This window comes from Paenarthrobacter sp. 4246, from assembly GCF_040546855.1.
Taxonomy (GTDB): Bacteria; Actinomycetota; Actinomycetes; order Actinomycetales; family Micrococcaceae; genus Arthrobacter.
This window is the reverse complement of sequence record NZ_JBEPOP010000011.1, coordinates 56009-112969: the sequence shown is the minus strand read 5'-3', so window position 1 is coordinate 112969 and position 56961 is coordinate 56009. Positions and strand designations below refer to the sequence as shown.

54 protein-coding genes and 3 pseudogenes (2 of these 57 only partly in view) are annotated in these 56961 nt (G+C 61.0%); 36 read left to right on the top strand and 21 right to left on the bottom strand.

The features are described 5' to 3' along the window. Both ABIE35_RS18800 and ppsA read right to left on the bottom strand, forming a co-directional pair. Positions 1-1676: pseudogene (locus ABIE35_RS18800) on the bottom strand (HAD-IA family hydrolase) (its annotated part extends 1065 nt beyond the left edge of the window); the annotation flags it as partial. Between the two features lie 91 nt (positions 1677-1767). Then, entirely contained in the window at positions 1768-4179 is a 2412-nt protein-coding gene (ppsA, locus tag ABIE35_RS18795; protein WP_354517279.1) for a phosphoenolpyruvate synthase, read from the bottom strand. A 126-nt stretch (positions 4180-4305) separates the two neighbouring features. Here ppsA and ABIE35_RS18790 point away from each other — a divergent pair, with 126 nt between their 5' ends. From ABIE35_RS18790 to ABIE35_RS18690, 21 genes and pseudogenes are all read left to right on the top strand, one after another. Continuing rightward, positions 4306-4635 (top strand): DUF3040 domain-containing protein, encoded by a 330-nt coding sequence (locus ABIE35_RS18790; protein WP_354517277.1) that lies wholly within the window; start codon positions 4306-4308, stop codon positions 4633-4635. Beyond that, positions 4632-5099, top strand: a complete 468-nt coding sequence (locus ABIE35_RS18785; protein WP_354517275.1) for a flavodoxin family protein — start codon at positions 4632-4634, stop codon at positions 5097-5099. The genes ABIE35_RS18790 and ABIE35_RS18785 overlap by 4 nt, the downstream gene beginning before the upstream one ends. Further along, entirely contained in the window at positions 5099-5545 is a 447-nt protein-coding gene (locus tag ABIE35_RS18780; protein WP_354517273.1) for a universal stress protein, read from the top strand. Before ABIE35_RS18785 ends, ABIE35_RS18780 begins: the two co-directional genes overlap by 1 nt. Position 5546: 1 nt before the next feature. After that, positions 5547-6530: an ABC transporter ATP-binding protein gene (locus ABIE35_RS18775; RefSeq protein ID WP_354517272.1), complete on the top strand. Its 984-nt coding sequence runs from the start codon at positions 5547-5549 to the stop codon at positions 6528-6530. Then, on the top strand, positions 6527-7291 hold the full coding sequence (locus tag ABIE35_RS18770) for an ABC transporter permease (protein ID WP_354517270.1): 765 nt from the start codon (positions 6527-6529) through the stop codon (positions 7289-7291). The genes ABIE35_RS18775 and ABIE35_RS18770 overlap by 4 nt, the downstream gene beginning before the upstream one ends. Positions 7292-7293: 2 nt before the next feature. Beyond that, positions 7294-8739 (top strand): DUF4389 domain-containing protein, encoded by a 1446-nt coding sequence (locus tag ABIE35_RS18765; RefSeq protein ID WP_354517268.1) that lies wholly within the window; start codon positions 7294-7296, stop codon positions 8737-8739. 121 nt (positions 8740-8860) lie between these two features. Beyond that, positions 8861-9073, top strand: coding sequence for a cation transporting ATPase C-terminal domain-containing protein (locus tag ABIE35_RS18760; protein WP_354517266.1), 213 nt, complete (start codon positions 8861-8863; stop codon positions 9071-9073). A 50-nt stretch (positions 9074-9123) separates the two neighbouring features. Then, positions 9124-9594, top strand: a complete 471-nt coding sequence (locus ABIE35_RS18755; RefSeq protein ID WP_354517265.1) for a hypothetical protein — start codon at positions 9124-9126, stop codon at positions 9592-9594. Further along, a complete protein-coding gene (locus tag ABIE35_RS18750; protein WP_354517263.1) occupies positions 9569-10039 on the top strand; it encodes a pyridoxamine 5'-phosphate oxidase family protein in 471 nt (156 codons plus the stop codon). The genes ABIE35_RS18755 and ABIE35_RS18750 overlap by 26 nt, the downstream gene beginning before the upstream one ends. 24 nt (positions 10040-10063) lie before the next feature. Continuing rightward, positions 10064-11020: an ABC transporter ATP-binding protein gene (locus ABIE35_RS18745; protein ID WP_354517261.1), complete on the top strand. Its 957-nt coding sequence runs from the start codon at positions 10064-10066 to the stop codon at positions 11018-11020. Between the two features lie 62 nt (positions 11021-11082). Beyond that, the gene (locus tag ABIE35_RS18740) at positions 11083-12195 is read left to right on the top strand and encodes an ABC transporter permease (RefSeq protein WP_502921395.1); all 1113 of its coding nucleotides are present in this window, start codon (positions 11083-11085) and stop codon (positions 12193-12195) included. Beyond that, positions 12192-13358: an ABC transporter permease gene (locus tag ABIE35_RS18735; RefSeq protein ID WP_354517260.1), complete on the top strand. Its 1167-nt coding sequence runs from the start codon at positions 12192-12194 to the stop codon at positions 13356-13358. Before ABIE35_RS18740 ends, ABIE35_RS18735 begins: the two co-directional genes overlap by 4 nt. Then, the gene (locus tag ABIE35_RS18730) at positions 13355-13723 is read left to right on the top strand and encodes a DUF5655 domain-containing protein (RefSeq protein ID WP_354517258.1); all 369 of its coding nucleotides are present in this window, start codon (positions 13355-13357) and stop codon (positions 13721-13723) included. Before ABIE35_RS18735 ends, ABIE35_RS18730 begins: the two co-directional genes overlap by 4 nt. A gap of 101 nt (positions 13724-13824) precedes the next feature. Beyond that, positions 13825-14295 (top strand): GyrI-like domain-containing protein, encoded by a 471-nt coding sequence (locus ABIE35_RS18725; protein WP_354517257.1) that lies wholly within the window; start codon positions 13825-13827, stop codon positions 14293-14295. Between the two features lie 19 nt (positions 14296-14314). After that, positions 14315-14704 carry a hypothetical protein gene (locus ABIE35_RS18720; protein ID WP_354517255.1) on the top strand — a complete coding sequence of 130 codons (390 nt, stop codon included), beginning with the start codon at positions 14315-14317 and terminating at the stop codon, positions 14702-14704. Between the two features lie 227 nt (positions 14705-14931). Continuing rightward, the gene (locus ABIE35_RS18715) at positions 14932-15612 is read left to right on the top strand and encodes a universal stress protein (protein WP_354517253.1); all 681 of its coding nucleotides are present in this window, start codon (positions 14932-14934) and stop codon (positions 15610-15612) included. A gap of 225 nt (positions 15613-15837) precedes the next feature. After that, a complete protein-coding gene (locus tag ABIE35_RS18710; RefSeq protein ID WP_354517251.1) occupies positions 15838-16134 on the top strand; it encodes a hypothetical protein in 297 nt (98 codons plus the stop codon). A 203-nt stretch (positions 16135-16337) separates the two neighbouring features. Continuing rightward, a pseudogene (locus ABIE35_RS18705) lies at positions 16338-16644 on the top strand (TerC family protein); the annotation flags it as partial. 484 nt (positions 16645-17128) lie between these two features. Further along, positions 17129-18385: an ABC transporter substrate-binding protein gene (locus ABIE35_RS18700; RefSeq protein WP_354517249.1), complete on the top strand. Its 1257-nt coding sequence runs from the start codon at positions 17129-17131 to the stop codon at positions 18383-18385. Between the two features lie 146 nt (positions 18386-18531). After that, a complete protein-coding gene (locus tag ABIE35_RS18695) occupies positions 18532-19374 on the top strand; it encodes a carbohydrate ABC transporter permease (RefSeq protein ID WP_354517247.1) in 843 nt (280 codons plus the stop codon). Beyond that, positions 19371-20231: a carbohydrate ABC transporter permease gene (locus tag ABIE35_RS18690; protein ID WP_354517245.1), complete on the top strand. Its 861-nt coding sequence runs from the start codon at positions 19371-19373 to the stop codon at positions 20229-20231. Before ABIE35_RS18695 ends, ABIE35_RS18690 begins: the two co-directional genes overlap by 4 nt. Before the next feature lie 100 nt (positions 20232-20331). On the opposite strand, the gene ABIE35_RS18685 is transcribed toward ABIE35_RS18690, so the two are convergent. From ABIE35_RS18685 to ABIE35_RS18645, 9 genes are all read right to left on the bottom strand, one after another. After that, the gene (locus tag ABIE35_RS18685) at positions 20332-20784 is read right to left on the bottom strand and encodes a VOC family protein (protein ID WP_354517244.1); all 453 of its coding nucleotides are present in this window, start codon (positions 20782-20784) and stop codon (positions 20332-20334) included. Positions 20785-20833: 49 nt separating this feature from the next. Next, positions 20834-21583, bottom strand: coding sequence for an SDR family NAD(P)-dependent oxidoreductase (locus ABIE35_RS18680; protein ID WP_354517242.1), 750 nt, complete (start codon positions 21581-21583; stop codon positions 20834-20836). A gap of 136 nt (positions 21584-21719) precedes the next feature. Beyond that, the gene (locus ABIE35_RS18675; RefSeq protein WP_354517240.1) at positions 21720-22706 is read right to left on the bottom strand and encodes a Gfo/Idh/MocA family protein; all 987 of its coding nucleotides are present in this window, start codon (positions 22704-22706) and stop codon (positions 21720-21722) included. Between the two features lie 134 nt (positions 22707-22840). Further along, a complete protein-coding gene (locus tag ABIE35_RS18670; protein ID WP_354517239.1) occupies positions 22841-24208 on the bottom strand; it encodes an MFS transporter in 1368 nt (455 codons plus the stop codon). 98 nt (positions 24209-24306) lie between these two features. Beyond that, entirely contained in the window at positions 24307-25299 is a 993-nt protein-coding gene (locus ABIE35_RS18665) for a Gfo/Idh/MocA family protein (RefSeq protein ID WP_354517237.1), read from the bottom strand. Beyond that, positions 25299-26198 carry a sugar phosphate isomerase/epimerase family protein gene (locus ABIE35_RS18660; protein WP_354517235.1) on the bottom strand — a complete coding sequence of 300 codons (900 nt, stop codon included), beginning with the start codon at positions 26196-26198 and terminating at the stop codon, positions 25299-25301. The genes ABIE35_RS18665 and ABIE35_RS18660 overlap by 1 nt, the downstream gene beginning before the upstream one ends. A gap of 3 nt (positions 26199-26201) precedes the next feature. Next, the gene (locus ABIE35_RS18655; protein ID WP_354517233.1) at positions 26202-26768 is read right to left on the bottom strand and encodes a VOC family protein; all 567 of its coding nucleotides are present in this window, start codon (positions 26766-26768) and stop codon (positions 26202-26204) included. After that, a complete protein-coding gene (locus ABIE35_RS18650) occupies positions 26765-27760 on the bottom strand; it encodes a LacI family DNA-binding transcriptional regulator (RefSeq protein WP_354517232.1) in 996 nt (331 codons plus the stop codon). Before ABIE35_RS18650 ends, ABIE35_RS18655 begins: the two co-directional genes overlap by 4 nt. Next, positions 27753-28739 (bottom strand): Gfo/Idh/MocA family protein, encoded by a 987-nt coding sequence (locus ABIE35_RS18645; protein WP_354517231.1) that lies wholly within the window; start codon positions 28737-28739, stop codon positions 27753-27755. Before ABIE35_RS18645 ends, ABIE35_RS18650 begins: the two co-directional genes overlap by 8 nt. A gap of 140 nt (positions 28740-28879) precedes the next feature. Here ABIE35_RS18645 and ABIE35_RS18640 point away from each other — a divergent pair, with 140 nt between their 5' ends. From ABIE35_RS18640 to ABIE35_RS18620, 5 genes are all read left to right on the top strand, one after another. Then, a complete protein-coding gene (locus ABIE35_RS18640; protein WP_354517229.1) occupies positions 28880-29527 on the top strand; it encodes a bifunctional 4-hydroxy-2-oxoglutarate aldolase/2-dehydro-3-deoxy-phosphogluconate aldolase in 648 nt (215 codons plus the stop codon). After that, complete coding sequence (locus ABIE35_RS18635) at positions 29527-30069, top strand: P-loop nucleotide/nucleoside kinase family protein (RefSeq protein WP_354517228.1); 543 nt, start codon at positions 29527-29529, stop codon at positions 30067-30069. The genes ABIE35_RS18640 and ABIE35_RS18635 overlap by 1 nt, the downstream gene beginning before the upstream one ends. Before the next feature lie 364 nt (positions 30070-30433). Further along, a complete protein-coding gene (locus tag ABIE35_RS18630; protein WP_354517226.1) occupies positions 30434-31852 on the top strand; it encodes an MFS transporter in 1419 nt (472 codons plus the stop codon). Positions 31853-31996: 144 nt separating this feature from the next. Continuing rightward, entirely contained in the window at positions 31997-32809 is an 813-nt protein-coding gene (locus ABIE35_RS18625; protein WP_354517378.1) for a sugar phosphate isomerase/epimerase family protein, read from the top strand. Positions 32810-32959: 150 nt separating this feature from the next. Continuing rightward, a complete protein-coding gene (locus ABIE35_RS18620; protein WP_354517225.1) occupies positions 32960-33751 on the top strand; it encodes an SDR family NAD(P)-dependent oxidoreductase in 792 nt (263 codons plus the stop codon). Between the two features lie 216 nt (positions 33752-33967). Here ABIE35_RS18620 and ABIE35_RS18615 read toward each other — a convergent pair whose 3' ends face one another. Then, positions 33968-34345 carry a hypothetical protein gene (locus ABIE35_RS18615; protein ID WP_354517224.1) on the bottom strand — a complete coding sequence of 126 codons (378 nt, stop codon included), beginning with the start codon at positions 34343-34345 and terminating at the stop codon, positions 33968-33970. Positions 34346-34718: 373 nt separating this feature from the next. Beyond that, positions 34719-35579 carry a GntR family transcriptional regulator gene (locus ABIE35_RS18610; RefSeq protein ID WP_354517222.1) on the bottom strand — a complete coding sequence of 287 codons (861 nt, stop codon included), beginning with the start codon at positions 35577-35579 and terminating at the stop codon, positions 34719-34721. Between the two features lie 149 nt (positions 35580-35728). On the opposite strand from ABIE35_RS18610, the gene ABIE35_RS18605 reads away from it, so the two are divergent. The 5 genes and pseudogenes from ABIE35_RS18605 to ABIE35_RS18585 all read left to right on the top strand — a co-directional run. Beyond that, positions 35729-36739 (top strand): 2-keto-3-deoxygluconate permease, encoded by a 1011-nt coding sequence (locus ABIE35_RS18605; RefSeq protein WP_062065703.1) that lies wholly within the window; start codon positions 35729-35731, stop codon positions 36737-36739. Positions 36740-36777: 38 nt separating this feature from the next. Further along, positions 36778-38043 (top strand): RuBisCO large subunit C-terminal-like domain-containing protein, encoded by a 1266-nt coding sequence (locus ABIE35_RS18600; RefSeq protein ID WP_354517221.1) that lies wholly within the window; start codon positions 36778-36780, stop codon positions 38041-38043. A 2-nt stretch (positions 38044-38045) separates the two neighbouring features. Then, on the top strand, positions 38046-39347 hold the full coding sequence (locus tag ABIE35_RS18595; protein WP_354517219.1) for a four-carbon acid sugar kinase family protein: 1302 nt from the start codon (positions 38046-38048) through the stop codon (positions 39345-39347). Between the two features lie 46 nt (positions 39348-39393). Further along, on the top strand, positions 39394-40437 hold the full coding sequence (locus tag ABIE35_RS18590) for an alcohol dehydrogenase catalytic domain-containing protein (protein WP_354517217.1): 1044 nt from the start codon (positions 39394-39396) through the stop codon (positions 40435-40437). Positions 40438-40854: 417 nt separating this feature from the next. Further along, a pseudogene (locus ABIE35_RS18585) lies at positions 40855-41152 on the top strand (glycogen debranching N-terminal domain-containing protein); the annotation flags it as partial. Between the two features lie 69 nt (positions 41153-41221). Here the strand turns inward: ABIE35_RS18585 and ABIE35_RS18580 are convergent. Then, positions 41222-42937 carry a thiamine pyrophosphate-binding protein gene (locus ABIE35_RS18580; protein WP_354517216.1) on the bottom strand — a complete coding sequence of 572 codons (1716 nt, stop codon included), beginning with the start codon at positions 42935-42937 and terminating at the stop codon, positions 41222-41224. 54 nt (positions 42938-42991) lie between these two features. Continuing rightward, positions 42992-43810 carry a cyclase family protein gene (locus ABIE35_RS18575; protein WP_354517214.1) on the bottom strand — a complete coding sequence of 273 codons (819 nt, stop codon included), beginning with the start codon at positions 43808-43810 and terminating at the stop codon, positions 42992-42994. A gap of 336 nt (positions 43811-44146) precedes the next feature. On the opposite strand from ABIE35_RS18575, the gene ABIE35_RS18570 reads away from it, so the two are divergent. Genes ABIE35_RS18570 through ABIE35_RS18550 form a run of 5 tightly spaced genes read left to right on the top strand, consistent with a single transcriptional unit; the run spans position 44147 to position 49605 of the window. Next, entirely contained in the window at positions 44147-45475 is a 1329-nt protein-coding gene (locus ABIE35_RS18570) for an MFS transporter (protein WP_354517212.1), read from the top strand. Positions 45476-45529: 54 nt separating this feature from the next. Next, positions 45530-46669 carry a thiolase family protein gene (locus ABIE35_RS18565; protein WP_354517210.1) on the top strand — a complete coding sequence of 380 codons (1140 nt, stop codon included), beginning with the start codon at positions 45530-45532 and terminating at the stop codon, positions 46667-46669. Beyond that, positions 46666-46995: a zinc ribbon domain-containing protein gene (locus ABIE35_RS18560; RefSeq protein WP_354517208.1), complete on the top strand. Its 330-nt coding sequence runs from the start codon at positions 46666-46668 to the stop codon at positions 46993-46995. Before ABIE35_RS18565 ends, ABIE35_RS18560 begins: the two co-directional genes overlap by 4 nt. Continuing rightward, positions 46992-48590, top strand: a complete 1599-nt coding sequence (locus ABIE35_RS18555; protein ID WP_354517207.1) for an ATP-dependent acyl-CoA ligase — start codon at positions 46992-46994, stop codon at positions 48588-48590. The genes ABIE35_RS18560 and ABIE35_RS18555 overlap by 4 nt, the downstream gene beginning before the upstream one ends. Positions 48591-48648: 58 nt before the next feature. Next, positions 48649-49605: a LysR substrate-binding domain-containing protein gene (locus ABIE35_RS18550; RefSeq protein ID WP_354517205.1), complete on the top strand. Its 957-nt coding sequence runs from the start codon at positions 48649-48651 to the stop codon at positions 49603-49605. A 511-nt stretch (positions 49606-50116) separates the two neighbouring features. Here the strand turns inward: ABIE35_RS18550 and ABIE35_RS18545 are convergent. The 6 genes in view from ABIE35_RS18545 to ABIE35_RS18520 are tightly spaced (at most 42 nt apart) and all read right to left on the bottom strand, a layout consistent with a single transcriptional unit that may run on beyond the window. Next, positions 50117-51733, bottom strand: a complete 1617-nt coding sequence (locus ABIE35_RS18545; RefSeq protein ID WP_354517203.1) for a GMC oxidoreductase — start codon at positions 51731-51733, stop codon at positions 50117-50119. 20 nt (positions 51734-51753) lie between these two features. After that, positions 51754-53355, bottom strand: coding sequence for an MDR family MFS transporter (locus ABIE35_RS18540; RefSeq protein WP_502921394.1), 1602 nt, complete (start codon positions 53353-53355; stop codon positions 51754-51756). Between the two features lie 42 nt (positions 53356-53397). Further along, on the bottom strand, positions 53398-54363 hold the full coding sequence (locus tag ABIE35_RS18535; protein WP_354517201.1) for a fumarylacetoacetate hydrolase family protein: 966 nt from the start codon (positions 54361-54363) through the stop codon (positions 53398-53400). Further along, positions 54360-55364, bottom strand: a complete 1005-nt coding sequence (locus ABIE35_RS18530; protein ID WP_354517199.1) for an amidohydrolase family protein — start codon at positions 55362-55364, stop codon at positions 54360-54362. Before ABIE35_RS18530 ends, ABIE35_RS18535 begins: the two co-directional genes overlap by 4 nt. Beyond that, positions 55361-56497 (bottom strand): FAD-dependent monooxygenase, encoded by a 1137-nt coding sequence (locus ABIE35_RS18525; RefSeq protein ID WP_354517197.1) that lies wholly within the window; start codon positions 56495-56497, stop codon positions 55361-55363. Before ABIE35_RS18525 ends, ABIE35_RS18530 begins: the two co-directional genes overlap by 4 nt. A 27-nt stretch (positions 56498-56524) precedes the next feature. Next, positions 56525-56961 carry the end of a cyclase family protein gene (locus tag ABIE35_RS18520; RefSeq protein ID WP_210064057.1) on the bottom strand. 550 nt of this gene lie beyond the right edge of the window, so 437 of the gene's 987 nt are visible here — the last part of the coding sequence; the start codon falls outside the window, past its right edge; the stop codon is at positions 56525-56527.

Sequence of the window (56961 nt, the reverse complement as noted above, 5' to 3'; positions counted from 1 at the left end):
ACACCGGCGTCGAGCTCCGCCGTATGGCGCGTCAGGGTCTGCAGGAGGTGGAAAAGATGAAGGTTCATGACCAATTGGACCTGTGTGGAAGAGTCGAGTTCCACTAGGAACGGCCGAAGGGAACGCTTCCACGCGGCCACGTGGGAACTGAGCAGGGCTTCAAAGTTTGTGCCAACGCGCGCAAGAACGGCCGAAGCGGCCGAACCCGGGGATGATATGGGCTTATCGCGGGATGTCACGACGGCGGCAACCTTGGTGAAGGCGGTTGCCGCACCATCAGTGCAAGCAACGTCAAACGTGAGGAAGTGGAATGCCTTGACGCTTCCAGGCGACCCGGCATTGCCTGCAGCATCTGCATGGAAGGCGATGGCCACACGAATCTGGCTCTGGCTGGTTTCAGCTTCGACCAGAAGCTCGCAGCTGGGTCCGCCTTGGATTCCTGTCGTCTTGTCGCGCAGGTGGACGCGGGTTCCCATGGCCGGTTCTGGCAGGTTCGCGTTCCTGGTACCGGCGTCGACACCGGCCCGCACCGAAACTGTTCCGTTCCAGCCCAGCGGCGTCAAGAGGGTCTCGACAGCCAGCACGTGCGGCTCCGCCATGGACACCAGACGCCTTTCGACGACGTCCAGACGCCGACCGTCCCCAGACTCCAAGAGAACATGACGAATTAACAGTGCCTGTCCCATATCCAAGGTCCGCCGCTCCTCCACCAAGCGCAAGCCGCCCTCCGACCACCATGTGCCGTTCTCCAGGCGTAGGTCAAAGGGAAGGCAGTTGGGCGCGTTGACCATGTGCTCTTCGATAACAGTCTCCCCGTTCATCCGGGCGGCTACCCTGTTATAGACGCCAGCCAGGTACATGCCGGCATATCGCGACTCCCGGCCGCCCTCGGAAACGGCCCCGCGAACACCCATGTATCCGTTGCCCAGCGTCGTTAAGGCTTCACGGTGCCCCTCATGCTCCGGCGCTGTACCTTCGTAAGTGAGCTGCCAGGGATCGCTCATGACCAGGCCCAGGTCCAGCTCGCCCACATCGTTGAGGACCACGTGCGCGCCAGCTGTTTCGAGTTGCCGGCGGGTCCCCTGCCGGTCGATGCCCACCACAAGCCCGAAACCTCCGCGACGGGCTGATGTCACCCCCGCCACCGAGTCTTCAATGACCACGGCGCGTCCCGGTGAGACCCCCAGGCGCCTGGCAGCCTCAAGGAATACATCCGGTTCAGGTTTGCCGGGGAGCCCCAATTTTGAGGCGACGGTGCCATCCACCACCGCGGCGAAGGTTTCCGTCAATCCTGCTGCGGCAAGTACAGGTGTGGCGTTGCGGCTGGAGGTGACCACTCCGGCTGGAACGCCAGCCGCTTGCAGGCTGTCCAGCAGTTCCAGCGTTCCAGGGTATGCCTGGACGCCGTCCTTCTTTAGACGGGCGAGGTAAGCCTTGTTCTTCAGCGCCCCTAGCCCGTAGGCGGTCCAGTCACCGGTTGCGTCGCTCTGTTCGCCGAGTTCAACCACGACTCCTCGGGACGCCAATAGGTTCATCAGCCCGGCTTCGCGGGGTTTGCCGTCCACCAGGGAAAGATAGTCGTCTGAAGTAAACGGCCGCGTGGGCTTGAGCTTGGGAAATCTGGGATCACCCACAATCGCCTCGTAAGCGTCCCGCCACGCCAGCTGATGCACCATGGCTGTCCGGGTGACAACTCCATCCAGATCAAAGATGACCGCGTCGTACGGGGGTCTCGCCGCAGCCGCCGTGGGTGATCCCTTCATGGCTCTACGCTGGGTCCGGCCGTTTGAAGTGCTTTTCTGCAGCAGCTATCAAGGGTACCGTCCGGATGAAGGTATCGGGGTTCAGTGAAATCGAGTCAATGCCTTCTCGAACAAGGAACTCCGGAAAGTCCGGATGGTTGCTTGGACCTTGACCACAAATCCCTATCCGGATTCCTGCTGTATGAGCCTTCCTAATAACCTCGGAGATCATGGTGGTCACGGCTTCATCGCGTTCATCGAAGAGCCCCGCCAATTGTTCCGAATCACGGTCTACGCCGAGCACCAACTGGGTCAAGTCATTGGAGCCGATGGAGAACCCATCAAAACGGCGGGCGAATTGTTCCGCCAGCACCACGTTGGAAGGGATCTCACACATCATGTAAATGCGCAGCCCGTGCTCTCCACGCACAAGTCCGTTCTCCGACATCGCATTGAGCACCTTGTCCGCTTCGTCCACTGTGCGGCAAAAAGGAACCATGACAATGACGTTTGAGAACCCGATGACTTCACGCGCGCGTTTCACGGCCCGGCATTCCAATGCGAAAGCTTCACGGTAGTGCTTGTTGTAGTAGCGGGAAGCCCCTCGGAATCCCAGCATGGGGTTTTCTTCGGGGTGTTCGAAGAAGCTGCCTCCTACGAGATGTCCATACTCGTTGCTCTTGAAATCACTGAGCCGGACAACCACTGGTTTCGGATGGAAAGGAGCAGCAATCTTGGCTATGCCTGTGGCAAGGACACTGACGAAATACTCCTCGGGGCTGGTGTAGTCCATGGTCAGTTGCTCAATAACAGCGGATTCGTCGTCATCCATCACCAACTCGGGATGGATAAGGGCCATCGGATGAACACGGATCAGGTTGTTGATGATGAATTCCATCCTCGCGAGGCCAACTCCGGCCGCAGGAAGACGCCACCACGTGAAGGCTGCGGCCGGGCTGGCGATGTTGACCATGATGTCCGTGCGCGTTGTGGCCAGGCGCCCGGTGTCCACCTCTTCTACGTCGAAGTCCAGCTTTCCGTCATAGACGTGTCCTTCTTCTCCTTCGGCGCACGAGAGCGTGACGACTTCCCTGCCTGCCAGCGCGTCAGTTCCGTCGCCAGTGCCAACCACTGCCGGAACGCCAAGTTCGCGGCTCACTATGGCCGCGTGGCTGGTAGGTCCCCCGTGGTCAGTCACGATTCCTGCTGCCCGCTTCATCACCGGAACCCAGTCCGGGTCCGTCATGCGGGTTACCAAAATGGCCCCATCCACAAACGCCTCGATGTCCTTGGCATCGCGGATGATGCATACGGGGCCTACAGCTATGGAATTCCCCACCGCGGCACCGGATGCCAGGAGGCGGCCATCCTGTCCCAGATGGTACATGCGGAAGAGCGTCCCGCTTTTTTGGGCCTGAACTGTTTCCGGTCGCGCCTGAACCATGAACAACTCGCCTGTGATGCCGTCCTTGGCCCATTCCATGTCCATCGGACGTCCGTAGTGGTCTTCCACGGACACGGCCCACCGCGCGAGTTTGATGATGTCGAGGTCCGGGAGAACAGTGGCACGTCGTTCTTTGTCGGTGGTTTCCACCATCCTGGTGGAGACGGTCCCTCCCAGGCGGTAAATCATCTTCCGCTCTTTGGACCCCAGGGATCTCTCGATCACAGGCACCAGAGCGGGGTTATCCAGCAGCGGTTTAAACACTTGGTACTTGTCCGGGTTGATGGTTCCCTGAACAACGGTCTCGCCCAATCCCCACGCCGCGCTGATGACGACGCTCTGGGGAAAGCCCGACTCCGTATCGATGGAGAACATCACCCCTGAGGCACCGACGTCGGATCTAACCATGCGCTGGACACCTATGGACAGTGCCACGTCCAAGTGTCCAAAGCCTTTGATTTCCCGGTAACTAATGGCGCGATCAGTGAAAAGTGAGGAAAAACAACGTCGGCAGGCATCAAGGAGCGCGCTCTCACCGGAGATATTCAGGAATGTTTCCTGCTGCCCGGCAAAGCTGGCATCCGGCAGGTCCTCGGCCGTTGCGCTGCTGCGAACAGCCACTGCCAACCGCTCCTGACCCGCCCGTTCACCCAGGTGCCGATAGTTCTGCCTGATGCTCTCGATAAGCCCGGCCGGAAAGTCCCCGGCCAACATCGACTCGCGGATGGCGTGTCCCGTCTCACGGAGGGACAACCTGCCTGCCCTGAGTTCACTGATGGAATCACTGATGACAGATTCGAGTCCGTTGGCAGCCAAAAACTTCCTGTACGCCCCGGACGTCGTTGCGAAGCCGTCGGGCACCTTAACCCCTGCTGAGCGCAACGATGTGGTGAGTTCACCCAGTGATGCATTCTTACCGCCCACTTCGGCGACATCCCCCATTCCGATGTCCTCAAACCATTTGACATGTGACTCTTCGCTGGCTGGCTGCATGCCTTGATTCTGGGCGGGGCGGGACAGAGAGGGCAGAGTCTTTGGTCCCGAACCCTGGAGTGACTTTCGGCCCTGTTTCCTGATCCCGGCACCACACATGCTGGGAGGGAAGGCAGGAGGCACACCATGGCGCTTTCGGAGTTCGAACGGCTCGAACTGGAGAAAATATCAAAAGCCTTTCAGGAGGATGACCCCAGGCTGGCGGCACTGATGAGCTTGGACGACCTGAATCGGCGCCGTTGGAAGGGCATCAAGCGAGGCGTCCTCGCTGCGCTCGCCGGGCTCGGATTGCTGCTGGTGAGTTTCCCATTGGGCAGTCTGGCACTGGGTGTGCTGGGTTTCCTCATCATGGGTGGAGGAACGTACTTGGCAACCGTTTTTATAGGGGAGCGCCCCCTTCGCGGGAAGCCGCGTTCCCGGACAAACGCCCACGAGAACAAGAAGGAACAGTCATGAAAGCACTCGTCGTTTATGATTCCGGCTTTGGCAACACGAAGTCGATCGCTGAGGCCATTGCACAAGGCCTCAGCTCGCTCAACGCGAAAGTGTTGCCCGTCGGACAGCTCCGATCTGAAGATATCTCCGTCGGTGACCTTTTGGTGGTGGGAAGCCCCATCAATGGTTGGCGTCCCACACAGAAGACCATGGAGGCCCTGTCCAGTCTTGGCAGCCGTGGGCTTTCCGGAGTGGTTGCTGCCGGCTTTGATACAAGGGTCAAGTTATTCATCCACGGTGACGCGGCAAAGAAGATCACGAAAACCCTGAAAGACGCCGGAGCCAGCATCGTTGCCAAACCCATGGCCTTCTACGTGAAAGGAACTGAGGGGCCCTTGCTTGAGGGAGAGACCTCCCGTGCAGCTGCGTGGGCTGAAGAACTCCTGGCCAATGCCAAAGCCTATGGAACCAAGAGGAGTGCGTGATGGCCGGGTGGCTTGATCCGAGCAAGATCATTGTTGGCGTCGACGGGTCCGAAGCATCGGTGGAGGCACTTCGGCAAGGACAGCGCATTGCCCTGGCGCTCAACGCACCACTTGAAGCGTGGGGGTGCTGGGAGATGCCACTGGGATATGAGGGATACCTGGCCATGGGTATCGACGGCTTTGCCCATGATGCCGAGGAACGACTCGACAAGGCAGTGGTCGAGGCTTTCGGTACTGAGAAGCCCCGGAACGTCAGTTCCCGCCTCGTTCAACGTTCGCCCCGGGCGGGGCTTGTTGAAGGCAGCAAACATGCGTCCCTACTTGTAGTAGGCCGGCGCGGTCACGGTGGATTTGGCGGACTCCTCCTGGGTTCGGTGAGTTCGGCCTGCGTCGCGCACGCGCACTGCCCGGTTCTGGTGGTCCACTCCCCCGAAAAGGGTCAATGAGATGACCACCGGGCAGATGTCCGTCCCCTCAGCTCCAGGGCGACCGGCGGCCGGCGCGCCTGCTGTGATCGAGGCGGTAGCGCTGACCAAGACATATGGGAAGAATCATGCGCTGAACGCCATGAACCTGAAGGTGCCCGAGGGTTCCATCTTTGGTTTCCTGGGGTTGAACGGGGCTGGCAAGACCACATTCCTCCGTGTGATGAGCGGACTTTCCCGGGCGAGTTCGGGTTCACTGCGGCTGCTCGGCGAAGACGCGACAACGAGCACGCCGTCGATCCGTGACGGCATAGGGTACCTACCGGATGTACCCGCGTTCTATGAATGGATGAACGCGCGGCAAACGCTACATCTCGCAGGCAGGTTGTTTGGGCTTGACGGACCGGAGTTGGATGCCAAGACGGATGAGTTGCTGGATTTCGTCCGGCTCAGCGCAATCGATCAACCCATCGGCAAGTATTCCCGTGGAATGCGCCAACGACTTGGTGTGGCTCAGGCGCTGATCAATTCCCCGAGGCTGCTTTTGCTTGACGAGCCCACCAGCGCCCTTGATCCGGAGGGCCGCAGGGAACTGTTGGATTTCATAGGAGCGCTGCGCGGTAAGACCACGGTGTTTTTCTCAACCCACATTCTCAGCGATGTGGAGCGCGTCTGCGATTCCGTGGCCATCCTGGACAAGGGACGGGTACTGACCCAATCCACCATGGACGAACTGCGTTCGCGGCGCGGGCAACGGCGAATTCTGATCGATGTCAGCCATGGTGCCGAAGCCCTGGCCGGAGTCTTCGGGCAACAGGACTGGGCGGTCTCAGTCCAACCCGGACCACACGGTGAGATTGAGGTCCGGGTGTCGGATACAGAAACCGCCCAGCGTGAAATCCCCCTCCTGATCAGCAGGCAGGGTACGGGTCTGGTACGCATGGAAAACGCTGAATCGGGTCTTGAAGAGGTCTTCCTGGAACTCGTCGGAAAGGGGAACCAGTGAGCACTTTCTCAGTCCTGGCAGCCAAGGAAGGCCACGAAATCTTCCGTACCTGGAGGATATGGGTGTTGCCCGGAATAGTCATGTTCTTCGCAGTGGTTGGTCCGCCCCTGGCAAAAATAACTCCGGAGCTTTTGGGCTCCCTGACAGCGTCTGCACCCGGTACCTTGGCATTGCCGGATGCCACCTTCACTGACGCGTACGGGCAGTGGATAAAGAACCTCTCACAAATCGTCCTGTTCACCATCATCATCATGTACGGCGGAGTGGTTTCCAGCGAGATCCGCGAGGGCACCGCTGCCTTCGTACTCACCAAGCCAGTATCAAGGGCCACTTTCATAGCGGCGAAGGCATCCATGCACGCCATGTTCATCACGGTCGTGTTTGCCTTGGGGACCCTCACCACGTGGTTCGTCACCCTGTTGACCTTCGGGACCGCACCTTCCGGGCAGTTGTGGGGCGCGGCGTTCCTGCTCCTGATCTACGGGCTCCTGGCACTGTCCTACACCACGCTGTTTTCGGTTTTGATCCCGGCAGCGGCCGGGGCCGCTGGAACAGGTTTGGGGATCTACGCTTTGCTGGCTGTGGGAGCGGCCTGGGACCCGCTCGCGACCTTCGGGCCGGCAGGCGTACCCGGCATCGCGGCCGCGATTGCCGCTGGCCAGGAACACGCCTCTCCGGCTTGGCCGGCAGTAACAAGCCTCGTTGCCGCTGCCGCAGCCCTCGGGGTTGCTTCCCTGATCTTCAACCGGAAAGAACTCTAGCCATGAAAAAGCCAGGTCATATCGTCCTTCTTGTTGTGGGCATAATTCTTTCCTTGCTCGGCGTCACGATGGCAGCGGCGGGTGCGGCAGCGGCATGGCTAGCCTCTTCCCAAGACGACGGAGCCTTCTTCACCTCGCCAACAGAGCGGTATACGGTTTCGTCCCGCGCATTGGTCTCCCCCCAACTCGATGCTGTGGGCGAGGGCACCCCCGAAAGGCTTCCCTTCGACGTCGGAACCCTCAGGCTCCGGGCCACTGCGACGGAGGCTGGCCGTGAAGTTTTCATCGGCATTGCACCCCAAAACGAGGTGGACGGGTACCTCGCGGGCGTACATCACACCGAGCTGCGTGAAGTGAAATTCCAACCCTTCCGGCCTGTCTACAGGGATGTTCCAGGATCATCGACCCCCGCAGCACCCGGGGCCCAGCGGTTCTGGGCAGCATCAGCCTCCGGCCCTGGTGAGCAGGAGCTCACGTGGAACATCGCCCCCGGCAATTGGACGGTTGTGGTGATGAACGCTGACGCCAGCGGCGGGGTCTCCGCAGATCTGCAAGCCGGTTTCCGTTCGGACCTCATCAAGCCCGCCGCAATGGGCCTGCTGTTCGCCGGCGTGCTGGCCATCCTTATCGGCGTGCCTCTGTTGGTGCTGGGCGCCGTAGGTCTGGGCCGTGCCGGAGGATCGCCCGGGCAGCCCCCTTCGACATCCGCGGCAGCGCAAGGCCCCGCACCGGCAAGGGCCATGAGTTCACCACTTCATTTCACCGGCCAACTGGACCCCGCTCTGTCGCCCTGGATGTGGCTGGTGAAATGGTTCCTCGCCATCCCCCATTTCTTCGTGCTGTTGTTTCTCTGGTTCGCGTTCGCTGTCACCAGCATCATGGCCTGGTTCGCCATCCTCTTCACGGGCCGCTACCCGCTGTCCCTCTTCCATTTCAATGTGGGCGTCCTCCGATGGAACTGGCGCGTGGCCTTTTACGCTTACGGCGTGGGCGGGACCGATCACTATCCGCCGTTCAGTCTCTCCCGCACGGACTATCCGGCGAACGTTGAGGTGGATTATCCGCCGCGCCTGTCGCGGGGCCTGGTTCTTGTAAAGTCCTGGCTACTGCTCATACCGCACTTGTTGATCGTGGCAGCATTCACGGGGACGGCGACGTGGGCTTGGAGAACCCAGGACGGACCCGCCGGCGTGATCAACGATCGCGGCGGAGGACTGTCCTTGCTTGGTCTGCTGGTCCTCATCGCCTTGGTAATCCTGTTGTTCACCGGCAACTATCCGCGCCCCCTGTTCGCCTTCATCATGGGCATCAACCGATGGGTCTACCGCGTGCTCATCTACGGGGCCCTCCTCCGCGACGAATATCCGCCGTTCCGCCTTGACCAAGGTCCCGCCGACCCCGACTCACTGCAGCCCCCGCCCTCTGACGGGACGGCCAACCAGCCGTGAATGAGGACCACAAACTGGGGAGATAGAAGAACTGTACGACGACGAACACGTTGACTGCCGCTGTCCGCGCCTCCTCAAGCCGGCTCCGCTTCCTGAAGTTATCAGCGTTCCCCTATAGACCATGTTGCGTCGGTCGACTGAGGGGCACTGGCTGGTCATCGGAGTCCTGTTCCACCTCGCGGGTCAGGCAGCAATAACCAACCTGCCGGTCATGAACGGCCTCTTCCACACCGCGCCCCTTGCACCGGACACCTGGTTGGGAATTCTGGTTGTCGGCGTAGTTGCTTCCGTGGCGGTAGCTGCGGACAAACGTTTTCGACACACCATCATTTAGGAGGAACGATGATTCGAATGATGCTTCTAACCGTGCAAGGATTGGTCGCGGTGACATCGATTGCCGGCGGCCTGGTCATGGCCGTGGGGTCCTGGCCGGGAGTGGACAGGAGCGCTTTGCCGCCCGAGATCCAACTACCGGAGGAATACCTGAGCGGATCGCCCTTCAGCAGCTACCTGGTCCCGGGTCTTCTGTTGGCAGTTGTCGTCGGAGGGCTGCATGGGCTGGCCTTCATCCTGCATCTGCGGCGGGGTGCTTTCGCCTCCTTGGCAGCTGCCGCGGCAGGCTACTCCATCCTCGTGTGGATATTCGTCCAGATGGCACTGATTCCGTTCAGTGCGCTGCAGGCGGCCTACTTCGGAGCGGGTTTGGCGGAAGTAGGTTTGCTCCTGCTTTTGCTTGGAGTCACCTCCCCGGAGCCGGCGGGAGACGTTCCGGGATCAATCGGGCCTTTGGGCCCTGTTGGGGACCGGAAAGCGGCCGTAGGATCTCCGCATGAGCGACAAAAACATAGTGCCTGAGGCAGAAGTACTTGAACCGGACGATAGTTGGAGGCTCCTTGGCGAGGCCAACGTTGGACGACTTTCTGTGATCGTCAACGGCCACCCTGATATCTTTCCCGTGAACTTCGCAGTGGACAACAACACTGTGGTTTTCAGGACCGGGCCGGGAACCAAACAGTGGGCCATGGAGGATGACGCCGTGGTAGCCATCGAGGCGGACTCCGTCAGTGCCGAATTCGGGATTGCATGGAGTGTGGTCGTGAAAGGCACAGTCGAGAACGCAGGGTCCGGAGGCCCTCGACTTGATGAGATCAGGCGCGCCCTTTTCCCCTGGCAGGGAGTGGGTCAGGACCACCTCTTCAGGATCGTTCCGGCCTCGGTGACCGGGAGACGATTCGACCTTTCAGCGCCGATGTCCCTTGGCACTCCGCTCAACGACGCAACACGGGCCGGCCTGGAATAGTCCGGTGCGCCCTTGAAGAATCAGGTGGCACCTCCTCGCACCGGAATAGTCCTGTCAGCAGACCGGCTCGTCAAGAGATTCGGTGACCTGACCGCCGTCGACGACGTCTCCTTCGCCATCCGCCCTGGTGAGACTTACGGTCTCTTGGGCCCGAACGGAGCCGGTAAGACCACCATCATCAACATGGTCGCCGGTCTGGTCCCCGCCGATTCCGGATCTGTGGAGGTGGCCGGTATCCGGATGGACCCGGCAGTCATTGCGGCAAAACGTCATCTGGGGCTGGTACCTCAAGAGCTTGCCATTTATCCGGATCTGACGGCCCGCGAGAACCTTAACTTCTTCGGCCGGCTCCAGGGCCTGGGCCGGAAGGAGTTGTCCTCCAGGGTGAAGACGACTTTAGACCTTCTTGGACTGATGGAGCGGGCTGATGAACAAACCAAAAAGTACTCCGGTGGTATGAAGCGTCGTTTGAACATTGGTATCGGTTTGCTGCACCGCCCCGGGTTGTTGATCCTGGATGAACCGACCGTGGGTGTTGATCCCCAGTCCCGGAACTCGATTCTTGAGGCGGTGGGAAACCTCTCGACGGAGGGCACCGCTGTCCTCTACACGACGCACTACATGGAAGAGGCCGAGCGCCTCTGTGACCGGATTGCCATCCTGGACCAAGGCCGGGTCCAAGCTGAAGGAACCAGGGACGAGCTCATTACACTCACCGGCGGCGTGGACCGGATCAGCCTTGTGGGGACCGGCCGGACCACGGCAGCCGCTGAAGCACTGAGGTCGCTCGACGGCGTTCACCGCGTCACCGATTCCGGAGGAACCGAACTGCTACTCACCGTCAGGGACGGCGCAGCTCTCCTCGCAGGCATCGTTACCACCGCAGCCCGATCAGGAATGACGCTGGTATCGGTATCCGTGACACGTCCGGACCTCGAATCGGTCTTCCTGCATTTAACCGGCAAAGCGCTCAGGGATTGACCGTGCGAGCGCTGTGGACCATGGTCGGCAATGATTTTCGTCAACGGCTGAGGGACAAATCGGTGCTCATCTTTTCGCTGATCGTCCCCTTGGCGCTGATGGGCGTGCTGAGCTTGGCTTTTGGCCGGCTGGGTACCGGCAGCGTCGACCTGCAACCAGCCACGGTCGTAGCGAGCGTCGAAGACTCCGGTCCGCTCGGAGCTGCGCTGCTGGACGCGCTTGGATCGGTCGAGGCCATGAAGGTCACTGTCCGAGAGGTGCCAGCGGATGCCGTGAGCTCCGAAACCCGCACTACCGGTGCCGCCTTGGGCATCGTCATCCCGGCCGACTTCAGTTCCACCTTGGCTACGGGGCAACCGTCCACACTCCAACTTATCGAAGGCAGCGGGTCCGTCCTCGAGACGAGTGTCCTGATTTCGATCGTCACCGGAATCGTGGACCAGTTCACCGCTGCGTCAGTAACGGAGGCGGCCGCAAGACTGGGTGGAGTCTCCCCTGATGCGGCGGCAGGCATTGGACGGATCGCGGTGGCCGGCGAACCGATTCTTCAGATCACGGAAGGAACCGCGCCAGCTGGGCAGTTGTCGCTTCGAGCCGGTTTGGTGGCCGGTCAAACGGGGTTGTTTCTTTTGTTCACAGTGGGGTTCGGTGTCCTTGGACTGTTGGCGGAGAAAGAACAAGGAACCCTCGGCCGGATCAGGTCCACAGCTGTGCCGCAATGGACCATTGTCGCCGCCAAAGCGGCTGTTGGTTTTTCACTGGGAGTCGCCGCTAGTGCGGTGCTGCTTGCCAGTGGCACGCTCCTCTTCGGCGTTGACTTCGGCTCTCCGGCCGTTGTGGGTTTGTTGGTCCTGGGGGCAGCGGCGGCGGCCACCAGCTTGACCTTTATTGTGGCAAAGGTGGTTCGGACAGCCGAACAAGCCAATGTGGCGCAATCCATTGTTGCCATGGTGTTGGGTATAGCGGGAGGTGCCTTCTTTCCCATCCAAGCGTCGGGTTTCATGGCGGTCCTGATGGACCTGAACCCGGTGGGTGCGTTCATCCGGGGCCTGGGAATCTCGGCCGGCGGCGGCGGCGTCGCAGAAGTCGCCGTGCCGTTGATGACGATGTGGGGATTCGCGGTTGTGTGCGTCCTCGTCTCCCGATTCCTTCCGGACCGGGGAGCCAGGTCGTGAAAGCGATCCTGGCCATCGCCGGCGTGGAAGTGCGGCGTTTCCTGCGCGACCGCTCCAATATCTTCTTCGTCTTCATCTTCCCGCTCCTGTTGATTCTGTTGCTGGGCACCCAGTTCGGTTCCAGCCGTGCGGAAACCCGGGTCGCTCTGGCCGGAGGATCCGGAACAGCGCTACAGACCGTTGTGACGGAACAGTTGGAAGCCGACGGCATGCAGGTGGAATCCGGCACGCCGCAAACTGTGCGCGAACAGCTGGGACGCGGAAGGGCCGACGTCGGGCTCCTTATCAGCGACGAAGCCGCCGCCGCATTCAACGACGGACGCCGTGCGGAACTGGACATTCTTACTGCGTCGCAAGCATCAGCCCAAGCCGCCCTTCAGGAGGTGAGGGGTTCCCTGCAGGCCATCAGCATGCGACACAGCCAGCTCGCAGCGTTGCAACAGGCCGGCCTGCCGGCGGAGGCCGCGGAGTCCGCTTTGGAGCAGGCACGGGAAGCTGTCCAGGCACCCCGGGTAGACATCCTCGACACCGACAACACCGCGCAGGAGTTCCGTGGACTTGGGGTTTTCGATCTTGGGGCGGTGCAGCAGCTGCTGCTGTTTATCTTCCTCAGTTCCCTAACTGGCGCCGCCACGCTGATCCAGGCCCGCCGCTACGGCGTCATCTCGCGCACCATGGCAGCACCCGTATCCAGCGGTCAAACGATTGCCGGACAGGCCGTGGGAAGGTTTGGGATCGCGTCAGTCCAAGGTGCGTACATCCTGGTTGGCACGGCCCTGCTCTTCGGCGTCGATTGGGGCAATATCTGGCTCACCGCATTGGTGCTGATGGCCTTCAGCGCCGTGGCCGCAGCTGGTGCCATGATTATCGGCTCGCTCTTGGATCACGACGGCGCGGCAACAGGTATCGGAATAGGTGCCGGTCTCGTATTGGCTGGCCTGGGAGGCTGCATGGTGCCACCGGAGTTCTTCGCCGAACCACTCCAGTCAATATCGTGGGCCACCCCGCATCGGTGGGCATATCACGCGTTGGCGATGATCCAACGACGGGACGCCACCTTCACCGACATCCTGCCTGCCCTGGGCGTCTTGGCAGCGATGGCCGCAACTCTCCTTTTGAGTGGTGCGTGGCTCCTCCGGCGCAGCCTCCAAAGGGCGCTATGACCGCAGTTCCTCCCCCGGACGCAGTGTCCTTTTTTGGTGGGTCTCCTCAAGGTCTCGCGATCTGCGAGGCCGTCTTTGCCATAGCCGGTGGACTCGGTGATTTTCAGGTCCACGTCTCCAAGAGCCAGGTTGCCCTACGGCGGCATCGTGGATTCGCCTACTTGTGGCGGCCTGGCAAGTACGTCCATTCGGAGGTACCTGCCGTGCTGTCGTTGGCGTTGCCCTATGAGCTCGGCTCACCAAGGTTCAAAGAAGTAGCTCATCCCGCTCCTTCCGTGTGGATGCATCACTTGGAACTCAACGATCCCAGCATGGTTGATGCCGAAGTGAGTCAATGGATCAGGGAGGCCTTTGAGGCGGCATAGCTGAATTACCTCCGGGGGCTGCCGGCGCATCTACAGCCTCTTTCCCCGTTTAGAGTCGTTCGACCCTACCGTCAGCAACCCGATCAGGGAAGCTTTGAAACATGAGCATCGTTGACCAGCAACCCACATTGATTCGAACCGCCGACCAGCCCACTGCAGTGGTCCGCGAGCGTGTCCCCATGGCGAATCTCACGGATTTCTTCGGCCGCGCCTTCGGGGCAGTCATGGCCGCTACGCAGGCGCAGAATGCCAGCCCTACCGGCCCGCCGTTCGCCATGTATCACGGGATGCCAACCGACACCGTCGACGTAGAGGCGGGCTTTCCCGTGACGCCTGGTTTTTCCGCTGCTGGAGAGGTTATCAGTGGCTTGCTGCCGGCGTCGGACGCCATTGAAGCTGTGCACAAGGGACCTTACGACACTCTGGAACGGACCTACGCGCTCATCCTGGAGCGCATGAGTGCAGAGGGAATGACACCTTCAGACACCATGTGGGAGTTCTATCTCAGCGATCCCGGACAAGAGCCGGATCCGGACAAGTGGCAGACCCGGGTTGTTTGGCCCATCCTCTGAGCAGGGCGGACTCTCGATCATGAGAATCCCAGCGAATGCCCTACGGAAAAGCGAGCGAGGGCACCATCTGGACCACCGGGCACAAAGCGATAACGAAGAAAGGGCCAAGGTCAGCGGAAGATTGCAGATGGTGGTGAAGGTGGAGCCGGATTGCCCGGCTGCGTGCATCATCGTCGGTGGACGGATCTCAACCCGGAACATCCTGGTCATCTTCGCCGTTGCGCGCAGGATCAACGCTGCTGTTCCCGGCGCGGCCATCTCCGTGGATCTCGGCCATGCCAGTATCACGGACGACGCACTGGAACAGCTCCGGGACGTTGCCAACAACAGCTTGCTTCCCCTCTCGGCGGATCCCGCCCGCCTTCCGTGCCGCCTCCGGATTGAGGACTCTTCACAACAGCCAGCTTGACTGGGCACCAAACAATTTCACCGAAAGCAGGCAGCAATATGAGCAAGAACCACACCATTGCCGTTGGCATCTAGGACTCCACCCAGAGCGAAGCAGCTCTGATATGGGCGGGCCGTCGGGCCGAGGAACGAAGACTGCCGCTCACCATAGTGCATGTGGTTGACGACAGGTGACTGATTGAACCTTCATCGTGGCGGGATTCCTTCAGGCGTTCCGGCGAAAAGCTGTTGGAGGCTGCATCGGCCCGAATCGGCGAGTTGTTCCACATCGATGTCACCACCGAACTGCTGGTCGGGAGCGTGTCAGCGTCATGGGGACGATTCGCCCGGAATACCTCGCTTATGGTCGTCGGTTCGGGTAGCCCCCACCTTGGCGGCACCTTGACGGACCGTGCGCTTCAGATAGCGGGCGCTTCGGAAGGTTCTGTGGCCGTTGTTGATGCGATAGACGCTTACCAGGACAGGGACGGAGTCATTGTTGGCGTGGATGGTTCCGAGCATTCACTCAAAGCCGTTGCTTTCGCCGCCGCGGAGGCAGATCGGGACAGGCAGGAACTCACGGTACTTCATGCATACAGCGCACCGGAGCCTTCCACCGACGCCGGGTTGGCTCCAGCCGAACTCAGGCGGCTCATCAACGACCAAGAGCGCCTCATCCTCTCGGAGACTATCGCCGGGCTGAGCGTCTCATATCCCGATTTGCCTGTGAAGAAGGTGTCGGAGCCCCACAAGGAGCCGGTCCGCGCCTTGGTGGAAGCATCTGTTAACGCAAGGCTGCTTGTTCTGGGCACTCGGGGGCGGGGTGGATTTTCGCGATTATTGTTGGGCTCTACCGTGCACGGCGTCTTGACGCACATTTCGTGCCCAACCATCGTCATCCCACCAGAGCAGGTTCCGGACCAGCGTTAGCCTGGCAGCCACATTAACAGAAGGTTCATCGTGACAGAGGTACTGAGGTAAGAAGTCGGACCCCGGACCGTGCTGGTTGACGTCGACGACGACAGCTACGGAGCGGATCACCCCGCACGGAACGAGCAAGGTGTGACCATTCACGAACTTCAGGCAGCACCTAGTCATCCCATAAATCACTAGATAAACTAGCATCTTCGGCATCGAGTTTTATCGAGGTGGGAGATGAACGGAGTCGACCAGCAAGCTCTCACAGTAGGCGTCATTGAGTTCCTGGACCTCGACCTGAACGAGGTGTGGGTGGCGCATTTGGCCATAGGCGGCAATGCGGGGTGGTCGCGGTTCTGCGCCTACGCCCGCTTAGAGAGCATGCTGGGTCAACGGGACCGGGATGCAGTCTCACACGCCGTTAACGAGCTCTTGGCGGATCTGGGATGTTCTCTTCGAGTCCCCTACAGCTTGGACAGGGACACCGGGCCCCACGGGGCCACCCCGTCCGGAGAGTTGAACGCCACACCATAGCAACTCGAGAATGAGCTTTCTGGTTATTGCCCAGATGCAGAGTCTTGTGTCGCGCATTATGATATTTCCCATTAGCGGAGGGGAGTATCCCCCGATGCTCCGTCGTCACTACGGCCGGCAAAGTCCGGTCCGGCGGAGCAGGCCTTGCTGAAGATGGCCGGGAAAGACCTCCAGTTGGTTTACTGGCTGGAAGTAGGTTCCTAATGCACGTTCCGTTGTGGTCCTGGTTGGCCGTCATCGGCTTTATCCTCGCGATGCTGGCCGTTGACTTATTTGCGCATCGACGGGCGCACGTTATCAAGGTGAGAGAAGCCGCTGCGTGGTCCGCTGTGTGGACAGCGTTCGGCGTGGGTTTTGGCCTCCTGGTGTGGCGGTTTTACGGACCCGAGTTTGGCCAGCAGTACTTCGCTGGATACTGATTGAGAAGTCCCTTGCGGTTGACAACGTCTTTATCAGGGCAATCATTTTACGTACTTCGCAGTTCCTCGTGAGTACCAACACAGGGTGTTACAACCATGCTGGACAGTAACGGCAGCCCCCGACGAGGACTGCGCAACGTTTAGCACTTGCCTTCATTTTCCGCACACAAGCCCCCAGTTACCGTTTTTCACGACCCACCGACCGAATCCTCGGGTCCGGCATCAGTGCTGGCTCCGGGACTCATCCCGAAGCGTGCCGGCATGACCCAGGCGTTAAGAGTCTAGTCAGATTGGGCAGACCACTGATGGTGGTCAAGCACCCCTTGTTGTCACGAAGTCGGGCAGCCTGGCATCCACATCAAATCATTCCTTGACAGAGTCATCCTTCGGCTCTAAATTTAGTGCAACCGATCTCAGCAACCGATCTCACTGCTAGTTCGTAAGATGCAACCGATCTCAAAGGAGAGATTGATGATCATTTCACCTTCTCCCGACCATCGTTGTCCTGCATTTAGCACGTGCCGCTTGAGCACAGCATGCTCCCGCATCAACAATTCCGTTCACAGGAGAAATTCATGATCAAAAAGCGATGGGGCTTGGCGCTCGTAACAGCTGTCGTAGCCAGCCTTGCCCTCAGTGGCTGTTCCCCCTCAGCATCGGAGCCCACAGGGCCCGTGACGCTGAATTATTGGGACTTCCTCGATCCCAGCCAGGCCAACCCCCGATCCAAGGCCCTGAAGGAGAACATTGCCAAGTTTGAGGCGGCCAACCCAGACATCAAGATCAACCTCTCCGTTGTTTCGCTTGGCGACATGTTGAACAGACTGCCGCAAGCCGCGGCAGCAGGTCAGGCCCCTGACGTCTTCAAGATGTTCACTCCAGTGGTTCCCCAGATGGCGTCGGCTGGTGTCTACTCCCCGCTGCCTGATGCTGCTTCAAGGGTTACGGACTGGCTGCGCCCAACCGACACTCTTGCTGGCCCTGACGGCAAACCCGTCGCCGTACCGTACGAATACCGAACCTGCGCCCTTTACTACAACGAAAAGATCCTAAGTCAGATCGGCGCGACCGTTCCCACCACGTACGACGAAGTCGTTGACGTTGCCAAGAAGGCTGCTGCCGCAGGCTATACCGGCTTCGGGACCGGTTTCTCTGATACGGACAACTCGGCCATCGTCAGTACTTTCTTCAACTGCTTCATGTCACAGGTTGACCAGGAAATCTGGAACAAGGATGGACAAGCGAACTTCGCGACGGAAAAAGGCAACGAATTTGGCAACTTCCTGGCCAACCTCAGGGACGCAAAGGCTCTGGGTAGCAACGTCGTGTCAGACACGTACGGCACCGTAGCTGACGGGATGGCGAGCGGCACTGTTGCCATGGCAGTTTTGGGCACAGAACGGGCGGTTTCCTTCGGCTCCCAGAACAAGGACCTCAAGTGGACGAGCTTGCCTAAAGCCAGTACCGGCGATACGACCGGTACCACCATCGGGTGGACCTTGGGCATAGGCAATGGCAGCAAGAACACTGACGCTGCCTGGAAGTTCATCGAGTACATGACCGGGCCCGAAGCCGGCGCTCTGATGGCAACCGGCGGCGAGGTACCCACACGTGCTGCAACCTACGAGCAACCGTTCTTCTCCACCCCGGAGGCAAAGACCGTAAATGACATCGCAGCCTACGTTAAGTCCAACAGCGAACCACGCACGTATTCCAACACGTGGACCGCACTTGCTACCGGTCTCTCCCAAGCAGGCCAAAGGCTGACGCTCAACGGTTCATCAGGTAACGACTTCATTCGTTCCGCTCAGGATGCGGCCAACAAGAAGTAGCCGCCCGATACCAGGGGGGGCCTGAGAAATCAGGCTCCCCTCGGAAGGAACATGCAATGTCAACAGCAAGCCCCACCCGCAGCCAACGCAAAACCGCGGCCTCCCCCTTAGGCGCTCAGGTCCCTCGCCGAATCCGGAGGGATCGAATGGTATGGCTCTACGTCCTCCCCGTCAGCGCCGTCTTCCTCTTTGTCTTTGTGGGGCCGCTCATCTACACAGCGTGGACGGCCCTTCACGAGACGAACTATTATCAGATCGGCAAATTCACGGGTTTGAATTCCTTTGTCCGACTGTTCTCAGATTCAGACCTGCCGAGCCGTATTTGGACAACGTTGGTGTTCTCACTCGGCGCATTGGTTATCGCACTACCGGCGGGACTTCTGTCTGCGATCGTGCTCAACAATCTTCACCGCTTCAAACGTTCCGTCCGAAGCCTCTTCCTCCTGCCTTGGCTGATGTCTCAAGCCACCGCAGGAACCATCTGGCTTTGGTTCCTCAATCCCAACTACGGTCCTGCTTCAGCGATCACCAAATCCCTCGGATTCGGTCCCACGGATGTGTTCTCATCACCGGCCAGCGCCCTTGTTGCAGTTACTCTGATGACGGCATGGTGGTCCTACCCCCAAGCGATGCTCCTTTTCCTGGGGGCCCTTCAAACAATTCCCGAGGAGCTCCGCGAAAGCCTCAAAATGGACGGTGGCGGTATCTGGCACCAGTTCGTCAACATCACTCTGCCGTACCTGCGCAACACCATAGTCTCGGTGGTAGTGGTTCTCCTCATGCTCTACGTGCAGATGGTCACCATCATTCTGGTCACCACAAGAGGAGGCCCTATTGGCTCCACAGAAACGTTGTCCATGCGGGTCTACAACCAAATGTTCGACAAATTCGATCTCTCCGGAGCCTCAGCAACGGCAATCCTGCTCTTCGCCGTCAACATCGCCCTGACTCTCGTCGCCATTCGCTTCCGACGGAAGGAAAGCCTGTGAGCACCACAACCCCGCGCCGCCAGCTACGCTTGGGCAATTTCGTCCGGGCCATTCCGGCCTGGACGTACATCCTGCTTTCCGCCGCAGTGGTACTCCCGCCAGTCGCATGGATTGTGTCCACGTCCTTGAAGACTGCCTCGGGCACACTGGAATTCCCACCAAGGTGGATACCCGCACCATTCTCATCCGAGGGCTATGTTGGTCTTCTGACATCGACCAACGTCCGCTTCTTCGCGAACTCTCTCATCTACGCCGGTGGGTCCATCGTCCTGGCTCTGGCCATTTGCATACCCGCAGCGTATGTTGCCACGAGGTATCGGAGCCGCCGCATGGAAACTTTGATGACAGGGATTCTAGTCCTGTCCATGGTCCCGGCGATCGTGGTCTTTATCGCGCTCTACTCCATGTTTGTCAAAACCGCCTTGATCAACACCTACCCCATGATGATCATCGTCTACACGGCAATCATCTGTGGACAAACCATCCTGTTTCTGCGCAACTTCATCGAGAACATACCCGTTGAGATTGAAGAAGCGGCAGCAATTGATGGTTGCTCCCGCATGCAAATCTTGTGGCGCATCATCCTTCCACTCATCCGGCCTGGTATCGCCGCTGTGGCCATCTTCATCTTCGTGTTCGTCTGGAACGACTTCCTGGTGGGCACCGTCCTCGCCACCACAGAAGACATGAAGACCGTACAGAACGGCATAGTGCGGTACATCACCACAGGCTTCGGCAGCTTCTGGGGACTCTTTGCCGCATTTATCGTGGTTGCTTTCATCCCTGTTCTCTCAATATTCCTGGCATTCCAGCGCTGGTTTGTTGCCGGCATGACCTCCGGTGGTGTCAAGGGATAGCGGACGCAACAGTTCAGCCGCACTCTCCGGTATCGCAAAAGCAGGCCCCGTGACCGCCTAACGGCTCACGGGGCCTGCTTTTGCGATACCGGGAAAGTTCCTACGAGTCCTCGCTCGAGCGCCAATCCGGCGACTGAATGAGCTCCACGCGATTTCCGTCAGGATCGAGGAGGTAAACCAGCCAGCCGCCTGCAATGGGGCCAGAGGTCGGGGCAACGGGTTCGGATACCGCGCCGTAACCAAGCGCTGTCATCCTGGCGTAAACCTGTCGGACGTCAATATCTGTGAAGGCCAAGTGAGCTGTGCCCGGCTGCGCCCCTGATGGATTGACGGCAGGCAGCAACGGCTCGGCATGGGCGAGTTCCAGCCGAAACGATCCGTCACTGGTAGCAAGAAGCATGGCTCTGACCTTAACCTCGGGACGGCCATAAAGTTCGCCGATGTACGGCCCCGACGTCCACGCGTCCAAACGTGTCAATCCGAGGCCATCCACATAGAAACGCTCGCTGCGCTCCATATCTGAAACGTGCAGGGCAGTGTGATGGTGTCGCATGATGTGTCTCCTTGATAGGTAAAGGACCCGTCGCTGATTACTGAATTGCTCAGGTCCCGATTCCCAAATGTGCTCCGCCGGCCACGTCGAGAGACACTCCCGTGATGTAGCGGTTGTCGGGATCAGAAAGGAACAGAATGGCCCGGGCAACTTCATCTGGTTCGGCAAACCGACGCATCGGCAGCTGCGCTGCCCTCTTCGCCCGGTTTGCTGCTGCGTCAGGGCCGGAGTCCCGGGCAAATTGCGCCCACATGGGTGTGTTCACCGGTCCTGGCGCGATAGCATTCACGGAAATGCCGTTGGGTCCAAGCAGCTCAGCAAAGGACCACATGATGTGGAGGACGGCGAGCTTGCTCGCGTTGTAGGGCAGGTAGTTGAGGCGTGCTTCTTTGGCCGCAACTGAAGAGAGAACCACGATGGCGCCGGCTGTGCCGGTCGCAAGCATGGATTTCGCGGTCTCCCGGACCATGGTGAAGGTCGCGGTGGCGTTGATCCTCAGGATGGAGTCGAACTCTTCGGTGGTTGTTTCCATGATGTCAGGAGTGGGGCCAAGCACCCCGGCGGCGTGCACGAGGACATCGACACGGCCGTATTTTGCCTCGATATCCTCGATGACCGTTGCGCACTGTTGTTCCGAGGTGATGTCGAGCGGATAAAACGCCTCCAGGGATTGGTCCTCTTTGGGGGAACGGTCGGCGCCGATAACCTTGGCTCCAGCTGCTGTAAATGCGCTGACCGCGGCGTCGCCGATTCCTCCGCTTGATCCAGTTACCAAAACCACCTGGTCTTTGAGGCTCATCGCTTCTCTCCGCTCTGGGCGCAGCGTGACTGCAGTGCTCCTGTGGTCGGAGCGTGAGGTACTTGCTTCATGTTCGTTTCCTTACTCGAGATTTCACGGTTCGGCCGGTCGCCGTTTGCTTGGATTTCGATGATGCTTAAGGGGTGAGCGCCTCCCGGGCGCCGGGGGCCGCCGTTGATCGAACTGCATCGGCGATTTCCGTGGCGCGGAGCGCTTGGGCGAATGTCACCGGAGGCGTTTCACCCGTACAGAACCTCAGGGCAGCTTCTGCCTGGCGGAGGAAGAGGTCAGAGGGCGCGAAGTTCTTCTCCTGGTGTCCGCCGTCGCGGTCCCACACATGCAGGGAATCGTTCGACCACAACATCCGGCCGCCAGTGGCCAGAACATCGATGGTGAGGCTCCAATCCCCTTGGTTGAGCCCTTGGGGTTCCTGCCAGGGAGACCAATAGCTCTGCAAGGTAAATACCGCTCCAGAGGGGAATTCGAGGGTGGAAACGACGTGTTCCGGCACCGGAGACCCGTACAGGCTGCTGCTGGCGTTGGTCGCCAGGACTCTTGGGTCTCCCTCGAACCACGAAGAGACCAGCTCGATGGCATGGATGCCATTCACCACCGCAACGCCACCCTCCTTCGGATCAGCACGCCAGGAGTCGATGGTCTCCTTATATGCGACCGATCGAACGTTTACAGCGATCACGTCGTTGTCTCTGATCCACTGAGAGATAAGCGGGACGGCCGGATGCTGGTGGAGTGTGTACCCCACCATCAGCCGTGAGCCCACCCCCGTAGCGGCAGCCATGATGGCAGCACCTTCGGCATCTGCCGCCACGGGCTTTTCCATCAGCACCCGAAATCCCCTGTTCAGCAGATCCGCACAGACATCCGGTTGTAGCGTGGTGGGCAACGCGACGACGACTAAGTCCAGCTGATCACAACGAAGCTCCTGGACACCGGGCACCATCTGCGCTCCCAGATCCTGGGCCAACGAGGCCGCCCTCTCGTCTTTCTCCACAAGATGGGTAACGTCCGCACCCACCTTGGCGAAGGCTCGGGCATGACGGGAACCTGCCCACCCGGCAGCGCCCACGACGGCGACGCGCGGCGACTGTTCCGACGTCGTCATGATGCGGGCCCCTCGAAGATCAGGCCGAAGTTGAAAGAGGTGCTCATGAAATCTCTCCTTTGAGTTAATTCAGAAAATCGACGAGATCAGTTGTGTAAATCGGGGGCACCACACTTTGATGTCCCAGAAGGCCTTTAAATACCTGGCATTTTCGGATCCGAAGGGCGGAGGTCTTCGGTGTCAACGCCGACTTCCGTTCTGCAGCTTGCTGCCGTTGGACCCTGGAAGAGCAGTAATTCTCCGGGAGCCAGCCCCGGTACCGCCGAGTGATCTTCGAGCATGCGTGGCTTGTTGACCATGATGGCCCCTGCCAGAAGCACCACGAGCCAGGCACCGAGCATGCCGAAGGAGGCCAGCCAGCCATCCCCGGGGCTGTGCAGAAGCGCGAAAAGGAACGGGCCGACACTCGCCAGGGCGTAGCCGGTTCCCTGGGCAAACGCGGACAGACGTCCTGAGCCGGCCTGCGTTCGTGTTCGCTTATTGATCATGGTGAACGCAAAGGAATAGGACCCTTGGCCTAGTCCGGCAATGACCACCCAGACCGCCGCAGAAGCTGGTGGCGCGAAGATGATGCCTCCGTAACCTATGGCGAACGCGACCACAAACAGGACGGCCACGGGTAGCGGGCGGGACATTCTTACAACAACCATGGGCACCATCAGAGCGACCGGCAAAGCAAGGATCGAATACAGCGCCAGCATGGATCCAGCAGTTTCCTCGCTTAGTCCTCTGTCAACGAGGACAGCCGGGAGCCACGTAAGCGCCGCAAAAGTATTGCTGGAACAACCAGCAAAAACCAATGCAGTGCCCCATCCGATTGATGATCTCCAAGGATTGGCCCTCGTCGCAGGAGGCGACTGCTGATCGTTGGCTGGTGTGCGGGCAACGATCCGTCTGGTCGTAAGAAGAATCAGCCACGGGATCGCAGCAAGCGCACTGAGTACAGCCCAGATACCAATGGAGAACCGCCAGCCATAAAGAGTGCCTAGAGGAATTGCGAATTGGGCGGCCACTGCCGTGCTGACACCCAGGAGCGTGACGTGGAGCGCCGCGAGACCCCCGATTCTGTCGGGAAAAAACTTCATCAAGAGAGGCGGCGCCACGACGTTGACCAGACCAATCCCGAGCATGGTGATACACGTGAACACCAAAAATGCCAACACGTCCCATCCCCCTGCGCGGCCGAGCTGACCCACCGTTGTCAGCAGAATGGCAACCAGTAGGAGGTGCTCAAGCTGGATACGCCGCAGCAGCGGCAGCGCAAGGAAGCCCATCACCGCGAAGCTGGCGGTCGGCAGCATCCCTAGGGTCCCTGTGGTCACGGCGTCAAGGGGGAGGTCTGCGCCTATGTGGCCAAGAAGCGGCGACACCGCCGAAACCGCCTCTCTTGCGCTGAAGGCAACCAGCAGGATGCCCGCAAGCGCGGTGAGACGCCCGCGCAACGGCCGTCTCCCGGCTCCCTTGACTCGCAATTCACGCTGAGGCAGGCGACGTGGAGCCATGCTGGCACCTCCCTATATCCGACAGGCTGGCTCAAGACACCAGTTTCAAGGAACCCGTATCAGACACCCGTGCAATTTCGGCAGATGGGGCTGGTAGTTCAGCGTGCGTTAACTGCGTGGCTCGCCCACTCGCGCCCAGTTTGCTCCTCTGTGGGCAGGCCAGCCGCGGCGAGGATCTGGTCCAGCAGGCGCTGGGTGCGAACAGCTTCGCGACCTGAAGTAAGTGGCTGGGCCCGGTCGCCGACCCGATCCAGGAAATGGTGAACGGCGGCCGAGAATCCCAGCGTGTCTGTCGCCGTAGCCCAGCCGTACGCTTCTGCACTCAGTTCCCGTGAAGTGGTGACGCCGTTGATGGTGGTGGAAACTGTCTCGGGCGCCCTGACTTCGACGGTCTTCCCGTCACCGTACGCGTCCAGCTTCTCGTTCCATGCTCCCGCTGTTCGGGCTGCCATCAGGACGCCGGTGTTGCCGGTGCTGAAGCGGATGGTCGCTGCGATTCCGTCTTCTTCCCAAGGATCTTCACCAGCAGCGTGGGCGGCCACGTGCTCAGGGTCGCCCCCGCAGTACCAGCGCAGGAGATCGACCATGTGGATGGCGTTCTCGAACGTTGCACGGTATTCGGATCCAGGGCGGTTCTTCTGGGCAACGCAGAAGGTGGCGCCTTTGTCGCCAAAAGCCTCCCGGCCGGCCGTGTAGACGGGTGCATAGCGCCGGTTGAAGTCAACCATGAGTATCCGTCCCCGCTCGTCGGCGAGGTCTGCCAGATGCTCTGCCTCATCTGTCGCTGGGGCTAGCGGTTTCTCGCAGAACACGTCCACGTCGCGGTTGAGGCAAAGCTCGACGGCGTGGGCGTGCTCGGAGCGCGGGGTCAGCACGAACACTGCATCCAGTTCCTGCGCGGCCAGCATCTCCTCCACTGTCTTGTAAGCGGCGTGGAAGCCCCAGCGCCGGACCAGGCTGCTGGGATCTTCACGCCGGGAAACCAGGGCAGCCAGTTCAACGTCATCACGTTGAACGAGGGTGGGCAGCTGGGCAATGGTGGCGATGTTGCCGGCACCGATAACTCCGACACGGAGGCGGTTGCTTTTCATCAGGCATTCCTTACTTTGGCCGGATCAGAGAGCATTGAGCGCAGGACGGCGACGGACTCCCGGAAACCGACTTCAGGAGCCGGAAGGTCCTGCGGGTGCCAGCGATATTCAAGCTCGATGCTCAGTACGTCGTCATATCCGTGCTGAAGCAGCGCGGCGAGGATCTGGGTCCACGGGATAACGCCGCTTCCGACAACGCGGGAACGGACTGCCCGCTCTGAGGCGTTGACTCTGGCTGTTTCTGTGGCACGAAAGGCTGCGTTGGGATCTGTGAAGACAAGGTCTTTCACATGGACGTGACCGATCAGGTCTCCCTGAACAGCGAAGGCTTCTTCGTAGTTTTCGTCGTGCGTGAAAGTCAGGTTCGCCTGGTCATAGAGAACACGGACGGACGGCAGCGCAATTTCCCGAACCAGGGCCGCTGTGTCCGCTGCCGTCTGGGTCATGGTGCCGAAGTGGTTCTCCACGCAGAGGCGGACGCCGGCCTGCTGGGCTTCGGGGGCGAGGGTCTCCAAGGCTTTTCGCAACTGTCCCCACCGCGCGGCGTGATCGGTGTCTCCGGCGTGCCAGGAACCAGCATAGACACGGACCCGGTCAGCGCCGAGCAGGTGGGCGGTATCAATGGCCCCACGGAATTCGTCAACGGCTTTGTGCCATTCGGTGTCCTCCAGTGAGTTGATGGCGGTGGTGTAAGGCGTCAGACCAACGATGGGTACGCCTTCACCTTCTGCCGCTTTCAAAGCCTCCATTGCCGAGCGCCGGTCCCCCAGGGGCAAACCGGACTTGTAGTCATCCTGATAGATGACCTCGGCGGCATCGAGCCCTGCCGCCCGGAAGAGTTGGAGAGCTTGGGGAACCGTGTGGTTCGGGGTACCTAGTGTGTGACCCGCTAGCCGCATTGTTCATGTCCTTTCTAAAGTGTTTGGAGCTGCCGTCCAGTCCGCGGGACCGACCAGCGGGGGCGGTGCTGCGACTCGGGATCGGTCCACGATTTCCATCAGCAGTCCCCAGGGGGTAACAAAGTAGGTCCAGCGGTTGCCGGCTACACGGGGACTATCACCAGCGACTTCCTTGCGGTCCCCGAGTACGCGCACTCCGGGTGTTTGCTGTAGCACTGTAATTGCTTCATCGACGTCGTTCACGACGAAGCACAGGTGGTGCCCCCCGGCGTCGCAATGCCTCGGTGGCGTCTCCCGCCGGTCAGCACTGTTCCACTCGAAGAGCTCGATGTTAAGGTTCGGTGGCAGGCGAAGCATGGCGAGCGTCAGCTTTGCATCTGATGGGACGTCGAAGTTTGTGGGCATGAACTCTTCGTCGGGCCCGCGTTCGGAGCGGTACAGCTCTTCGGCTCCGAGGACCTCGACGAAGAACCGGATGCCTTCTTCAAGGTTTGGAACCGTCAGGCCGACGTGGTCCGTGTGTTGGACCCCCGGCAGGCGTCGGAACGTCGGTTCCCCACCCCCGCTCATTTTCGGAGCTCCGAGGTGGAGCCACGGACCAGGAGCTCGGGTTCCAGGACAATATGGTCCACCGAACCATCACCATTCTGCTTCTCCGCCAGTTCGATCGCGATATGTCCCATGTCAGCGATCGGCTGCCGCACTGTTGTCAGGGGAGGGTTGAACCGGGCACCGAGAGCGAGCCCATCGAACCCGATGACCGACACATCGTCCGGTACCCGCAGGCCACTTCGGCCGAGCGCCGAAATCACTGCAAAGGCCACCATGTCATTGGCCGCAATGATCGCAGAGGGCGGATTGTCCATCTCCAGGAAATGCTCTGCCCCGCGCGTGCCCGCATCCAGATCTGAGCCGCTGTCCAGCACGACCGGTTTGCTGCCGCTTTGCGCGGTGAGTTCCAGATAGGCGTCCATCCGGTCCTGGGCCGTGTGCGTCCCGGCGATACCGGATACATAGCCGATTGAAGTGTGTCCCAAGGAATGCAGATGATCCAGCGCCAACATGATTCCCTTGCGACTGTCGACCGTGACTGTTGGAACGGAATCGTCACCTTCCACGCGGTCAATCACCACCACCTTATGGCCGAAGGCAAAACGCTTCAGCGCCTCGCTATCCACCTTCGTGGAGGGTGCCACAATCCCGAACGGGGCATACATCGCCTGCATGGCTGTGAAGTATCCATCCGATTTGGCCGGGTCACCATTGGTGACGCAAAGCATGAGTTGGTAGCCGCGCTCGTCAGCTGCCTGCGTCATCGTCTTGGCAAGTTCTGCAAAGAACGGGTTCGTAATGTCAGGGACGATCAGAGGGATGATGTTGCTGGTCTTTCGACGCAGTGCCTGCGCCAGAGGACTCATGGTGTAGCCGAGCCCTTCGGCAACCCGGAGGATGTGCTCGCGCGTTTCACTCTTCACCGCCTCAGGACGTGAGAACGCCCGGGAGACAGTCGAACGGTGGACACCGGCAGCTTTTGCAACGACGTCGATACTCAAGTCAGGCATGTTTGTTTCCTCCGTGCTGGTGGTCATAGGCCTGCCAAATGGGGCGCATGACATCTTCGAGCTGGGCCAGCGTGGGCAGGCCCCGGAATCCATCTTCCAGCGTCCGGGCGACGTTCCGCACAAAGGGATCGTAGAGCGGGTCGCTGTCCACGTTGATTTCGTCGGTCTCCGTAGTTCCGTCCAACGCGGTAAAGGTAGCGGTGCCATCAGAATTAACGGAGGCGAATCCGGCCTCACCGACCGAGGTGAAGCTGCAATACCGTTTCAACGGCGAGCCAGGGAATGCGTAGCCAACTTCCACGATGGCTTCCCGGCCCTCCGGCGTCGTAATGATGAGACTGGCGTGATCCTCAACGGCTTGGCGGTGAAGCGTTGAAGAGAGGCGCGAATCCACGTGAGCTGCCTGCTCATCGCAACCTCGGAGAAACAGATCGACGAAATGCGGGCCGAGGTTCGCCAAGCATCCTCCCCCGGCCCTGACCGGATCGGTCATCCAAGGATTGGCATTGTCCAGATACCGTGACGGTGGACCAGCAATAAATGAAGCTCGCTGATAGCTGGGGCGGCCTGCCTTGGCTAGCCACTTCTCCGTGGGTCCACCGCGCTGAACCAGCGGAATAGTGGCTGGCACACCGGCTGATTCTGCGGCCTGGTGGACTCTCGAGAGCTCGTCAAGGGAGGTACCCAAGGGCTTTTCCACAACGAACGGAATTCCCCGCTCAATCAAGGCCAGACATTTTTCTGCCATACCGTCGTGGGGACCAAAGATATATGCGAGGCCGATGTCTGGCAGATCAACCAGCCTCTGCCAGTCAGCTTCAGCCTTTGCCCCCCATTGAGAGGCCAGTTCCTTCACCTGGACACGGGATACATCCTCGTCGCCCACTCCAACCACGTCGTGTTCTTCAGCGATAGCTTGCGCGCAGAGTGGAACATGCCAGTGGGAAGCGCCCAGAACAATTGTTCGTACATGAGTCAACCGCAATACCCCCTTGTATGAGATCGGTTGCTGAGATCGGTTGCAATAACACTATGGATGGTGGGAGAGTTTGTCAACGAAACATCAATTCAGCCGGGCCAAACGTGAAGATGACACCACCCGGCCAGAGAGAGGCCAGTATGAACAAGAAACTCCGCACGCTGCAGACCATCCACGAATCAGGAGCCGTCCTCATCGTGCGCCTGGACAGTGCTGAACTTGCTGAGCAGGTCGCGGAAGCTGCCATCGACGGAGGCTTCCGGGCCCTGGAGATCACCCTGTCAATTCCAGGGGCAGTTGACGTGATCCGCCGGCTGGCCGCAAAGCACGCACCTCACGGCGTGGCAATCGGAGCCGGCACAGTGCTTGATGAGCATTCCGCGTACGAGTGCATTCGCGCGGGCGCTGAGTTCCTGGTCAGCCCCCAACTGAACCCCGCGATGATCAGAACAGCCAACCGGTACCAGGTGCCCACAATCAGCGGGGCATACACACCAACCGAGCTCGTCCAGACCGCCGAAGCAGGCGCCGACATCCTCAAACTCTTCCCCACGGAGGCCGGCGGAGTCGCCTACGCCAAAGCAGTGCTGGCTCCACTGGCGCACCTGCCCATCATGCCGGCAGGCGGCGTAACTCTGGACAACGTCGGCGAGTGGTTTGCCGCCGGCGTGGCAGGGGTCGGGGTGGGCAGCTACGTGACCAAGGCGTGGCAGCCGGACGGCGACTTTACCCGCGTCAGCGAAGCAGCCCGGGCATTCCTCGCCGCGGTATCAGAGGCCCGCCGCTAATGTCTCCCAAAGTCTTCATTGTCATTGGGCCGGCGGGCTCAGGAAAAACGACAATTGCCCAGCAAACGGCAGAGAAGCACCAAGCGGCATATCTGGATAAGGACCGGGTCAGTGGCCGGTTTGTTGAGTTCGCCCTGACCGCCACCGGACACGATCCCACAGACAGGGAGTCCAGCGACTACTACCGCGATAACTTGCTTCCCCTTGAGTACGAAACCCTCATGGATGTTGCAGGAGTCAACTTGCGCCTCGGCCGGTCAGTAGTCCTCGATGCGCCCTTTGGGTCCTATTTCGGGGACCCCGGCTATGTGACCCGCGCGGCGGAAAGCTTCCAATGGCCACCGTCCGCGATCACTGTCGTCCGGGTACGGGTACCTAAAGACGTTTTGCGTGCGCGTCTTATCCACCGCGGACTGGAACGGGATCAGTGGAAACTTGCCCACTGGGATGATTACTGGTCCCTCTATGGCCGCTTGGAGTGCACCTGGTCCGGAGTGAAATACCAGGACTTCGACAACGAGGCGCCCCTTCACGCGCCGTGAAGAATCCAAGCCTGTTGCAACCGGCACCTCATAGGCGCCGGTACCACCGAAGCCTCGCTGTGCGCACACCCCACTAACTCATCGAAAATCTCCCCCGCAACATCGTGGAGACGTTGACAAGGATCACATTACATCCGTATCGTTGTCTGCAACCGATCTCAGCAACCGATCTCATTTGCAGAGGCAGGGGCTGAGGAAGCTCCTTCGATTTGACGTCCGGCACAGCCACGAGCACTCAAGCCATCGTTGTTCTTGACAGCCGTTGTCCCTCGAGCGGATCAATGGCCGGGCCTGACCGTAGCACCGAAGTGTCCGGGACTTTTCAAATCCCCCTCTGCAACAATTGTGAAATATGGAGAGTTCAATGAAGACCTCAAAAGAAGCCGACAGCGGACTGGCCGCTTCGGAACTTCCCGAAGCGACGAAGCACCCTCGCCGCACCCTTAATATGGTCGCCGGCACCATCGGACACTTCGTGGAATGGTACGACTGGTACATCTACGGATTGCTGGCGGCCGTATTCTCGTCACAGATATTTCCCAGCGATTCCCCGTTTGCCTCACTCATCGCAGCACTGCTGACCTATGCGGTCGGGTTTGTTGTACGTCCACTCAGCGGCATTATCGTCTCTCCGCTGGCCGACCGTTTTGGACGACGGCTCATCCTGACACTGTCCGTATCCGGGATGGCGCTCGGCTCGCTTATCATCGGTCTCACACCATCATTCGCGAGCATCGGCTACGCGGCGCCCGTCCTCTTCCTGGTTGCACGCGTCATCCAGGGCATCTCGGCCGGCAGCGAAGGCCAAAGCGCCATCGCATTCATGGTGGAACACGCTCCAGCGAACCGGCGGGGCCTGTTCGGCTCCTTCACCAACATGGCGAGCGGCCTCGCGACCCTCGCAGCTACCGGCGCAGCAGCACTGGTGACCTCATCCTTCTCGACCACCGATCTCGCCGCGTGGGGATGGCGCATCCCCTTCGTTGTGGGAGGCTTCCTCGGCATCGTAGGCCTCATCCTGAGGGCCCGGGCAGAAGAAACCCCCGAGTTCGAAGCAGAGGCCCTCGTCGATCAGAAGTCCGCTGCAGCCCGCCTGATGGACCTGCTTCGCGAACACCCCAAGGCCCTGCTGCAGGCAGCCGCACTCTCTGCCCCGGCCGTGGCCTACTACACCTGGGCCACCTTCCTTCCCACCTACGCCAAGCTGACTTCCGGCCGGGATCTGTCCTCCACACTGGCTGGCAGCGTTATCGGGCTGGCACTCCTCGTGGTCATCGTGCCGGTCTGCGGCGCACTCTCTGATCGCCTCGGCCGGCGCAAAATCTTCCCTATCATCGGCGCCATCGGCATGATCGTTCTCTTCTACCCCTTGCTCCTGCTCCTCAACCAGCCTGGCTTCTGGGTATACGTTCTGGTGTCGGCCTCCGGGTGGGTTGTCCTCGGTATCTGGCAGTCGGTCTATCCGACAATTCAGGCCGAACTGTTCCCGGCATCGGTCCGGGTGTCAGGCATCGGATTCGCGCATCAAATCGTGATTGCCGTTTTCGGTGGCACCGCACCGCTGATCGCTGCCGCATTCGTTGGCGCCGGGCAGCCAATGCTCGTGGCTGTCTACATGATCGTCGTCGTCGCCCTCTGCCTGGTCGTCTACTTCACGCTTCCGGAGACCGGCAACCGCGGCGACCGCTCCACCGTGGCACTCACCGACCCGGAGGTGCTCGAAGGCAAGCACCTGGCGGCAAGCACCGCGCAGGCCGGCAACGAGGCCAACAGTACCCGCTAGCCGCGCCCTCCCCTGAAAGGCGGCCCGTCAATACTCAAAGCGGGTACGACCCTTGAAGTTTCTCGGGCCGCCCCGCCAGTGGAATTGCTGATGAACGCTGTCTACCTTGACACCTAAATGAGAGGACACCTCCGCGTGAACCACATGATCATCAATACGTTTTCCTACCTATGGTCGTCCACGGCCATAGATGCGATTGCGGAATTGGCCGGAAATGGATACCGGATTTTTGAGGTTCCAGTGAGTTCTCCGCACTGTTGGCCCGACGAAATCTCCAAGGCGGAGCGCTCCGAAATCTATGGCCGGCTCAATGAGTACGGCGCCTCCATCAGGTCTCTGAACGCCGGTGGATACGACATCAATCTCGCCAGCCCCGCAGCAAATATGCGGCGAAAGAGCATCGAGCACATCACGTCAGTGATTGAGCTTGCCGAAGGTTGGGGGGTCTCGGAGGTAGTCATATCCCCCGGGACACGCCGCCCCATGATCTCCCCCTCGCTGGAGAAAACCTACGGGTGGATGTATGAGAGTCTGGAAAGCCTGATTCCGCTGGCCAAACAGGTCGGCACGCGTCTCCTCTTCGAGAACACCCCCTATTGCTTCACGCCTACCATCGAGGATCTGGCAGGCGTCGTCAGCACGATCAACGATGACTCTGTCAAGATCGTGTATGACGTCGCAAACGCAGCCTACATAGGTGAGGACCCAGTAGAGAGCCTTCTCTCCCATCACAAATCCATTGGCCTGGTGCATGTTTCAGATACAGGCACTGAAACCTGGGGGCACGATCCGATCGGCACAGGAGTGATCGATTGGAACGGACTCGGCAAGGCCGTAAAGGAAACGTGCGGGGTGGACAACGTTGTCCTTGAGATTATTCGCGAGGAGAACCCCCTGCAGGAATTCAAGACGGCGATGCAAGACCTCAAGGATCGAGGCTGGGAACTGGGAAACTAACCGAACGCCTGAGATCACGGCATTTCCGCCGAAGATCTACGAGAGAAATAGTCAATACGTCACATTGCTCATCGTGCCGCAATGCCAATGGACGTTGCGGAGTGATCCGGAATATTCCCGAATGTGACCGCTGTATAAGGAGTCTTTTCAATGAGAGCATTGGTTAGTGGCGGCAGTAGCGGCATTGGAGCATCCGCCTGCCTGAGAATTGCAGAGGCGGCTCTCGCCCGGGGCGAACACCCCCGAATAGCAGTGGCAGGACACGACACAAACAGCAGCCAAGAGCAGGTAGTGCGTTCAATCGAGTCAATGGGCGGCTCCGCGATCGCTTTGGCGGGAGACCTCGGCGACCCGGAGGTGCCCGGCAAATTGGTCGACGCCGCCGTGGCTGAGTTTGGGGGGCTGGATGCACTGATTGCGAATGCCGGGATTGCCAATCCTGGCGCGATCTGCGATGTGACAATAGAGGACTGGGACGACATGTTCTCCGTTAATCTTCGCGGCGCGTGGCTCCTGGCCAAAGCCAGCCACCCGCACTTGCGGCAGAGCCGGGGTGCCGCCTGCTTCACCTCGTCGATGTCAGGTCAGATCCCCCACGCTGGATCAGGCGCCTACAGCCCCAGCAAGGCTGCGTTGACAATGCTTGCCCAAACACTCGCTCTGGAATGGGCACCTGAAGGAATCCGCGTCAACGTAGTCTCCCCCGGCATGACTCACACCCGGATGACCGAAAAGATGTACGCGGATCCCGACATCAAGAAAGCGAGGGAAAATATTATCCCCTTGGCCCGAATTGGAGATCCCAAGGACATTGCGAATGTGATTGAGTTCCTTGTAAGCCCGCTGGCCGGCTACGTCACCGGGCAAGACATTTGTGTCGATGGCGGCTTCTCAAAGTCCATTCTGAGCCATATTCCGGGACGGCCAAGTTCCAAACCCTGAGGCCCAAGTTGTACAGACACCCCAGATTATGAGGTTTGCCCCGCCACCGCTACCGTCACCACCGGCTGCGCCAGACATGGCGGATGCCCGGTTCGACAAGCCGGTAATGCATCGTTGCGCTGGCGGGGCCCGTCTCTCGCCCACCCACGGGTCCGGCCACTCAGTGGACCAGCGACAGACTTCGGCATATCGCTATTTAGGAGCTCGGCAACGACCCTATTCAAAATCCAAAGCAAAACCACTCGTCCCCCAAACAGCTGCACTAAAAGAGGCGCCGTGTTCATGGCAAAGAATATCTTGGATGGCACGGAATGGACCGCCACTGACTTCGCGGTTCTTCTTCCACAAGAACAGAAATTGGCCCGACAGGAGCTGGCTTGCCTGTCTTGTGACGGCCCGGCTGTATTTCGGGCAGGACCGAAGCGTCGGCCATCGTTCGCCGCGCAGCATCAGCACGGATGCCAATTGAATGCGCCAGCGTGGAGCGCCTTCAAGTACTTGGCTGGCCAGGGATACGCACCAGCCTGAATGCCGAAAACCAATGGATCGAACCCCACGATCGCCAACGTCTTCAGATACGGCCCAGCTGCGCATGTCAGTTGGGCAGTCGGGTTGGTGACAGGTTGTCCGGACAGATCGAAGTAGCGCAGACAATAAACCTGCCACGGTGCTTGCGAACTTCCAGTTTCCCAGATCCGCAACCGGACCATGGCAGACGTCCCTGCATTAAACGAACCACCCCCTTCACCCAAACAGGGACCGCACCTCAATGGTCGGGGCCCAAAAGGGCTCAACAACTCCGACCAGGTGCTCGGCGCTGGCATCATCGCTGACTGGAACACCAATAAAGGCACCCCTGCTCAACGCATCACGACGTGCCTTAACCGGGTCGAATTTCGCCTGCTGGTGTGCCCGCGGCTCATGCCAAGGCCACGTCTATGCGGTGCGGCGTAGACCGGCGCCGCCCTTAGCGGGCACCTCGTTCAATATCTGCCAGTTCGGATTCAAGTTGCCGCGTCAGGCTCCGCAGGCGGCTGATGTGATCCTGCGACACTCGTCCTGGCTGTGAGGTTACCTGCGCGTCGACGTCGAAGACGGTGTTGGGGCTGTGCCACACGCTGAACCATTCGAGGCCATGACCGAGCGCGTCACTCGTTACCCCTTGAAGCAGGAGCAGGGGTTCACGCGCATTGGATTCGAGTTTTTGTGCAAGGTCGGCATCTGCTGCCACCGCCTGAACCTGCCGGGGTCCGCCTGCCGGGTGATAGCCGTGCTCCCGCATGAGGCCAAGAAGTGATGCGTTCTCCAGCAACTCCTTGGTGAAGTGCGGAAAGAGGTCACGGGGAACCCAAGTGCGCATGAACGCCACTGGGGTCTCTTCCAGGTAGCGGATGCGTTCGATTTTCCAGGTGTTGGTGGTATTCAGAGCCTCTACCGCCGGCTCAGGCGGGGTGGCGTGTTCCACGGAGATGACGTGGGTTCGGAGGCGCTGACCGTGCGCCGCTGCTTGTTCGTCAAGTCCGCCGGCCTGTTGCAGATGCCTTCGCAGGACAGGAGCGGCGGCCACCACGCTGCCGCGGCCGCGTTGGCGGCGGATCAGGCCGAGGTCGGAAAGTCCGGACAACGCCTGGCGCACAACGCTACGCGAGACGCCGAACTGTTTCTGGAGTTCCTCCTCAGTGGGAAGCGGCGAACCGGGCAACAGAGGCCTGTCCAGGATCTGCCGGTGAAGGATGTCCCGGATCTGCGCATGAAGAGGCGGCCCTTCCGCACGGTTCAGGCCGTTGGACCGCTCCCGGGGCTCTCCCCCGGTGGTTTGCACACTCACACTGACTCCTTTGGCGTTCGAGCACATCATAGCCCGCCCGGACTTCTTCTTATCCTTGACGCGTGATCCATCCCACATGTAATGTACGTACTAATTGTACGGACTTGATCCGTCGGCTGGAACATACAATGACGTAGAGAGGTCGAATAATGACGCAGATGCATTTGAGGTCAGGTCGTTCACGGTTGCCGATGTTTGCCTTCCTCCAGAAGGTGCCCGCCGGCATGATGCTGATCCCGCTCATGCTGGGCGTGCTGATGAACACTTTCGCGCCCGAAGCCCTGAAAATCGGCGGTTTCACCACGGCGCTCTTCAAGGACGGGGCCCTGACGCTGATCGCGGTGCTGATCCTGGCCACCGGAGCCCAAATCACCGGAAGCCACAGCGGCAAGGCCGCCGCATCCACCACCACGGTTGTCTTGGTCTGCAAGACCTTGATCCCGGCCACCATTGCCGTGATCCTGGGCCTGGTAGTCGGCATCGATGGCATCGCGGGGGTATCGATCCTGGCCATGTTGGCGATCTTTGGTAACAGCAACGGCGCCCTGTGGCTGGCCTTCGCCGGCCAGTACGGCGACGAAAGGGACACCGGCGCGTACGTGGCCAGCGCCTTTGACGATGGCCCGTTCCTGGCCCTGATCTTCCTGGGCGCATCAGGGCTGGGCGATATTCCCGTGCTCGCCTTCGCCGCGGCACTGATCCCGTTCATCATCGGCCTGTTCATCGGCGCTGTTGACCGGGAGTGGACGAAGGCCCTGGACCATGTTCCGAACATCGTGATCCCTTTCATGTCCTTCGCTGTTGGAACGGGCATCAACCTGAAAACCGTGCTCACCGGCGGATTCGCCGGGATCTTCCTCGGCCTGATCGTCGTGGTCTTCACCGGCGGCCTGACGTATCTCGGATACCGGTTCGTCCTCCGGCGCGGGTCCAAGAGCGGTATCGGGTTCGCGGCGGGCACCACGGCCGGCAACGCCGTCGCCGTACCTGCGGTAGTCGCCGTCGCAGATCCAAGGTTCGAACCCTTCGTCGCTTCCGCGTCAGCCCAGGCCGCCACGGCCGTTCTCGTGACAGCGCTGCTGGCCCCAATCGTCGCATCCTGGGCCTTGAAGCGGGCCGGTGGCCTGCAGCCGGCGGATCCTGTACCAGCAGCTGTCTAAGACTTTCCTTGTACATCCCCATCACGGACGGAGAAACCATGCGCGATCCGCGCTCGGTGCGATGCACCTACTACCTGGAGTCGGAAATCGACCCTGCAAAAGCCGCAGCCATCATGGCAGGCGAACAATCCAGCGGCACGTTCATGCCAGTACCCGGCGAGTCAGCCCGAATCCGGGAGCGGCACGCCGCACGTGTCTCAGAGGTCCAGGAGCTCGGCTTCTGCCGCCCCTCACTGCCGTCACGGTCCACCCCGGAGAAGGTCCGCGCAGCGCTCGTCACAGTCGAGTTCCCGATGGAAAATATCGGTACCGATCTGGCCACCCTCCAGACCGCAATCGCCGGCAACCTCTTCGAACTGGGCGATCTCTACGCTTGCAGGCTGCAGGACATCGCCCTCCCCGAGGACTTTGTTGCCGCCCATCCCGGCCCGGCTTTCGGCATCGAAGGGACGCGCAAACTCATCAGCGACGTTCAGGGCGTCATGGTGGGAACCATCGTCAAACCCAACGTCGGGCTTTCGGAAGAGGAATTCCGGCTCGTGGTGCGGGACTTGGCCATGGCATCCATCGACCTGATCAAAGACGACGAGTTGATGACCGACCCCGCGTACCTGCCCTTGGAACGCCGGGTTGCTGTCGCTACCGAAGAAATCCGCGCCGCAGAGCAGGTCACCGGCCACTCCACCATGTATGCCTTCAACATCACCGGGGACCTCGCCGGCCTCAAAAGGCGCCATGACCTGGTGGTCGAAGCCGGCGGCCGGTGCGTGATGCTGAACATCCCGGTCATGGGCCTTCCTGCATTGGCCCTGCTGCGCAGCTTCGCCGAAGTTCCCATCCACGGCCACCGCGCCGGCCTCGCCGCCTCGATGCGGTCCAAAGGCCTCGGCATGGACTACCGGGTGTGGCAGCAGATGGCACGCCTCGCCGGCGCGGACCATCTCCATGCCAGCGGACTCGGAAGCAAGTTCTACGAACTGGACGAAGAAGTCGCCGCGAACATCCGCAGCCTGCTCCAACCCTTGGGACAGACCTTCGCACCCCTGCCCGTCCTGTCCTCGGGCCAAAACGTCACCACCCCAGGGCCCACTTTCGAGGCCGTAGGCTCCACAGACCTCATGATGCTCGCCGGCGGCGGCGTCGCCGCCCACCCGGACGGCCCCGGGGCCGGGGTGCGCAGCCTGCGTCAGGCCTGGGAAGCTGCCGTAGCCGGCGTACCTTTGCAGGAAGCTGCACACAAACGCTCCCACAGCGGGGACGACGCCCTCCTGCACGCAGTCCAAACCTTCGGGAAAGGTGTCTGAAGATGCCCGCCTTCGGTTTCGTCGCCGACGACCTCACGGGAGCCGCCGATGTCCTGGCCCAGTCCCACCGCTACGGGCTGGAAGCTGTCCTCGTCATTGGCGACTCTCCGCTGCCCACCGATGCTGACGTCGTCGGAATCGCCGGACCGGCCAGGTCCCTGGCCGGTGAGGCCTTCGATGCCTTGGTTGCCCGTGACCTTGCCGCCATTGCACAACTGAACCTGGAAGTGCTGCTCTACAAGGTCTGTTCCACGTTCGATAGTTCCCCCACCGTCGGCAGCATCGGCCGCGGAATTCAGTTGCTGCATCAGCAGTTTCCCCTCCACGGACCAGTCCCTGTAGTGCCGGCCCAGCCCGGGTTCGGTCGCTACACAGCCTTCAGCAACCACTACGCGAGCTACGCCGGCAAGACCTACCGGCTGGACCGCCACCCCGTCATGTCCAAGCATCCCTCCACCCCCATGGCCGAAGCCGACCTGCGCCAAGTCCTCGCCGAACAGCTCGGCAGCGCCGCCCGGGAACCGGGTGCCATTCACCTGCCCACCTATGACGACGGGACGTTCAAGGACGCCTGGGCAGACCGGCGACGGGACCACAACGCACAGGCCTTCGTGGTGGATGCAGTTGACGAACAGCACATGGATACAGTCGCCGAAGCCCTGACCCGCGAGCGGCATGGACACGGGCCCTCCCTTGTTGTGGGCTCCGGTGGAATCATGGCGGCCCTCGCCAGGTCTGTTTCGGACCAGGCTCCCCGCACTTCGGGCCCGCAGCAGCCATCAGGACCCGTGCTGGCCATCAGCGCCTCCGCTTCCAGCACCACAGCAGAGCAGATCAACGACGCCGTCTCCCACGGTTGGGAGGACGCGCCTGTTTCGGCTGAGCTACTACAGGGTCACGACGCCGGAGCCCTGGCCGCGCTGGATCGGCACGTTTCAAAGGCCCTTCAGTTGGGCCGCAACGTGGTGGTCCACACCACCCGGGGTCCTGGAGATCCCCGGTACGGCGCGACCAAACCGGCCGACCCCGGGTACGTTGGGGGATTAATCGGAGGGATCGCCGCCCGGATGGCCCAAGCCGGACTCACCCACGACATCGCCGTCTGTGGCGGCGACACCTCCAGCCACGCACTTATCGCCATGGGCGTTCGCCAGCTGCGGGTATCTGACCAGTTCGTCACAGCCGGCCCCATCCTGCAGGCCGACGACGACTCCGCAGTGGGCGGGTGCAGGCTCCTGCTCAAAGGCGGGCAGGTGGGCCCCACAGACATCCTGCGCCGATTCACCGGCCAGCTCCCCCGCTGACTCCCCCAACAAAACTCATCACCAGAACCATCGAAAGGCGGCCCACATGCGGGCAGTAGTCAAAAACGCAGCTGAACGAGGCGTCTCGTACGTCACCGATGCCGGCGACCCCAAGGCAACCGAGGGATCGGTGGTCATCGAAGTCGGCGCGGCTTCCCTCTGCGGCACCGACCGCGAACTCTACGAATGGACCCCCTCGGCCCAGGCCTTCAACCTCAACCTTCCGGTGGTCCTCGGTCACGAAGGCGCGGGCACCGTCGTCGAAATCGGTCCCGGCGTCACCGGCCTCAATGTCGGCGACCAAGTTGCCCTCGAAAGCCACCTGACCTGTGGCCAGTGCTTCCCCTGCCGCACAGGAGACGCGCACACCTGCGAACGCACAGGCATCTTGGGCATGCACATCGACGGCGTCTTCGCCCAGTACGCCGCCGTGCCGCAGGACATCTGCGTCAAACTCCCTACCGGCCTGTCCCTGGAATCCGGCGCTCTTCTTGAAGCAGCCGGCGTCGCAGTCCACGCCATCCAGAGGGCCGACTACTCCGTCGCGGGGAGGGCAGTTCTCGTCAGCGGAGCAGGACCAGTGGGCCTCGTCGTGGTGAACCTCGCACTACTCATGGGTGCCTCCCACGTCATCGCCGTCGACCCCAATCCCTACCGCCGCGCCCAAGCCGGAAAGCTCGGCGCAACCGCGCTGCATCCCAACGACGGGATCGTTGAACGCTGCCGCGAACTGACCGGGCGCCGTGGCGGATTCGACGTCGCCTTCGAATGCTCCGGAGCACCAGGCACACTGGCAACCCTTTTCGAAGCCGTCCGCCGCGAAGCCACCGTCATCACCGTCGGACACCCCAGCCGCCCCGCGGAAGTTGATATTGCGGCATACATCAACAAGAAGGGCATCACATTGCGTGGCATCTTCGGACGTCGGCTCTGGGAAACCTGGGAACAAAGCCTGCTGCTGCTGGACTCCGGAAAATTGGACCTCGACTGGCTCATCACCCACCGCATGAAACTCAGCCAAATCGACGAAGCCGTAGAACTCCTCACAGGAGACGCCTGCAAAGTCCTGCTCATCCCGAACCTCGGCTAAATGGTCCCTCAGGCCAAGGGGTTTCGTCCGTTTTGCGCGGCCTGGGCCGACTAGAGGAGAGGCGGGGTGTGCACGTATGAGCACACCCCACTGTCCTTTGCGCTACCGGCCGGGCCATGGCGGCTGCACTCTCACGTCGGAGTGGGTCTTTATCGTGGACGATGTGCGCAGACGCGGCTGACAAGGCAACGATCAGCCACACGAGGGGGTTTGCTGTGCCCGAGGTGGGACTCGAACGGGATTCTGGGTCATGGGAACACTGGGAAGCAGCGGAAACATGCGGAATCCGGACCAATCCGGCGGTTGTCCGAGCCAGTCCCAGTAGGAAAGTGTGGACTTTGTCCACACTTTCCTACTGCTAATTTGTGTGCCTCCAGATCGAGGATGGCTGAGGGGGCCCAAGACCAAACAGGCTGCGACATGAGTAACTACAACACGGCCAGGAATCACAAACGATCTATCTTGCCGCACGACAACGCCGTCATCGCGGCGAGGCCGATGCGATACCGATTCGTGGAGGAGCCTCAATAGATCGCCACTGTCCTGCTCGATGCCGCCGACTACTCCGAGGGGCGCCACCCGGATATGTTCAGCGGGTTCAGCCGGGAGAAGTACAGCGAACCCGTGCCGTACTCCATCGCTTGCTCATCAAGCCAGGGCAGCCACGTCACCCATCCAACTGATCACGAGCTTGATGAGGTACGACGCCCATGTGCCCGACGTGGCTGATCAAACTCGCAGAACAGGCTGAACAGAGCTGGGAAGGATCAAGTCGGCTCAGGCGTTAGTGGCCCTTGAAGGCTTCGGCCAGCCACCACGCTCCGCCGTCAGAGGCGATTCGTGCGTCAATGACCAGCGGTGCCTGACGGGGGCCGGACAACCACTCCCCAACCGGTGTGAGGTCTTCCAGTCCCCGAACCGTCACGGTTGCCGCTCCATAACCCGCCGCGATGGCGGCAATATCCGTGGTTGGAAACCTCACTACCTCAAGGTCCTCATCATCCGCCTCAAAGTGGTGGACTTCGGCCCCGTACGCGGAATCGTTGTAGACGATGACCACCAAAGGAATGCATTCGCGAACGGCGGTCTCGAGTTCTGAAATCGCCATGAGGAAACCACCATCTCCGGTACCTAGGACGGGTAAGCGGTCAGGCCTGGCAATCGCAGCCCCGATGGCCGTGGAAAGACCCAGTCCAATCGACTGGAACGCCTGGGTAAAGCAGAAACCGAACTCATCAGGGACGGCCAGATAGGTGCTGGGGTAGCCCATGAAGTTCCCTGAATCCACGGCCACTATGCGATTTTCCGGCAGGATCATGTCCAATTCACGGCTCAACACGCGAGGGTCGATGGTCTCACCGCTGGAAAGGTCTTCCGTTTCCACCGAGTTCCACCGGCCGTGCTCGGCGATGCGTTGCGCCATCTCTCGCGTGCGGAATCCGCTGGCCTTGTATCCAGTGGAGCGCACTTCATTAAGGACCGCGGCCGCTGTCTCAGCGCAATCTCCCAAGATTCCAAGATCGATGGGGCGGTTGGCGCCAAGGGCTGAGTCGTTAAGGTCCACCTGCACCACCGTGGCGGACTCGCCGATGAGAGTGCCGTGACGCATGGTCCACATGTTCAACGCGCAACCCCACCCCACAATGAGATCTGCTTCTGAGATGGTTTCCGCCGTGAACGGGGAAGAAAACCCACCGGAGATGCCGAGGTTGTAGGGGTCGCCGTTGAAGAGGCCGTGCGCCACTGCCGATGTCGCCACCAGGGCGCCCACCTCGTCTGCGAGCGCGGCAATTTCCGGTCCTGCTTCCCGTCCGCCGCGCCCTGCCACAAATACTGGTCGGTTGGCACGCTGAATGAGTCCTGTGAGCTGCGAAATGGCTGCCTGGGTTGGCCTGATGCGCTGCGGAGGAGCGAGGGGTGCAGTTTGCTGTGTATCTTCAGTAACCCGAGTGTCTTGAATGTCGGTGGGCAAGGACAAAACCACTGTTCGACGTTGGTTAACCGCTGTTCGGTAAGCGCGTACGGTGTCTGCCACCGCAGTTTCAGCGCTGTGAACCCGTTCAGCGACGGCCCCGACGCTGACGGCGAGTGCGTCTTGATCGATGTTGAAGTTGGAGCGGGTGGCCGATGCCGCCGTGTCTGCGGTGAGGAGGATCATTGGGGTCCGGCTCTTGGCTGCCTCGCCAATGCCGGTGATGGCATTGGTCAGTCCGCATCCTTGGTGGGTAGTGGCAATTCCCATTTTGCCGGACATGCGGCCGTAGGCATCAGCCATGGTCGCAGCGCCTCCCTCGTGTCTGGCTGCGGTGTAGGGGACGCCGGCTTTGCGCAGGGCATTGGTCACCACGAAGTTGCCACTGCCCACCACGCCGAAGACATGACCCACGCCAAGCCTGGCGAGTGTAGTCCCAACGAGTTCCGCCACATTGGCAGTGCCCGGTCCAGAGATGTCCAGCGTGGATGCGGTACCGGCCTGGGGGTTGCTGGTTGTAAGTGTCATGCGTTTTTCTCCTTCAGGGAGGTAAGGGTCCACGTCTGGACGTAGTGACGCACGTCAGGCGTTTATGAGTGCGAGTACACGGGCAGGGCTTCCAGTTCCGCCCACAATCGGCAGGGGTGCCACGATGAGGGCTGCCCCGACTGGCGGGAGCTTGGAAAGGTTACGAAGTGAAGTGACACCGTATTTGTCATGACCCAGCAAAAAGTGGTGCGCGGGAAAAGGGGGCTTTTGGCCGGCGGCGGCGCCGCCGTCAATCCCTACGGTTTCCACGCCGATGCCGGACAACGAGGATTCTTCAGCGATCCACCGGGCACATTCCACTGTGAGCCCGGGTGAATGGGGGCCCTGTTGGTCATTGTTAAGGAACTGTTGTCGGTCATCGGCCCGGGCTTCCCATCCGGTGCGGATGAGCAGCCAGCCGCCCTCGGGGATGGGACCGTGGTTGGATTCCCAGGCTTTGATGTGGTGGATGTCCAGAAGGAAGTCGTGATCAGCGGCAACCTCCTTGGTCACGTCCAGGACCAGGGCCGGCCCTATCAGGCGGGCCGGCTCGATCCTGGCCACATCTTTGCCGCCGCGCCCGGTGATCCAGTGCACCGGGGCGTCCACATGCGTGCCGATGTGCTCCCCCGTATGAATGTTGTGATGCTTCCAATAGGGGCCGGGTTGGTTGTAGGCGGAGACCTCCTCGAGGCTGAAGTCGATGAGGTTCGCGAACGGCTCGGGTAGTTCCAAGGTTGGCGTGGAGTGGGAAAGTTCGGTGGTCAGGTCTATGACGTCGATCCATCGTGTTGCGAGACCCTCGAGCAGATGGGCGACGCCCAGCTGGGCGACACTGCCCTGAGGCACGTCCGTAGTGCTGTTCCGTTCCATGAGTACGTTCCTTGATAGAGGGATTTTGCCCTTTGACCCGGGCAGGGCCCGTGAAGAGTCAAACGGGTCTTGTGGCAGCGACGTTAGCACCCGCGCACTCCGTCCGGAACAGCTTTTCAAGGCACACATCACGAGTTACCCGGAAAGGCATAGCCCCTGGCAAAACAGGCATTCGACGTGCTCATGGCTTAGGGAGAAACTGAATTAGCAGCTGTAACGCCCATCACAGTCCATCCGCTTCGGCAGTAGGGCCCAAGCCCCACCTCAACCGTCCCGACCGCGACAACGACGTCGCTCCGGCCGGACGGACGCCACAGCATTTACCAAGGAGCCCCAATGTCCGATCACCTGCAGCCCTTGCAAGGGCAACGACCCGGAGTCCGCCGGTACGTTGTCGCCTCGCTCGTAGGCAATGCCTTGGAATGGTATGACTTTTTCCTGTATGCCACTGCTTCGGCAGTAGTCTTCGGCAGGCTGTTCTTTCCTGCGGACGTCGACCCGCTCGTCGGCACCATGGCAGCGTTCGCCGGTTTCGCCGTCGGATTCGCTGCAAGGCCCTTGGGCGGCATCATCTTCGGCCATATCGGTGACAGGCTGGGCCGAAAACGGGCCTTGGTCATGACACTTACCATCATGGGGATCAGCACAGCACTTATGGGCTTGCTGCCAACCTACGCCCAGGTTGGACTCTGGGCCCCCACGTTGCTGATCCTGCTCCGCATCGTCCAAGGCATCGCAGCAGGCGGCGAGTGGGGCGGCGGTGTCTTGTTGATAAGTGAGAACTCCTCGGACTCCCGACGAGGAATGCTCTCAGCCTTCAGCCAAGGTGGCATCTCGCTGGGCTTCGTTCTTTCATCATTGGCCTTCTTCCTCGTGCAACTGATGCCTGACGAACAGTTCATGGCCTGGGGCTGGCGCGTTCCATTCCTCCTGAGCTTCGTTTTGCTCGCCGTGGGCGCTTACATCCGCTTCCGGTTGCCCGAAAGCAAGGAGTTCACTGCCGTTAGCGAGACAAAGCAGCACCGGCTCCCGGTGCTGGCCGCCATCAAAACACACCCCAGGGAGATCCTGGTTGCCATGGGCCTCCGCGTCGCCGAAAACGGTGGCTCTTACATTTTCCTTTCGTTCTCCATCGCATACGGAGTTCACGTCGGCGTGGACAAGGGGCTGCTCCTGATGGCAGTGGCCGTGTCCATGCTCGTTTCGTTTGGTACCTATATCTTCTTCGGCTATCTTTCGGACCGGATCGGGCGGAGGCCCGTGTACGCCCTCGGCGCGATCGGCATGGGCGCCATGGCATTCCCCTTCTTCGCCATGATCGATTCCAATACCCCAGCGGTGGTTATCCTGGCCTTCCTGGTGGGGAACGGCATCTGCCACGGGGCCATGATCGGAACACAGCCGGCCTTCTTCCACGAGCTGTTCTCCGCTGAAGTGCGTTACTCCGCTATGGCGATAGCCCACGAGCTCGCAGCAGTTTTCGCCGGGGGGTTCGCACCTCTCATCGCCACGGCCCTGCTGCTCCAGTTCGGTACCTCGGTCCCGGTGTCCCTTTACGTAATCGGGATGGTCCTCATCACCCTCATAGCGCTGATGTTCTCCCGCCGAGGTAGCAAGGCCGAAGAGCGCCACATAACAGAACGCACCGTACAGAGCGTGACGTAGGGAGCCGGAGAAAATCTCACCCTGCTTGCAGTGACGCTTATGAAAGGAAGTACCGTGACGGTCTCCATTATTGGGACAGGACAGTCCCCCTACACCCGGCATCCCGCTGCCGGAACAGACACCTCCAGCGTGATTGCACGCGCCGTAAGCAACGCCCTCAAAGATTGCGGCCTGCGGCCAAGCGACGTTGACGGGTTCGCAGTTTCCAGTTTCACCCTCGGCCCCGATCACGCTATTGATTTGGCATGGCGGATGGGTTTGCGTTTGTCATGGCTGATGCAGGACACAAATGGCGGCGCCAGTGCGGGAGGCATGCTCCAACATGCTGTCAGGGCCATCGAAGCCGGCGACGTAAAGGTCATAGTCCTCGCCGCAGGGGATGTGATGGATCAAGCAGCTTTCTCCCGCCTGGTAGCCAGCTATAACAAGGCCACCGAGGACCATCTGGCGCCGCTACCCATGAACGGCCCGAACGCCCTGTTTGCCATGTTGACCACCCGTCAGATGGAGAAGCTCGGCCTCAACCGGGAAGACTACGGCCGTATCGCTGTGGCGCAACGCGAGTGGGCCGCCGACAACCCGGGTGCCGTGTACCGGAACCCACTGAGCCTTGATGAATACCTCAACGCCCCCATGGTTGCCACACCCCTTGGTAGGTACGACTGCGTACCGCCTGTCACCGGAGCCGATGCCGTGGTAGTCATGGCAGATAGCGGCAAAGGAACGCCCCGGGCGAAAGTGCTCACCGTTCGGGCCTCCTACAACCCGGACCAGCAATCAGGTGACGGATTGGTCACCGGACTCCGGGACTGCGCTCCCATTGGCTGGGACCAAGCGGGGATAGGACCCGAGGACATAGGCCTCGCTTGCGTCTATGACGACTACCCGGCCATGGTGGTGGCTCAACTTTCAGATCTGGGAATCCTTTCCGACCACGACGATCCGGCAACATTCATCAAAGCCCGGCTCGCCACCCGCCAGTTGCCCGTGAACACCTCCGGCGGGCAGCTTTCCGCCGGCCAAGCGGGAGCCTCCGGTGGCATGCACGGGCTAGTTGAAGCTGCGAGTCAGCTCCTGGGTCGAGCCGGGGCACGTCAGGTAGCTGCACGGTATGCAGTGATCAGCGGCTACGGCATGGTCCTCTACCGCTACGGGGCTTGTGCCACCATGTCGGTTCTGGAGGCAGCACGATGAGCGCGGCAATCCAAACCTGCCTGAACTGCGGGAACCTTTCCTTCCCCTCGCGGCTTTTCTGCCCCGAGTGCGGGCAGGAGAACTTTGCAACGGTGCTGGTGGATCACGGGGACGTTGCCGAAACAACGCGTCTATCCGACGGCACGCTTCTGGCAACGCTGAAAATCCCGGGTGGGCCGTTCGTCGTCGGGCGTGTAACCGGCGGCACGGCAACCTACGGTGACCGTTTGCTACTTGCGAACCATCTGAACAACGACGGCGTCTTCGCCTACCTTCCACTCCACTCACCTGTGAACGAAGAAACCACGAACGAGGAACAACCATGAATTTTGGGTTTGCCCACCAAAGCCTACGGCCGATGACGATACCGCAGATGCTGCTCGAACGCGCCCGCAAAGCTCCTTCGGCTCCACTGTTCCGCTGTGGGGAGGTCCGCAGGGACAGCACCATGGTGGTTGAGGCCGCAGCCCGCACGGGTGGATTGCTGCAGAAAGCCGGAATCCAGGCCGGCCAGAGCGTTGCCCTGATGTCTTCCAACAGGACCGAACTGATGGACTTCATCTTGGGGTGCGCGTGGATCGGCGCAGTTGCCGTACCGATCAACACCGCCTGCCGAGGTGAACAACTGCGGCACATCCTGAGCAACGCTGAACCCGGGCTGGTTGTTACCGAGAGCGAATTCCTTCCCCACCTTGCTGCCCTCGGCCAGGCGCCTGGCCGGGTGAAGATCTGGGTTCTCGATGAGGAGGGCGCACAAACCCATCCTGAATTGAAGGTCGAAGCTGTACCTGAAGCCACCGCCCCCATCGAGCCCCTGGCCACCGGCCCGGCAGAAACAGCAGCCATCCTGTACACCTCCGGAACCACGGGAGTGTCCAAAGGTGTTCTGTGCCCGCAGGGACAGTTCTATTGGTGGGCGGCGAACATGTCCGATCAACTGGGGCTCCGGCCCGATGACGTGCTGTACACCTGCTTGCCGCTGTTCCATACCAATGCCCTCAACGCCTTCATGCAAGCGGTGCTCTGTGGCGGTGAGTACGTGCTTGGGCCAAGGTTCTCTGCCACGCGATTCTGGGCCGATGCATCCTCAGCCGGAGCAACGGTGACCTATCTTCTCGGCGCCATGGTGGGCATACTCGACAGCCGCGCCCCAGGCCCCGGCGACCGTGAACATCAGATCCGGTTGGCGCTCTCACCTGCCACGCCGTCGCGACTGGTTGAGCCCTTCAGGGAAAGGTTCGGGGTGCAGCTCCTGGACGGCTATGGCTCGACCGAAACCAACTCCGTCATCGGATCCACACCTCAACAATGGCGGCCAGGCTACATGGGTAAGGTCAGGCCGGGATTCTCCATCCGCGTGGTGGACACCGACGGCGTCCCGGTGCCCAATGGCCAGCCGGGCGAGCTGCTGATACGCAGCGATCAACCGCACGCCATGGCCACCGGCTATCACCACATGCCCCAGGCCACGGCGAAAGCGTGGCAGGACCTTTGGTTCCACAGTGGCGATCGAGTAGTAATCGACGACGACGGTTGGGTGCGGTTTGTTGACCGGATCAAGGACGTGATCCGCCGACGCGGCGAAAACATCTCCTCCCTTGAAGTGGAGCAGGTTCTCCGTCAACACCCTGCCATCCAGGAAGCTGCCGTTTACGCCGTCGACTCTGAACTCGGCGAAGACGAAGTCATGGCCGCCCTGATCCTCCGGGAGCCGGTTGATTTTAGCGAGCTATGTCAGTTCTGCGCTCCCCGTCTCGCCTCGTTCGCCATCCCCCGGTTTTTCCGCACCGTGGACGAACTGCCCCAGACGGAGAACGGCAAGGTGCGCAAGCAGGTTCTGAAGGCCGCCGGCCGAGCTGCTGCCCAATGGGATCGGGAAGTGGCGCAGCCCAGGCACACAACTGCAGTCGGTGCCCACTGACCCGCGACCACTCTCTGGAGCGCCGGCTGTGGAAGGCAGCCGCCCGTAGGATAAGCGTATGGACCTGCGGGCGCTGCTGACTACCCACCTGAAGCTGCGCCACCTTGTCATCGTGCTCGCCGTTTCAGAACACGGAAGCCTGGTTCGGGCGGCCGAGGAACTTTATCTCACACAACCGGCGCTCAGCCGTGCCCTGCGGGAAGCCGAGCACGCTGTGGGCGCGTCCCTTTTTGAGCGGACGGGGCGCGGCATGGTGCCAACACCGGCCGGCGCGGCCTGTCTTGAGCACGCCAAGGCGATAGTAGGACACCTCAGTACGTTGCGGCGCCGGGTGGACGAACTCAATGACCCTGATGCCGGCCTTGTACAGGTTGGGGCTCACGTAACGGGCGCTAATCTCTTGTTGCCGCGGGCCGTTGCCAGGCTCATGGCTGACAAGCCTCGGGTTGAAGTTCGCCTGCGCGAGGCACCCCCTGAAACCCTCATCCAAGAATTGGGCAGTGGGGATTTGGACCTGCTCGTGGGTCGAGTGACAGATCACGCCAGCACAGCGCGGTTAAGGCTTATCCCGCTCTACCGGGAAGAGTTCCGGATTGTGGCAGCATCGACACACCCTGCGCACGATCTGCCCGATGTGTCGTTGCACGATTTGGTCGCGAGTAGGTGGGTGGTGCCGCTGGCCAATACTCCCCTGCGGGACGAACTGGAACTGAACTTCAAGAACGCAGGTCTGGCCCCGCCTGCACAGCACGTCGAAGCGGGGGCACCGGCGACTTTACGTACCCTCGTTGTGGAGGGCGGTTTCCTTGCGCTCATGCCGGAGTCCATGGCAGTGGCCGAACCACATATCAAAATCCTCGACCTGCATCTGGATGGCCTGGCACAGCAGGTTGGTTTGCTCCTGCATCCGGACCGCCCACTGACTCCCAGCGCGGCGCTGCTCGCCGACAAACTTCGGGAAGTCGGCAGCGAGATGGAACGAAACCTTGCCTCTGGTGTCGAACACATTCCCTAGTGACCGGCCCCAAGGCGCATCAGCAGATAGCGCGGTGCGCTCGATGGCTGCGCGGTACCTGGATCCCGTGCCGCCGTCTCTCCCGACCACCCCTAAAAGAGTAGAAGGCACCACCACCCGTACGCAGTGCGGCATATCCATCACCGTGTCAACAATTGTCAACACGTTAAAGCAAAAACCCCTCCGTAGAGGGGGTTTGCCGTGCCCGAGGTGGGACTCGAACGGGATTCCAAGCTTTGGCATTGCTGGGAAGTGTCGGAAACAGGCGGAATCCGGGGCGTCCGGTGGTTGTACGAGGCAATCCGAGGTGGAAGTGTAGACATTGTCCACACTTCCATTTTGGCCGTTTTCGAGCACCCTACACAGGGGCCAGACACCATCGCCGCACCCGTGTGCGGCGCCTGCAAATGTGCACCGCCTAGTTCTAGGTGACTACTTACAGGACACGACACAGTCGTCATGCAGCCGGTCCGGACGATGCAGGGACGTCCAAGACACGTCCTACGCCACCTCAGACCCGCGCCCGCCCGAGATCTTCTTCAACTGCCGCAGTACCCCGCGAAGCGAGTTCGTCCACTACTCTCCGCGCCCCGCGAACCGCTATGGCCACACTCATCAGTGTCGGGTTCATGGCTGTGGCCGTGGGGATGAGCGCGTTTCCGCCGACCACCAGGTTTTCGTAGCCCCACACACGCGACCATGGATCAGCTACCGATGTGCCGTCGTCGGACGCACCCATGCGCATCGTTCCTTGGTAGTGGAGGCTGGACCCGTTCGGCATGAGCCGGGGCTCTGCCACGAAGACGCCCAACGCATTGCCGGCGCGGCGCAGACGTGCGGTGGCGTCTTCAATCTCCGCATTCTCCCGTTCGGTGAGGGAATAGCTGATGGTCATGTTCGGGAATCCCCGGTAGTCCAGCTCGTTGTCGTCAAACGTCACGCCGTCCTCAACGCGCGGGTGCTTGCGCATCCCGTAGCCCATGTTGACGTAGCCCCAGCGGTTCCGGGCGTGCGGCGCATCCGCCGCCATAGGGAACGGCGTCGTCTCGGAGTACATGACCTGGACGGAGAAGGGGTGGTCGGGTTCGGAAAACGGGATTCTGTTAACGGCGGCCACGGGATCGGCAGGGTTCTGCGCGCGGCGGGCCAGCTCAGCTTCCAGGTCCGTTTCGCTGGCAAACCTTTCCATTTTCTGAGGATCGAGTGCCACAGTGGAGATGACCACGGGGTGTTCTGTCAGATAGCGCCCCAACGCCGCTGGCCTGATCCCGGAAGTCCACAACAATTGGGGCGACCGGAAGGCATCCGCTGCTACCACCACGACGTCGGCGGGAACGAAAGTGGTCTCCCCCGTGCGAAGGTCCTCCACCGTGACCCCTGTGGTGCGGTTTCCATCAGTTTCCACGCAGCGGACCAGCGAGAGGTCACGGAGTTCAAATCTCTCGGACAATGGGGACCGGGGATCGATGAGCGGTCCTAGGACGACGTCCGCTCCTGCCCATCGCATGGAACCGTCAGGCTGGGGGTCCCCCGCGACGGGAAGCGTATCCACGCCGTACCCTTCGGGCAATTCGCCCTCAAACTCCTCCTGCAGCAGGGAACGGATGGCTGCCCCGACGCCGGAGTCGGCGAAGGCGGCACTCTGCACGTGCAGCAGGTCTTTGGCGGAAGCGAGCAGGTCTTCCCACTCGTCGTCGGCAATGAACGGAACTTTTTCGCTGAAGGCCGGCGACGGCGTCGCGCACGTCCAGTGGGCGCCTTGACCCCCGACGTTGGTGGCCGCTGCGGCGGCGGGGAACGTCTCTGCGTGGGCCGATCCCGCTGCTCCGAAATCCAGGAGATGAGTACCTTGGCGCGCGGTGAACATGCCTTCGGTCACGGTCCCGGCCGGGATGCCAAGCGACTCCCGATATGCCCCGGATTGCGGCCCCTGCGACATCTCGCGCGCTTTGGCCTTCTGATCGGGGTCGGCGATGTTGCGCACGCTTTCGCCGGGCCGGTCGGTCAGCTGCGGTCCTGCTTCGAACATGATGACGCGGGCATCGGGTGTGCCTTCCACCAGAAGCCTGGCGTACGCTGAGCCGATTGGTCCGCTGCCAACAATGGCTATGGTCTGATTCTTGGACATTGATTCTCCTTGGTGGAATGTCAGGCCGACAGGGGCTCAGGAACTTCTGACTGGGTAGTTTCCGCTTCGTCCGTCAGGCGACCTTGGGGAAGCAGGACGGCGGCAATGATGCCGATTGCGTATGCACACGCGAGTGCGATGAAGATTGGAACGAACAGCTGTCCATAAATTCCGGCGACGGCTTCCTGGATTTCCGGCGTTGCTTGCTGCACAGCATGCGGGGTGAGGCTGGCCGCAGTGAGGCCGGAGGGCAGGAGGGCCGCAACCCCGAAACCGATGGTGCCTCCGATGATGGCTGTAGCTACCGTGGAACCAACTTGCCTCACCAGATTTACTGTCGCGGTGATGCTGCCTGTCTGGCTGAGGGGTGCTGCACTTTGGACGACTGCAACGATCAGGCTCATGAAGGACCCTGTCCCGATACCCACAAATCCCATGACGATCATGGGTACCCACAACGGAAGACCGATCGGCAGCCAGGCCATCACAAAAAGCCCCATCGACCCCATGCACGTACCAATAATGGTGAATACCCGGTACCGTCCAGTGCGGCTCGCCAACCACCCGGTCAGAAGGTTGCTGACCAGCATGCCAAGGACCGTAGCAATAGGCACAAGCCCTGAGACGGTTGCGCTGACTTGGTAAGCCATCTGGAAGTAGGTGGGAAGGTAGGCGGTGATAGAGAAAAGTCCGACGCCGATAATCGCCGAAAGTGCGGTGCATGCGGCTATGGTTCGGTTGGCAAACAGGTGCAAAGGGACCATGGGTTCAGGGGCTCGGCGTTCAATAATGAAGAACCCCAGCAAGGCCACGCCACTGACTACCAGGGCCGCCAATGCTTGCGCCCCGCCGCTTCGTTCCGCAGCCCAGGTGACACCCAGGACAAGAAATACCAAGCCCACAGTGAACGCGACAGCGCCTGTCACGTCGTAGTGGCGTGGGGCAACGCCACGTTCCAGTTTGGGAACAGCAACGTATGCGAGCGCCAGGGCGATCACACCCACCGGTACGTTGACCCAGAAAACCCAGGACCAGCCCCAGTAATCGGTGATCGCCCCGCCAAGGATTGGCCCTATTAGGATTGCGGCTGGAAACGCTGCTCCGATGATCGCGAGGTATCGGGGGCGTTCCCTGGGTGTGGTCACCCTGGCGACGATGGTCTGCGACATTAATTGGAGGCCGGCAGAGCTCATTCCCTGTATTACACGGAAGGTAACAAGCCACGTCATGTTTTGGGCGAACCCGCAGGCGAGGGACGCCAAGAGGAAGACCACCAAGGAAACCATGAAGACGTGCCGTGGGCCGAGCACATCTCCGAGCTTTCCCAGGATGGGCAAGAGAACTGTGCTGGCGAGGGTGTAACCAACCACCACCCAGCTCATGAGCTCCAGTGCTCCGAGTTCGCCGGCGATGGTGGCCAGCGATGTGGAGACGACGGTGTGGTCGAGTGCCCCCAAGAAGGACACGGTCAGCAGGGACGCGACGAGGAAGCGAAATCTTATGGGTGAGAGTGGCATGGTGTTCTGCCCGAACGATCGGGCCGTCGACGCGACGGTTTGTGCCTCGGCGGCATCGTCACTGCCGAGAACGGATCTTTGAAGAGATCCCGACGCCACTTTCATTCTATCGCACTTTAGTCGAAAAACAACATAAGATCGCTTGAATTAGACACGAATCCGAGCGCGGCTGCGGCTGCGGGCCCGCGGAATTGAAGGCCCCTCGACGGCGGCACCCACGGTGGCTGTCAGCTCACCGATGCCTTCGACGACTATCCGTACTTCGTCGCCGTCAGTCAGCGGTGCGGGGCTGAGTTCTCCCTTTCGACCCCACAATTCGCCCAGGCATCCACCATTGCCAACGGTGCCGGATCCCAGGACGTCCCCGAACACCACGCGGGAATTCCTCGAGGCGTAGGTGACGAGCTCCGGAAACGTCCACCCCATGTTGGAGACGAGGTCCTCCCCGACGCGCGCACCGTTGATGAACACCTCGGCCCTCAGTGCCAGGAACCCATCCTCATCCTCGTATGTTTCAAGTTCGTCGGCGGTGACGATCCATGGCCCCAGGCTGGTGCCAAAGTCCTTTCCTTTTGCGGGGCCAAGGCGGACCTTCATTTCCCTGGATTGGATGTCCCGCGCGGACCAATCATTCATAATGGTGTAGCCGAAGATCGCGTCGGCAGCCTCAGCACCTGCGAGGTTGGTACCGCCAGCGCCTCCAATCACCGCCGCGATTTCCAGTTCAAAGTCGAGGCGCTGCGTCACGGGGGGCACCACCGGCTCGTCCGGCCCCAATACCGTGTGTGGGTTAGTGAAGTAGAACGTGGGCGCCTCGTACCACTCGGGTACCACTTCGCTCTTGCCGTCCACAGATGCACTGACTCCCTCGACGTGCTCTTCGAAGGCCACGAAATCCCTGATCGCCGCCGGGACCAAAGGTGCAAGCAGCCGGACAGTGGAAACGGGCCGTCCGTCGTCGTGATTCGCCCGGTCGAAAAGTGCGCGGGCGCCGTCCAACCCGCGCGCCAACACGTCCGCGACGCGGAGGCCGTTCGGAAACGGCACTGCCGTGTCATCAATGATGAAGCCCTCGCCGATTTCCGTACTGTCTTGCCACCGTGCGATTCTCATGCTCGTACCCGCTCTGCCAGAAGTGCCTGGGCGTTGCCGGAAAGAATCCTCTCGGTTACCTCTGCCGGCAGTCCTGCAGCGCGGACTTCGGCAATGGGGTCTTCGGGCCCCATGTCGAATGGGAAGTCGCTGCCCATGAGTACCTGCGAGGGTCCGGCGACGTCCACGAGTCGGCGCAGAGCCGAAGGATCGTGGACCACAGTGTCGAACCAGATGCGGCGAAGGTAGCTGGATGGCTCTTCGCTGCAGCCGTGGGCTTCCGGGCGGACCCGCCACGCGTGGTCGGAGCGGCCGATGGCCATCGGAAGGTATCCGCCGCCGTGGGCGGCAAGGATTTTGAGTCCGGGGTGCCGGTCCAGGACTCCCGAGAAGATCAGGTGCGAGAGGGCGACGGCATTCTCGGCCGGTTGCCCAACGGTGTTGGACAAGTAGTACCTGTCCAGCCGCTCGTCAAGGCTGCAGCCGAACGGGTGCAGGAAGACCACCACCCCCAACTCCTCCACACGCGACCAGAAGGGTTCCAGGCGTTCGTCGGACAACTCAACATCACCCGCGAAAGAGGAAATTTCTATGCCGGCAAGGCCTCGGCCCAGGATGGCGTCGTCAACACACTCCACGATTCGGCTGGGATGCTGAAGGGGCACCAGCCCGAGGCCTGTGAGTCGTTCCGGCGCTTGGGCGACGTGCTCAGCCACCAGGCGGTTGGCCTCGCTGGCCGTCCAGACGGCCAGGCCCTCTTCGGCCCAAGGATAGAAGTGGTTTGGCGACGCGCTGACCCACTGGTGATCCACGCCCTGAGCGTCCATCGCAGCGAGGCGGGCGTTCACATCTGTCAACCGCGGAAACCGTTCACCAATCATGCGCCCGGAAGCTGCGAGGCTTTGAGGTCCGTTGCGTCGGGCCTCCAGTTCACCTGCAACTTTGAAAGCCTCGGGCGCACGGCGCTCAACTTCCGCCTGGAGGGACGGCAGCAGGACGTGCGCGTGCACATCGATGCTCATGCGGGGACCGCCATCTTCTGCGCTATACCGAAGAGCAGGCCAGGCGCATCCGCGTCCTTCTTCCCTTCAATCTGCCACTGACCCAACTGGACGGAGGCATCAACCACAGCCTGTACGCGCGGAACCCGCCGTTCGTGGAAGCTGTCCCAGAGCTCCTCGTTGAGGGCATCGGATTCAATCAGCAGCTCAGTCAGGACCACGGCGTCTTCGAGGGCCTGAGCAGCGCCTTGGGCAATCGTCGGAGGGCAGCTGTGGGCGGCGTCGCCGATGATCACCACCGGGCCGCGGTTCCACCGTCCTGGTACCAGGTGCTGGGTGAACCAGGTGTAGTTGACCTTCACTCCGGCGCCCAGGTCGTCGCGAATGGAATTCCATGCCCCGCCGTAGGCCATGGATTCGCCGAGCATGATGTTCGTCGCTTCCTCATCGGACACACCAAAGCGGTCCTGGGCCTTTTCCACGAGGAACGCATACATGGTGTCTTCGCCCGTGGGCGTATAGCCCGCGATGTAGACCGGACCACCATAGTAAAGCTCGCTGTGTTCCACATCGTTGGGCCGGGAAACGAAGGCCCGCCAAATGCCCATCCCGGTGCTCTCGGGTGCGGTGTCGATGCCCATGAGGCTCCGCACTGTCGAGTTGACGCCGTCGGCACCGATCAGGAGGTCGTAGGCTCCCGCGGTGGCGTCATTGACGAACACCTCCACGGTGTTGTCGTCCTTGACGTCGATGCCGGTGACTTTGGCGCCGAAGCTAACCTTGGCTCCCGCCTTTTCGGCGTGCTCCAGCAGGATCTTGGCGAGGTCGGGTCGATACATGCCCATGCAGGCGGGATAATCGGGGCCACCTGTTTTGACCTCAGGAAGCTGAGCGATGACCGGCGCGTCGGGGCCGGGTGCACGAAGTGTCAGGCCTTCGAAGGCCATGCCCTTCTCACGCACGTCGTCCCACACGCCCAGGGCATCGAAGACCCGCAGGGCGTTGCCCTGCAACGTGATGCCCGAGCCGAGGGCGCTCAGCTCCGGCTTAACTTCAAAAACGTCGACGGCGACCCCCGCCTTCGCGAGCTGGATCGCGGTCGCCATGGCAGCAACACCGCTGCCGGCGATCGCGACCTTCTGGACTGCTGTCATGATTACCCCTTAGTAGTTGTCGGGTTGTTAGAGGATGGCGATGGGATTGATGGGCGAACCAACGGCCCCGGTAATGGGCAAGGGAGCCGCGACCAGCAGGAAGTCGTAGCGGCCGCGTTCCCCGCACTTTTCCGCAAGCTGGTCCAGATCCCACAGTTCGCCCACGGTGAGGCCCATGTTGGGGATGACCACCTGATGGAGGGGCTGGAAGGCCGGGACGTCAAACTCGTTGGGTCGCACTTCGAAGCCCCAGGTGTCGGTGGCGATGGCTGCGATTTCGCTGCTGTGCAACCAGCCCGCCGTCGTAAGTGACAGTCCCGGCGCCGGGCCTCCCGCGTAGTCGCCCCACCCGTCCCGCTTTGCTCGCGATAGTTGCCCGGTCCGCACCAGGACGATGTCGCCCTGACCCACAGCACTGCGCTGGGCTTCGATGCAGGACTCCAGGTCCGCGGTGGTGATCGCAT

What these genes read in the sequence shown, in the direction of transcription:
- ABIE35_RS18725 (WP_354517257.1), top strand. Translation starts at nt 13,825, where the DNA reads ATGAGCATCGTTGACCAGCAACCCACATTGATTCGAACCGCCGACCAG.
- ABIE35_RS18575 (WP_354517214.1), bottom strand. Translation starts at nt 43,810, where the DNA reads ATGGAACGGAACAGCACTACGGACGTGCCTCAGGGCAGTGTCGCCCAG.
- ABIE35_RS18780 (WP_354517273.1), top strand. Translation starts at nt 5,099, where the DNA reads ATGGCCGGGTGGCTTGATCCGAGCAAGATCATTGTTGGCGTCGACGGG.
- ABIE35_RS18660 (WP_354517235.1), bottom strand. Translation starts at nt 26,198, where the DNA reads ATGCGGCTAGCGGGTCACACACTAGGTACCCCGAACCACACGGTTCCC.
- ABIE35_RS18670 (WP_354517239.1), bottom strand. Translation starts at nt 24,208, where the DNA reads ATGGCTCCACGTCGCCTGCCTCAGCGTGAATTGCGAGTCAAGGGAGCC.
- ABIE35_RS18590 (WP_354517217.1), top strand. Translation starts at nt 39,394, where the DNA reads ATGCGGGCAGTAGTCAAAAACGCAGCTGAACGAGGCGTCTCGTACGTC.
- ABIE35_RS18580 (WP_354517216.1), bottom strand. Translation starts at nt 42,937, where the DNA reads ATGACACTTACAACCAGCAACCCCCAGGCCGGTACCGCATCCACGCTG.
- ABIE35_RS18615 (WP_354517224.1), bottom strand. Translation starts at nt 34,345, where the DNA reads ATGCGCAGCTGGGCCGTATCTGAAGACGTTGGCGATCGTGGGGTTCGA.
- ABIE35_RS18655 (WP_354517233.1), bottom strand. Translation starts at nt 26,768, where the DNA reads ATGAGCGGGGGTGGGGAACCGACGTTCCGACGCCTGCCGGGGGTCCAA.
- ABIE35_RS18790 (WP_354517277.1), top strand. Translation starts at nt 4,306, where the DNA reads ATGGCGCTTTCGGAGTTCGAACGGCTCGAACTGGAGAAAATATCAAAA.
- ABIE35_RS18555 (WP_354517207.1), top strand. Translation starts at nt 46,992, where the DNA reads ATGAATTTTGGGTTTGCCCACCAAAGCCTACGGCCGATGACGATACCG.
- ABIE35_RS18685 (WP_354517244.1), bottom strand. Translation starts at nt 20,784, where the DNA reads ATGCGACACCATCACACTGCCCTGCACGTTTCAGATATGGAGCGCAGC.
- ABIE35_RS18720 (WP_354517255.1), top strand. Translation starts at nt 14,315, where the DNA reads ATGAGAATCCCAGCGAATGCCCTACGGAAAAGCGAGCGAGGGCACCAT.
- ABIE35_RS18600 (WP_354517221.1), top strand. Translation starts at nt 36,778, where the DNA reads ATGCGCGATCCGCGCTCGGTGCGATGCACCTACTACCTGGAGTCGGAA.
- ABIE35_RS18570 (WP_354517212.1), top strand. Translation starts at nt 44,147, where the DNA reads ATGTCCGATCACCTGCAGCCCTTGCAAGGGCAACGACCCGGAGTCCGC.
- ABIE35_RS18595 (WP_354517219.1), top strand. Translation starts at nt 38,046, where the DNA reads ATGCCCGCCTTCGGTTTCGTCGCCGACGACCTCACGGGAGCCGCCGAT.
- ABIE35_RS18630 (WP_354517226.1), top strand. Translation starts at nt 30,434, where the DNA reads ATGAAGACCTCAAAAGAAGCCGACAGCGGACTGGCCGCTTCGGAACTT.
- ABIE35_RS18650 (WP_354517232.1), bottom strand. Translation starts at nt 27,760, where the DNA reads ATGCCTGACTTGAGTATCGACGTCGTTGCAAAAGCTGCCGGTGTCCAC.
- ABIE35_RS18775 (WP_354517272.1), top strand. Translation starts at nt 5,547, where the DNA reads ATGACCACCGGGCAGATGTCCGTCCCCTCAGCTCCAGGGCGACCGGCG.
- ABIE35_RS18560 (WP_354517208.1), top strand. Translation starts at nt 46,666, where the DNA reads ATGAGCGCGGCAATCCAAACCTGCCTGAACTGCGGGAACCTTTCCTTC.
- ABIE35_RS18730 (WP_354517258.1), top strand. Translation starts at nt 13,355, where the DNA reads ATGACCGCAGTTCCTCCCCCGGACGCAGTGTCCTTTTTTGGTGGGTCT.
- ABIE35_RS18710 (WP_354517251.1), top strand. Translation starts at nt 15,838, where the DNA reads ATGAACGGAGTCGACCAGCAAGCTCTCACAGTAGGCGTCATTGAGTTC.
- ABIE35_RS18750 (WP_354517263.1), top strand. Translation starts at nt 9,569, where the DNA reads ATGAGCGACAAAAACATAGTGCCTGAGGCAGAAGTACTTGAACCGGAC.
- ABIE35_RS18665 (WP_354517237.1), bottom strand. Translation starts at nt 25,299, where the DNA reads ATGAAAAGCAACCGCCTCCGTGTCGGAGTTATCGGTGCCGGCAACATC.
- ABIE35_RS18625 (WP_354517378.1), top strand. Translation starts at nt 31,997, where the DNA reads ATGATCATCAATACGTTTTCCTACCTATGGTCGTCCACGGCCATAGAT.
- ABIE35_RS18545 (WP_354517203.1), bottom strand. Translation starts at nt 51,733, where the DNA reads ATGTCCAAGAATCAGACCATAGCCATTGTTGGCAGCGGACCAATCGGC.
- ABIE35_RS18785 (WP_354517275.1), top strand. Translation starts at nt 4,632, where the DNA reads ATGAAAGCACTCGTCGTTTATGATTCCGGCTTTGGCAACACGAAGTCG.
- ABIE35_RS18700 (WP_354517249.1), top strand. Translation starts at nt 17,129, where the DNA reads ATGATCAAAAAGCGATGGGGCTTGGCGCTCGTAACAGCTGTCGTAGCC.
- ABIE35_RS18675 (WP_354517240.1), bottom strand. Translation starts at nt 22,706, where the DNA reads ATGACGACGTCGGAACAGTCGCCGCGCGTCGCCGTCGTGGGCGCTGCC.
- ABIE35_RS18635 (WP_354517228.1), top strand. Translation starts at nt 29,527, where the DNA reads ATGTCTCCCAAAGTCTTCATTGTCATTGGGCCGGCGGGCTCAGGAAAA.
- ABIE35_RS18530 (WP_354517199.1), bottom strand. Translation starts at nt 55,364, where the DNA reads ATGAGCATCGATGTGCACGCGCACGTCCTGCTGCCGTCCCTCCAGGCG.
- ABIE35_RS18525 (WP_354517197.1), bottom strand. Translation starts at nt 56,497, where the DNA reads ATGACAGCAGTCCAGAAGGTCGCGATCGCCGGCAGCGGTGTTGCTGCC.
- ABIE35_RS18535 (WP_354517201.1), bottom strand. Translation starts at nt 54,363, where the DNA reads ATGAGAATCGCACGGTGGCAAGACAGTACGGAAATCGGCGAGGGCTTC.
- ABIE35_RS18550 (WP_354517205.1), top strand. Translation starts at nt 48,649, where the DNA reads ATGGACCTGCGGGCGCTGCTGACTACCCACCTGAAGCTGCGCCACCTT.
- ABIE35_RS18695 (WP_354517247.1), top strand. Translation starts at nt 18,532, where the DNA reads ATGGTATGGCTCTACGTCCTCCCCGTCAGCGCCGTCTTCCTCTTTGTC.
- ABIE35_RS18760 (WP_354517266.1), top strand. Translation starts at nt 8,861, where the DNA reads ATGTTGCGTCGGTCGACTGAGGGGCACTGGCTGGTCATCGGAGTCCTG.
- ppsA (WP_354517279.1), bottom strand. Translation starts at nt 4,179, where the DNA reads ATGCAGCCAGCCAGCGAAGAGTCACATGTCAAATGGTTTGAGGACATC.
- ABIE35_RS18605 (WP_062065703.1), top strand. Translation starts at nt 35,729, where the DNA reads ATGACGCAGATGCATTTGAGGTCAGGTCGTTCACGGTTGCCGATGTTT.
- ABIE35_RS18620 (WP_354517225.1), top strand. Translation starts at nt 32,960, where the DNA reads ATGAGAGCATTGGTTAGTGGCGGCAGTAGCGGCATTGGAGCATCCGCC.
- ABIE35_RS18540 (WP_502921394.1), bottom strand. Translation starts at nt 53,355, where the DNA reads ATGAAAGTGGCGTCGGGATCTCTTCAAAGATCCGTTCTCGGCAGTGAC.
- ABIE35_RS18765 (WP_354517268.1), top strand. Translation starts at nt 7,294, where the DNA reads ATGAAAAAGCCAGGTCATATCGTCCTTCTTGTTGTGGGCATAATTCTT.
- ABIE35_RS18680 (WP_354517242.1), bottom strand. Translation starts at nt 21,583, where the DNA reads ATGAGCCTCAAAGACCAGGTGGTTTTGGTAACTGGATCAAGCGGAGGA.
- ABIE35_RS18640 (WP_354517229.1), top strand. Translation starts at nt 28,880, where the DNA reads ATGAACAAGAAACTCCGCACGCTGCAGACCATCCACGAATCAGGAGCC.